The organism is bacterium (genome assembly GCA_035380285.1).
Lineage (GTDB): Bacteria > Auribacterota > Erginobacteria > Erginobacterales > DAOSXE01 > DAOSXE01.
This window is the reverse complement of the sequence record DAOSXE010000001.1, coordinates 171260-227871: the sequence shown is the minus strand read 5'-3', so window position 1 is coordinate 227871 and position 56612 is coordinate 171260. Positions and strand designations below refer to the sequence as shown.

General features: G+C 63.4%; 55 protein-coding genes, 5 tRNA genes and 1 pseudogene (2 of these 61 running past the window's edge). 4 read left to right on the top strand and 57 right to left on the bottom strand.

The window, feature by feature from the left end:
• The 13 genes from argH to leuC all read right to left on the bottom strand — a co-directional run.
• Positions 1-1008, bottom strand: partial view of an argininosuccinate lyase gene (argH, locus tag PLZ73_01075; GenBank protein HOO76460.1) — the 5' portion only. The gene continues 384 nt to the left of window position 1, outside the view; 1008 of the gene's 1392 nt are visible here — the first part of the coding sequence; the start codon lies at positions 1006-1008; its stop codon lies off the left edge, out of view.
• A 72-nt stretch (positions 1009-1080) separates the two neighbouring features.
• Positions 1081-2289 carry an argininosuccinate synthase gene (locus PLZ73_01070; GenBank protein HOO76459.1) on the bottom strand — a complete coding sequence of 403 codons (1209 nt, stop codon included), beginning with the start codon at positions 2287-2289 and terminating at the stop codon, positions 1081-1083.
• Positions 2286-3509 carry an aspartate aminotransferase family protein gene (locus PLZ73_01065; protein HOO76458.1) on the bottom strand — a complete coding sequence of 408 codons (1224 nt, stop codon included), beginning with the start codon at positions 3507-3509 and terminating at the stop codon, positions 2286-2288. The genes PLZ73_01070 and PLZ73_01065 overlap by 4 nt, the downstream gene beginning before the upstream one ends.
• Entirely contained in the window at positions 3506-4417 is a 912-nt protein-coding gene (gene argB, locus PLZ73_01060; GenBank protein HOO76457.1) for an acetylglutamate kinase, read from the bottom strand. Before argB ends, PLZ73_01065 begins: the two co-directional genes overlap by 4 nt.
• Before the next feature lie 11 nt (positions 4418-4428).
• Positions 4429-5679 carry a bifunctional glutamate N-acetyltransferase/amino-acid acetyltransferase ArgJ gene (gene argJ / locus PLZ73_01055; GenBank protein HOO76456.1) on the bottom strand — a complete coding sequence of 417 codons (1251 nt, stop codon included), beginning with the start codon at positions 5677-5679 and terminating at the stop codon, positions 4429-4431.
• A complete protein-coding gene (gene argC, locus PLZ73_01050) occupies positions 5654-6679 on the bottom strand; it encodes an N-acetyl-gamma-glutamyl-phosphate reductase (protein HOO76455.1) in 1026 nt (341 codons plus the stop codon). The genes argJ and argC overlap by 26 nt, the downstream gene beginning before the upstream one ends.
• A gap of 114 nt (positions 6680-6793) precedes the next feature.
• The gene (gene rpsI, locus PLZ73_01045) at positions 6794-7189 is read right to left on the bottom strand and encodes a 30S ribosomal protein S9 (protein HOO76454.1); all 396 of its coding nucleotides are present in this window, start codon (positions 7187-7189) and stop codon (positions 6794-6796) included.
• Positions 7190-7216: 27 nt separating this feature from the next.
• A complete protein-coding gene (rplM, locus tag PLZ73_01040) occupies positions 7217-7648 on the bottom strand; it encodes a 50S ribosomal protein L13 (GenBank protein HOO76453.1) in 432 nt (143 codons plus the stop codon).
• A gap of 39 nt (positions 7649-7687) precedes the next feature.
• Positions 7688-8506, bottom strand: coding sequence for a tRNA pseudouridine(38-40) synthase TruA (gene truA / locus PLZ73_01035; protein HOO76452.1), 819 nt, complete (start codon positions 8504-8506; stop codon positions 7688-7690).
• A gap of 15 nt (positions 8507-8521) precedes the next feature.
• Complete coding sequence (locus tag PLZ73_01030) at positions 8522-9538, bottom strand: aspartate-semialdehyde dehydrogenase (protein HOO76451.1); 1017 nt, start codon at positions 9536-9538, stop codon at positions 8522-8524.
• On the bottom strand, positions 9528-10673 hold the full coding sequence (locus PLZ73_01025; protein HOO76450.1) for a 3-isopropylmalate dehydrogenase: 1146 nt from the start codon (positions 10671-10673) through the stop codon (positions 9528-9530). The genes PLZ73_01030 and PLZ73_01025 overlap by 11 nt, the downstream gene beginning before the upstream one ends.
• Positions 10670-11173, bottom strand: coding sequence for a 3-isopropylmalate dehydratase small subunit (locus PLZ73_01020; protein HOO76449.1), 504 nt, complete (start codon positions 11171-11173; stop codon positions 10670-10672). Before PLZ73_01020 ends, PLZ73_01025 begins: the two co-directional genes overlap by 4 nt.
• A complete protein-coding gene (leuC, locus tag PLZ73_01015) occupies positions 11170-12450 on the bottom strand; it encodes a 3-isopropylmalate dehydratase large subunit (GenBank protein HOO76448.1) in 1281 nt (426 codons plus the stop codon). Before leuC ends, PLZ73_01020 begins: the two co-directional genes overlap by 4 nt.
• 211 nt (positions 12451-12661) lie before the next feature.
• Here leuC and PLZ73_01010 point away from each other — a divergent pair, with 211 nt between their 5' ends.
• The gene (locus tag PLZ73_01010; GenBank protein ID HOO76447.1) at positions 12662-13201 is read left to right on the top strand and encodes an NUDIX hydrolase; all 540 of its coding nucleotides are present in this window, start codon (positions 12662-12664) and stop codon (positions 13199-13201) included.
• 10 nt (positions 13202-13211) lie between these two features.
• Here PLZ73_01010 and PLZ73_01005 read toward each other — a convergent pair whose 3' ends face one another.
• The 14 genes from PLZ73_01005 to PLZ73_00940 form a co-directional block, all read right to left on the bottom strand.
• Entirely contained in the window at positions 13212-14186 is a 975-nt protein-coding gene (locus PLZ73_01005; GenBank protein ID HOO76446.1) for an inorganic phosphate transporter, read from the bottom strand.
• Positions 14187-14325: 139 nt separating this feature from the next.
• Positions 14326-14781, bottom strand: a complete 456-nt coding sequence (locus PLZ73_01000) for an N-acetyltransferase (protein HOO76445.1) — start codon at positions 14779-14781, stop codon at positions 14326-14328.
• A gap of 21 nt (positions 14782-14802) precedes the next feature.
• The gene (locus PLZ73_00995; protein ID HOO76444.1) at positions 14803-15891 is read right to left on the bottom strand and encodes a L,D-transpeptidase family protein; all 1089 of its coding nucleotides are present in this window, start codon (positions 15889-15891) and stop codon (positions 14803-14805) included.
• Positions 15888-16619 (bottom strand): CDP-diacylglycerol--serine O-phosphatidyltransferase, encoded by a 732-nt coding sequence (pssA, locus tag PLZ73_00990; GenBank protein ID HOO76443.1) that lies wholly within the window; start codon positions 16617-16619, stop codon positions 15888-15890. Before pssA ends, PLZ73_00995 begins: the two co-directional genes overlap by 4 nt.
• A gap of 5 nt (positions 16620-16624) precedes the next feature.
• On the bottom strand, positions 16625-17275 hold the full coding sequence (locus tag PLZ73_00985; protein ID HOO76442.1) for a phosphatidylserine decarboxylase: 651 nt from the start codon (positions 17273-17275) through the stop codon (positions 16625-16627).
• Between the two features lie 8 nt (positions 17276-17283).
• Positions 17284-18600 (bottom strand): MlaD family protein, encoded by a 1317-nt coding sequence (locus PLZ73_00980; GenBank protein ID HOO76441.1) that lies wholly within the window; start codon positions 18598-18600, stop codon positions 17284-17286.
• 3 nt (positions 18601-18603) lie between these two features.
• On the bottom strand, positions 18604-19341 hold the full coding sequence (locus PLZ73_00975) for an ATP-binding cassette domain-containing protein (protein ID HOO76440.1): 738 nt from the start codon (positions 19339-19341) through the stop codon (positions 18604-18606).
• Between the two features lie 22 nt (positions 19342-19363).
• Positions 19364-20131: an ABC transporter permease gene (locus PLZ73_00970; GenBank protein ID HOO76439.1), complete on the bottom strand. Its 768-nt coding sequence runs from the start codon at positions 20129-20131 to the stop codon at positions 19364-19366.
• 5 nt (positions 20132-20136) lie between these two features.
• On the bottom strand, positions 20137-20850 hold the full coding sequence (locus PLZ73_00965; GenBank protein HOO76438.1) for an outer-membrane lipoprotein carrier protein LolA: 714 nt from the start codon (positions 20848-20850) through the stop codon (positions 20137-20139).
• A complete protein-coding gene (locus tag PLZ73_00960; protein HOO76437.1) occupies positions 20840-22528 on the bottom strand; it encodes a hypothetical protein in 1689 nt (562 codons plus the stop codon). The genes PLZ73_00965 and PLZ73_00960 overlap by 11 nt, the downstream gene beginning before the upstream one ends.
• Before the next feature lie 427 nt (positions 22529-22955).
• Positions 22956-23028, bottom strand: a tRNA-Glu gene (locus PLZ73_00955).
• A gap of 7 nt (positions 23029-23035) precedes the next feature.
• A tRNA-Lys gene (locus PLZ73_00950) sits at positions 23036-23108 on the bottom strand.
• Positions 23109-23169: 61 nt separating this feature from the next.
• Positions 23170-23243 (bottom strand) — tRNA-His (locus PLZ73_00945).
• Positions 23244-23271: 28 nt separating this feature from the next.
• Positions 23272-23345: transfer RNA gene (locus PLZ73_00940), tRNA-Arg, on the bottom strand.
• A gap of 180 nt (positions 23346-23525) precedes the next feature.
• Between PLZ73_00940 and PLZ73_00935 the strand changes: the two genes are divergently transcribed.
• Entirely contained in the window at positions 23526-24167 is a 642-nt protein-coding gene (locus tag PLZ73_00935; GenBank protein ID HOO76436.1) for a TIGR00153 family protein, read from the top strand.
• Here the strand turns inward: PLZ73_00935 and PLZ73_00930 are convergent.
• The 30 genes and pseudogenes from PLZ73_00930 to PLZ73_00785 form a co-directional block, all read right to left on the bottom strand.
• Complete coding sequence (locus PLZ73_00930) at positions 24126-26048, bottom strand: tetratricopeptide repeat protein (protein ID HOO76435.1); 1923 nt, start codon at positions 26046-26048, stop codon at positions 24126-24128. The genes PLZ73_00935 and PLZ73_00930 overlap by 42 nt on opposite strands.
• A 68-nt stretch (positions 26049-26116) precedes the next feature.
• The gene (locus tag PLZ73_00925; GenBank protein ID HOO76434.1) at positions 26117-27043 is read right to left on the bottom strand and encodes an SDR family oxidoreductase; all 927 of its coding nucleotides are present in this window, start codon (positions 27041-27043) and stop codon (positions 26117-26119) included.
• Entirely contained in the window at positions 27040-27627 is a 588-nt protein-coding gene (locus PLZ73_00920) for an indolepyruvate oxidoreductase subunit beta (GenBank protein HOO76433.1), read from the bottom strand. The genes PLZ73_00925 and PLZ73_00920 overlap by 4 nt, the downstream gene beginning before the upstream one ends.
• Entirely contained in the window at positions 27624-29381 is a 1758-nt protein-coding gene (gene iorA / locus PLZ73_00915) for an indolepyruvate ferredoxin oxidoreductase subunit alpha (protein HOO76432.1), read from the bottom strand. The genes PLZ73_00920 and iorA overlap by 4 nt, the downstream gene beginning before the upstream one ends.
• Before the next feature lie 95 nt (positions 29382-29476).
• A complete protein-coding gene (locus tag PLZ73_00910) occupies positions 29477-30286 on the bottom strand; it encodes an undecaprenyl-diphosphate phosphatase (GenBank protein ID HOO76431.1) in 810 nt (269 codons plus the stop codon).
• The gene (locus PLZ73_00905) at positions 30283-31584 is read right to left on the bottom strand and encodes a phosphomannomutase/phosphoglucomutase (protein HOO76430.1); all 1302 of its coding nucleotides are present in this window, start codon (positions 31582-31584) and stop codon (positions 30283-30285) included. Before PLZ73_00905 ends, PLZ73_00910 begins: the two co-directional genes overlap by 4 nt.
• 3 nt (positions 31585-31587) lie before the next feature.
• A complete protein-coding gene (locus PLZ73_00900; protein ID HOO76429.1) occupies positions 31588-32109 on the bottom strand; it encodes an adenine phosphoribosyltransferase in 522 nt (173 codons plus the stop codon).
• A 31-nt stretch (positions 32110-32140) separates the two neighbouring features.
• The gene (locus PLZ73_00895; protein HOO76428.1) at positions 32141-33007 is read right to left on the bottom strand and encodes an RNA polymerase sigma factor RpoD/SigA; all 867 of its coding nucleotides are present in this window, start codon (positions 33005-33007) and stop codon (positions 32141-32143) included.
• 22 nt (positions 33008-33029) lie between these two features.
• Complete coding sequence (gene ppdK / locus PLZ73_00890) at positions 33030-35828, bottom strand: pyruvate, phosphate dikinase (GenBank protein ID HOO76427.1); 2799 nt, start codon at positions 35826-35828, stop codon at positions 33030-33032.
• 75 nt (positions 35829-35903) lie between these two features.
• The gene (gene glyS, locus PLZ73_00885) at positions 35904-38012 is read right to left on the bottom strand and encodes a glycine--tRNA ligase subunit beta (GenBank protein HOO76426.1); all 2109 of its coding nucleotides are present in this window, start codon (positions 38010-38012) and stop codon (positions 35904-35906) included.
• Positions 38002-38853 (bottom strand): glycine--tRNA ligase subunit alpha, encoded by an 852-nt coding sequence (locus tag PLZ73_00880; GenBank protein HOO76425.1) that lies wholly within the window; start codon positions 38851-38853, stop codon positions 38002-38004. Before PLZ73_00880 ends, glyS begins: the two co-directional genes overlap by 11 nt.
• Before the next feature lie 11 nt (positions 38854-38864).
• Positions 38865-39632 (bottom strand): DNA repair protein RecO, encoded by a 768-nt coding sequence (recO, locus tag PLZ73_00875; GenBank protein ID HOO76424.1) that lies wholly within the window; start codon positions 39630-39632, stop codon positions 38865-38867.
• On the bottom strand, positions 39619-40095 hold the full coding sequence (gene ybeY / locus PLZ73_00870) for an rRNA maturation RNase YbeY (protein ID HOO76423.1): 477 nt from the start codon (positions 40093-40095) through the stop codon (positions 39619-39621). Before ybeY ends, recO begins: the two co-directional genes overlap by 14 nt.
• Positions 40079-42295 (bottom strand): HDIG domain-containing protein, encoded by a 2217-nt coding sequence (locus tag PLZ73_00865; GenBank protein HOO76422.1) that lies wholly within the window; start codon positions 42293-42295, stop codon positions 40079-40081. Before PLZ73_00865 ends, ybeY begins: the two co-directional genes overlap by 17 nt.
• Complete coding sequence (locus tag PLZ73_00860; GenBank protein ID HOO76421.1) at positions 42296-43240, bottom strand: PhoH family protein; 945 nt, start codon at positions 43238-43240, stop codon at positions 42296-42298. It lies immediately after the preceding gene.
• Positions 43241-43424: 184 nt separating this feature from the next.
• A pseudogene (locus PLZ73_00855) lies at positions 43425-43583 on the bottom strand (LysM peptidoglycan-binding domain-containing protein).
• Positions 43584-44044: 461 nt separating this feature from the next.
• Positions 44045-44545 carry an HIT domain-containing protein gene (locus tag PLZ73_00850; GenBank protein ID HOO76420.1) on the bottom strand — a complete coding sequence of 167 codons (501 nt, stop codon included), beginning with the start codon at positions 44543-44545 and terminating at the stop codon, positions 44045-44047.
• Between the two features lie 88 nt (positions 44546-44633).
• A tRNA-Gly gene (locus tag PLZ73_00845) sits at positions 44634-44704 on the bottom strand.
• 4 nt (positions 44705-44708) lie between these two features.
• Complete coding sequence (locus tag PLZ73_00840; GenBank protein HOO76419.1) at positions 44709-45608, bottom strand: PfkB family carbohydrate kinase; 900 nt, start codon at positions 45606-45608, stop codon at positions 44709-44711.
• A 54-nt stretch (positions 45609-45662) separates the two neighbouring features.
• Positions 45663-46973 (bottom strand): ATP-dependent 6-phosphofructokinase, encoded by a 1311-nt coding sequence (locus PLZ73_00835; GenBank protein HOO76418.1) that lies wholly within the window; start codon positions 46971-46973, stop codon positions 45663-45665.
• Positions 46974-46983: 10 nt separating this feature from the next.
• Positions 46984-47484, bottom strand: a complete 501-nt coding sequence (gene rfaE2, locus PLZ73_00830) for a D-glycero-beta-D-manno-heptose 1-phosphate adenylyltransferase (protein HOO76417.1) — start codon at positions 47482-47484, stop codon at positions 46984-46986.
• A 3-nt stretch (positions 47485-47487) separates the two neighbouring features.
• Positions 47488-48051 (bottom strand): SIS domain-containing protein, encoded by a 564-nt coding sequence (locus tag PLZ73_00825; protein HOO76416.1) that lies wholly within the window; start codon positions 48049-48051, stop codon positions 47488-47490.
• Positions 48048-49367 carry a 6-phosphofructokinase gene (locus tag PLZ73_00820; protein HOO76415.1) on the bottom strand — a complete coding sequence of 440 codons (1320 nt, stop codon included), beginning with the start codon at positions 49365-49367 and terminating at the stop codon, positions 48048-48050. Before PLZ73_00820 ends, PLZ73_00825 begins: the two co-directional genes overlap by 4 nt.
• A gap of 87 nt (positions 49368-49454) precedes the next feature.
• A complete protein-coding gene (locus PLZ73_00815) occupies positions 49455-50552 on the bottom strand; it encodes a Xaa-Pro peptidase family protein (protein HOO76414.1) in 1098 nt (365 codons plus the stop codon).
• Positions 50545-50754 carry a Trm112 family protein gene (locus PLZ73_00810; GenBank protein HOO76413.1) on the bottom strand — a complete coding sequence of 70 codons (210 nt, stop codon included), beginning with the start codon at positions 50752-50754 and terminating at the stop codon, positions 50545-50547. The genes PLZ73_00815 and PLZ73_00810 overlap by 8 nt, the downstream gene beginning before the upstream one ends.
• Positions 50747-51646: a dTDP-4-dehydrorhamnose reductase gene (gene rfbD, locus PLZ73_00805; protein HOO76412.1), complete on the bottom strand. Its 900-nt coding sequence runs from the start codon at positions 51644-51646 to the stop codon at positions 50747-50749. The genes PLZ73_00810 and rfbD overlap by 8 nt, the downstream gene beginning before the upstream one ends.
• Entirely contained in the window at positions 51633-52640 is a 1008-nt protein-coding gene (gene rfbB / locus PLZ73_00800; GenBank protein ID HOO76411.1) for a dTDP-glucose 4,6-dehydratase, read from the bottom strand. The genes rfbD and rfbB overlap by 14 nt, the downstream gene beginning before the upstream one ends.
• Before the next feature lie 17 nt (positions 52641-52657).
• Complete coding sequence (locus PLZ73_00795) at positions 52658-53389, bottom strand: sugar phosphate nucleotidyltransferase (protein HOO76410.1); 732 nt, start codon at positions 53387-53389, stop codon at positions 52658-52660.
• Positions 53386-54468: a lysylphosphatidylglycerol synthase transmembrane domain-containing protein gene (locus PLZ73_00790; protein ID HOO76409.1), complete on the bottom strand. Its 1083-nt coding sequence runs from the start codon at positions 54466-54468 to the stop codon at positions 53386-53388. The genes PLZ73_00795 and PLZ73_00790 overlap by 4 nt, the downstream gene beginning before the upstream one ends.
• A gap of 84 nt (positions 54469-54552) precedes the next feature.
• Complete coding sequence (locus PLZ73_00785; protein ID HOO76408.1) at positions 54553-55674, bottom strand: glycosyltransferase family 2 protein; 1122 nt, start codon at positions 55672-55674, stop codon at positions 54553-54555.
• Between the two features lie 88 nt (positions 55675-55762).
• On the opposite strand from PLZ73_00785, the gene PLZ73_00780 reads away from it, so the two are divergent.
• Positions 55763-56605, top strand: coding sequence for a hypothetical protein (locus PLZ73_00780; GenBank protein HOO76407.1), 843 nt, complete (start codon positions 55763-55765; stop codon positions 56603-56605).
• Positions 56598-56612 carry the 5' portion of a sugar transferase gene (locus PLZ73_00775; GenBank protein HOO76406.1) on the top strand. Its footprint extends 1395 nt past the window's final position, so only the first 15 of its 1410 coding nucleotides appear in the window; its start codon is at positions 56598-56600; the stop codon falls past the right edge of the window. Before PLZ73_00780 ends, PLZ73_00775 begins: the two co-directional genes overlap by 8 nt.

Below are 56612 nucleotides of genomic sequence, written 5' to 3'. Positions count from 1 at the left end.
GAGGGTCTCGGCGGAATCGAAGAGCGGTTCCTTGTCTTCCTGCATGTCGCGGTTGTAGGTGAGGGGCAGCCCCTTCATTACCGTCAGCACCGCGACCAGGTTGCCGTAAAGACGCCCGGTCTTTCCCCGGATAAGTTCGGCCGAGTCCGGGTTCAGCTTCTGGGGGAGAAAGCTGCTCCCGGTGCAGTAGGCTTCGTCGAGACGTACGAACCCGATCTCGCTCGAACTCCACCAGACCAGTTCCTCGCAGAGGCGGGAGAGGTGCATGCCCGCGATCGCGCACGCCCCCAGGAACTCGATGACGAAATCACGGTCGGAAACCGCGTCCATGCTGTTGGCGCAGACGCTCCCGAACCCCAGCCGGGAGGCGAGCAGGCGGACATCCAGGCCGAGACTCGACCCGGCCATGGCCGCCGAACCAGCCGGCATCACGTCCGCCCGTGCCGAAGCGTCGGCGAAGCGGCCCTTGTCCCGCTCGAGCATTTCCACGTACGCCAGGCAGTGGTGGGGGAAAAGCACCAGCTGAGCGTGCTGGGTATGGGTCAACCCCGGAAAGATCAGATCGGCGTACTCTTCCCCCTTGCTCACCAGCGCTTCCTGAAGATCCGCCAGGGCCGCTCTCAGCGAACCGGCGGCTTCCCGCAGGTAGAGGCGCGTGTCGAGGGAGACCAGGTCGTTGCGGCTGCGGCCGGCATGGAGCTTCTTCCCCGCCTCGCCGGTCCGGCGCACCAGTTCGTCCAGGACCAGGGAATGAATATCCTCATGGTCCCCGCCGGTCCCGAGCCGGCCCGAGGCGATATCTTCCCCGATCTCGCCCAAGGCCTCGGTCAGCCGACGCATTTCCCCGGCGGTGAGATGACCGGCGGCGGCGAGCGCTTCCGCGTGCGCCCGGCCGGCGGCGACGTCGGCCTGGAAAAGCCGCCGGTCGAAGGAGAGCGAACGGCTGAACGCTTCCAGAAGAGGATCGGTGCGTTTGCGGAACCTTCCTCCCCACAATTTACGGTTCATCTCTCCTCCCTGATCGAACGTTTTTTTATGGTACACCATCGCGGCCGGGGGTGTCACCCCAACCTCGTCCGCCTACCCCCGATCCTCGCGCTCCCGCTCCAATTGAGCCTTGATCCGGAGCCGGAGAGCGTTGAGGCGGATGAAACCGGTGGCGTCGCTCTGACGGTATCCTCCCGCTTTCTCGAAGGAGACGATCCCGGGGGAATACAGGCTGGTCGGGCTTTTCCGGCCGACCACCATGCAGTTCCCCTTGTAGAGCTTGCAGCGCACGGTCCCGTTCACGGACTCCTGGGTGGCGGCCACTGTTTTCCGGAGCAGTTCCATTTCCGGGGCGTACCAGAAGCCGTTGTAGACCCCCTCGGAGTAGCGTGTGATCAGGCTGTCCTTGAAATGCATGACTTCCCGGTCGAGCGTGATCGATTCCAGGGCGCGGTGAGCGATATGGAGGATGGTACCGCCCGGGGTTTCGTAGACGCCGCGGTCCTTCATCCCCGTAAAACGGTTCTCGACGATATCGATCCGGCCGATCCCGTTTTCCCCTCCGAGCCGGTTCAGCTCCGCCACCAGATCCGCCGGGGAGAGCCGCTTCCCGTCCACGGCCGCGGGAACGCCCCGCTCGAACTCGATCTCGATATAGGTCGGGCGGTCGGGGGCCTTTTCGGGAGAAACCGAAAGCACGAACATATCCTCGTCCGGCTGCGTCCAGGGGTCCTCGAGAATCCCGCCCTCGAAACTGATATGCAGCAGGTTGCGGTCCATGCTGTAGGGCTTCTCCGCCGTCACCGGCGTGGGGATCCCGTGTTCCCGGGCGTAGGCGATCAGGTCCGAACGTCCCTTGAAATCCCATTCCCTCCACGGGGCGATGATCTTCAGGGAGGGTTCCAGGGTCTGGAAGGTTATCTCGAAGCGGCACTGATCGTTGCCCTTGCCGGTGGCCCCGTGGGAGACGTATTCGGCTCCTTCCCTCCGGGCGATCTCCACGTGCCGCTTGGCGATCAGCGGCCGGGCGAGGGCGGTTCCCAGCAGGTAGGTGCCTTCGTAGACCGCGTTGGCCTGGAGGGCGGGAAAAATGAAATCGCGGGCGAACTCTTCCTTGAGGTCCTCGACGTAAACGGCGCTGGCGCCGGTGCGCCGGGCTTTTTCCGCGGCTTCCTCCACTTCCTCGTTCTGGCCGACATCGGCGATATAGGCGACGACGTCGAGCCCTTTTTCCTCCTTGAGCCAGGTCAGGATCACCGAGGTGTCCAGGCCCCCGGAATACGCGAGCACGACTTTGCTCATCGATCGTTACCTCCCTTCTCGGAACGCGCGGGCTCGGACCGGGCGGAGAGCGCCTTCTCCATGGCCTCGATGGCGATATCGGCTTCCTCCCGGGTTGCGTTCAAGGCGGGCATGACCCTGAGGACGTTGCCCGCGGTGCAGTTGATGATCACTCCCCGATCGAGACATTCCGCCGCGATCTCGGCCCCGGGGAAATCGAGTTCCAGCCCCAGCATCAGCCCGCGGCCGCGGACTTCCCTGATCGAGGGGATGCGGGCGGCCAGTTCCCGGAAGCGGCCCTCGATATAGGCGCCCAGTTCGCGGGTATTGGCGATGACCCCCTCTTCCTCCATGGCCTCGAAGACGGCCAGACCGGCGGCGCAGGCGAGGGGATTGCCCCCGAACGTCGAAGCATGTGTGCCGGGCGCGAGCACTCCGGCGAACTTCTCTCCGGCCACGAAGGCCCCGATGGGGACCCCGCCGCCCAGGGCCTTGGCCAGGGTCATGACGTCGGGGAGAACCCCGTAGGCCCGGCAGGCGAACCAGTCCCCCACCCTGCCCATCCCGGTCTGGACCTCGTCCACGATCATGACCAGATCGTTTTCATCGCAGAGTTCCCGCACCGCCGACGCGAACCCGGCTGTCGCCGGGCGCACCCCCCCTTCGCCCTGAACCAGCTCCAGCATCACCGCCACGGTCTTGTCGGTCACCGCCGCCCGCAGCGCCTCGATGTCGTTGTAGGGGACATAGCGGAAGCCGGGGATCATGGGGCCGAAACCGGAGTGGTACTTTTCCTGGCCGGTGGCGGTCACCGTGGCCAGAGTGCGGCCGTGAAAAGAAGAGAGCATGGTGACGATTTCGTAGCGGCCGGAAGGCGCCCCGTAGCGTCGGGCGAGTTTGAGGGCGCCTTCGTTGGCCTCGGCGCCGCTGTTGCCGAAGAAAACCTTGCCCGGGAACGCCCGGGAGACGATCTCGCCGGCCAGGCGCCCCTGCAGGGGGTTGTAGAAGTTGTTGGGCATATGCAGGAGCTTGCCCGCCTGCGCGCGGATCGCCTCGACCACGCGGGGGTGGCAGTGCCCGAGGCCGCTCACCCCCCAGCCGGGGAAGAAATCCAGATACCTGTTCCCGTCGACGTCCCATACCCAGCTCCCCTGCCCCCGCTCGATCATGACCGGATTGCGGGTATAGGTGCCGAGAACCGAACCGTCGAACTGTTTGATGAGATCAGCTCCCGCCGTCATGCTTCGGTCTCTCCCTGATCGGTGTTGGAAATTTCGGTGCCGATCCCCTGATCGGTGAATATCTCCAGAAGCAGGGAATGCTTCACCCTGCCGTCGATGATGTGCACCTTGCGCACTCCTCCTTCCAGCGCCTGCAGGCCCGACCGGACCTTGGGGATCATGCCCCCGCTGATCACCCCCTCCTTGAGCAGGCTGGCGATTTCGTTCCGGTTCAGGGAAGAGAGCAGGATGGGCTCCTCTCCCTCCCGAAGCCGGATGATGCCCTCGACATCGGTGAGAAAAACCAGTTTTTCGGCGCCGAGAGCGGCGGCGACCGCGCCCGCCATCATGTCTCCGTTGATGTTATAGACGTTCCCTTCCTCGTCTCTTCCCAAGGGGGCGATGACCGGAACGATATCGTCCGCCGTCAGCTGGAACAGGGTCCCGGGACGGGTCGATTCGATCTCGCCCACGAACCCGATGTCGGTGGGGACCTTGAAACCGTCGGGCCCCGGGAGCAGGGGAAGGTGGCGGCGGGCTCTGATCACGGGATCGGGCCGGGCCACCAGCCCTTCGGCCCGTCCCCCTTCCGCCTCGATGCGGGCGACCAGGTCGGCGTTGATTTCGGACATAGCTTCATGCACCAGGCGGATGCAATCGGCGTCGGTGCAGCGCAGCCCCTCCACGAAGCGGGGGGTGATGCCTGACTTTTTCATCCGCTCGCTGATCAGGAATCCCCCACCGTGGATCAGAACCGGCTTCATCTTCACCGCTTCCATGAAGACGATATCCCGCAACACCCCGGCGGTGGTCCCGGGGTTGGTCATGGCGCTGCCCCCCAGCTTGATCACGACGATCTTGTGCTGGAACGACTGAATGTAGGGAAGCGCCTCGATCAGGGTTTCGGCCTTGCGGATAAAGCGTTCCATTGCTTCCTCGCTCAATGACGGTTGATGCCCACGTACTCGTGGGAGATATCGCAGGTGTAGTAGAAATCGCGGTCCTTCCCCCGGCCCAGGTCGATGACGATATCCAAGCGGCCGGCGCTCAGGGCCTTCGCCACCGCGTCGGGGTCGGTCCCGGTCAGCAGGCCGCCGGCGACCACTTCGATCCCGTCGAGCCTGACGGAAACGGTCTCCGGCTCCACGCCGGTTCCGGAATAGCCGATGGCGGCCAGAACGCGCCCCCAGTTGGGCGATTCCCCGAAGAGGGCGCACTTCAGAAGCAGGGAGTTGGCGACCGCGGCCGCGACCGTCCGGGCTTCGTCCGGCCCGGCGGCCCCGGTTACGTCGAACCGAACGAGCTTGGTCGCTCCTTCCCCGTCGGCGGCGATGGCCCGGGCGAGTTCGTGGGTTACCGCGTCGAGGGCCCGGCGGAAAAGCTCCCAGCCCGGAGTCCCCTCTTCGACGCCGGCTCCGCAGGCGCCGTTGGCCATGACGATCACGGTGTCGTTGGTGCTGGTATCGCCGTCGACCGTGACCCGGTTGAAGGACTGTTCCAGGCTTCCGGCCAACGCCCGGCGGAGAGCGCCGGCGCTTATCCCGGCGTCGGTCGAGATGAAGGAAAGCATGGTGGCGTGGGGAGAGGGCTCGCCCACCCGGAGCCGGGGATGGATCATACCCGCTCCCTTGGCCATGCCCCCCACCCGGACCGTCTTTCCCTCCAGTTCGAACTCGACCGCGGCTTCCTTGGGAACGGTGTCGGTGGTCATGATCGCCTGCGCCGCCCGGTCGTTTCCCCCGGAAGCGACGATCCCGGCCAGGACCTCCACTCCGGGGAGGATCCTGTCCAGGGGGAGGCGGCGGCCGATGGTCCCGGTGGAACAGGCGGTCACCGAAGTTTCCGGCAGGCCCAGGCACCGCGCGGCGGCGGCGGCCATCGACCGCGCGTCCCTATCGCCTTCCCGGCCGGTGCAGGCATTGGCGGCGCCGCTGTTGACCACCACCGCCTGCAGCGCCCCGTCGGCCAGCCGCTCCCGGCAGAGCCGAACCGGAGCGGCCGCGGCCGAGTTGGTGGTATAGGCTCCGGCGGCGGAAGCCGGGCGGAGCGAAACCAGCAGGGCCAGGTCGAGGACGTCCTCGCTCTTGATCCCGCAGGAGATCCCGGCGGCGACGAACTTCCGCGCGGCGGTGAATCCGCCCTCGATCGGCCGCAGCGGCCCGCTTTCAGGCAGGAAGTCCAGTTTTTTCATCGAAGCCTTCCATGATGTTCATGTTCTGAACCGCCTGCCCCGCCGCCCCCTTGAGGAGGTTGTCGACGGCGGTGACCACGATCAATCTGCGGGTGCGCGGGTTGAGCGTCAAGCCGAGGCGGCAGGTGTTGTTTCCCACCGCTTCCCGCAGTTCGGGGAGAGAGCCGCGGGGGTAGACCCGGACGAACGGCTCCCCCCGATAGGCGTCGAGGTACGCCTCTTCCACCTCTTCGGGGGAAACGTCACGGATCAGGTCCAGGTAGACGGTTCCCAGTATGCCCCGGTTGACCGGGAGCAGGTGGGGGGAAAATTCCACCTCGACGCCGGTTCCGCAGGCCCGGGAAAGGATGTACTCCATCTCGGGCGTGTGTTTATGGGTGACCAGGCCGTAGGCTTTGAAGTTCTCGTTCACTTCGGGGAAAAGGAGGGGGAGACTGGCCTTGCGCCCGGCGCCGGTGACGCCGGTCTTGGCGTCCACGATCACTCGTTTTCCCGAAACCAGACCCGCGCTCAAGGCGGGGTAGATACCGAGAATGGTCCCGGTGGGGTAGCAACCGGGGTTGCCTACCAAGCGGGCGGAACGGATCTCGTCCCGGAAAAGCTCCGGCATCCCGTAAACCGCCTCCTCCACTCCTTCCGGGTCGACATGCTCGGCCCCGTACCACCGTTCGAAGACGGAAACGTCCCGGAACCGGTAATCGGCGGAAAGATCGACCACTTTCTTCCCCGCCTTCAGAAAGGCGGCGGCGAAACGCATCGAGATCGTGTGGGGAAGGGCCAGAAAGACGAAATCGGCGGCGGACGCGACTTCCGCGACATCGAGGCTTTTCACCGTCAGATCGACGTTTCCGCGCAGTTGGGGAAATTCGTCCTGGAGCCGAACGGGGCCGTCGACCTTCGCGGCCAAGGCGGCGATCTCCACCCGGGGATGCCCGAGCAGGAGCTTGACGATCTCGATTCCGGTATAGCCGGTCGCTCCGACCACGGCGACTTTCAGCATGGGATTCCTCCTTAAAACCTGGGGTAGAATTTAATCACAGAGCCCGGAAGCTTAGTATGAAAAAAGAGGCTCCAGGACCTGCCTGGAGCCTCTTCTCTTCTGCTTGAGCAAACCTCAGCGCTTGGAGAACTGGAACTTCTTCCTGGCTCCGGGCTGGCCGTACTTTTTTCGTTCCTTCTTGCGCGGATCCCGGGTCAGCAGCCCCGCGCTTTTCAACGGGGAGCGCAGCGAGGAATTGGCTTCGACCAGCGCCCGGGCGATGCCGTGGCTGAGGGCGCCGGCCTGCCCGCTTTTACCGCCCCCGTCGACCTGGGCGACGACATCGAAGCGCCCTACGTTTTCGGTGACCGCCAGCGGGGCCTGAATCAGCTTGAGCAGCAACGGGCGGTGAAAATAATCTTCCAGCGCCTGGTTGTTCACCGTGATCCGGCCCAGGCCCGGGCCGATCCATACCTTGGCCACGGAGGTCTTCCTCCGGCCGGTCGCGTAAAATTTGACGGAATCGCTCATCTCCTCCTGATCCTGGTAGAGGTTCTCTTAATCAAGCACCAGAGGTTCGGGATGCTGGGCCTCATGCGGGTGGGCGGGCCCGGCGTAAACCTTGAGTTTCTTCAGCACCTGGCGCCCCAAACGGTTGTGCGGGACCATGCCCTTGACGGCGTGTTCGATGATCCGTTCCGGGTGGTTCTTGAGCATGGTCTTATAAGGGACGCTCTTGAGCCCCCCCGGGTAGCCGCTGTAGCGCTGGTACTCCATCTGCTGGCTCTTGCGCCCGGTGACCACGACCTTTTCCGCGTTGACCACGACCACGAAATCTCCGGTGTCCACGTGGGGCGTGAAGATCGGTTTGTTTTTTCCGCGCAGGATATCGGCGATCCTGGTCGCCAGCCGCCCCAGCACCTGGCCCTCGGCGTCCACCAAGTACCATGTGCGCGTCATCTCTTCCGGTTTTGCCGAATATGTCTTCATCTCTTTATTCCTTAACGCATTGCAAAGCAGGTTACGCTATCAGCACTCCCGGGCGGAGTCAAGCGGGAAAGTTAGCAGATCGGACCGCGAGGGGCAAATCATTTTCTCCCCGAAAACGGGAAACGGATAGGATACCGAAACCAGGTAAAGACCGTTCGGAGGCGCGGTGGGCCCGGCTTGGGTCCGTTCCCGCGAACGAAGTATTTCTTCGACCCGGGACGCGGGCATTTTCCCTCTTCCCACCTCGGCCAAAGTTCCGACGATATTGCGGACCATGCGGTAGAGAAAACCGCTCCCCTCGATCTCGACCGCGAGCAACTCCCCGTCTTCTTCCACGTCCAGGCGGGAAAGGGTCCTGATCCCGTTGCGCAACGGGCGGCCGGCGCCGGCGAAGGCGGTGAAATCGTGTTTTCCCAGCAACGGCCGGGAAGCTTTCCTCATCGCGCCGGCGTCGAGCGCCGCCGGGCGGAGCCAGGCCCGGCTCCGCCGGAGAGGCGATATCGGGCGGCCGATGAGGATGAGATACCGATAGCGTTTGCCCAGGGCATGGTAGCGGGAGTGAAAACCCTCGGGGGCGGCCTCCGCCGCCAGGACCGCGACCGCGGCGGGGAGGATCCGGTTGCACCCGGCCCGGATCGCCGGTGGAGGCAGATCGGAGCGGGTGTCGAAATGGGCCACCTGGCCCCAGGCGTGCACTCCGGCGTCGGTCCTCCCGGCGCCGTGAACCCGGACCTTCTCCCCCAGCACCTCGGCCAGCGCGGTTTCGAGCCGTTCCTGGACCGTGTCCCTTCCCGGCTGGATCTGCCAACCCGAAAACGGGGTCCCGTCGTATTCCAGGAGGAGACGTATCCGCTTCATCGCCCGGGCTTCCGATCAGACCATGCCCTCCTCGATCATCTTTTCCGCGATCTGGATGACGTTGAGGGCCGCGCCCTTGCGGATGTTATCGGAGACGATCCAGAAGTGCAGACCCGCGGGGATGTAAGGATCGCGGCGGATACGCCCGACGTACACGGGATCCTTGCCGTCGGCGTCGAGGCAGGTCGGATAGATCAGGTCGGCGGGATTGTCCATCACCACCACCCCGGGAGCGGCGGCCAACAGTTCCCGGACCCGATCCAGGGGAATGGGCTCTTCGGTCTCGATGTATACCGACTCGGAATGCACATTGAACACCGGCACCCGAACGGTCGTGGCCGCGACCATGATCTCGGGATCGTGGAGGATTTTTTTCGTCTCCCGGTCCATCTTCCATTCTTCGGAGGTGAAGTCATCTTCCGCGAAACCGCCGATCTGGGGGATGACGTTGAAGGCGATCCGGTAGGGATAGACCCGGGCTTCCACATCGCTTTCCCCCGCCAGAACCCGGGGGGACTGGGAGCGGAGTTCCTCCACGGCGTCCCGGCCCGAGCCCGAAACCGCCTGGTAGGTGGAGGCGATGATCCGCCGGATCCGGTTCTCCCGGTGGAGGGGGGCCAGGGCCGTGACCATCTGGATGGTGGAGCAATTGGGGCTGGCGATCATTCCCCGATGCCGCTGGATATCCTCGGGGTTGACCTCGGGCACGACCAGGGGAACCTCCGGGTCGAGACGGAAATCGGCCCCGTTGTCGATGGAGACGGCCCCGCGTTTCCGGGCCTCGGGCAGGTATGTTTTCGATGCTCCCTTGGCTCCCTCGGTTCCCGCGAAAAACACGAAATCAGCGCCGTCGAACTCCTCGGGGCGCCCTTCGGTCACCTGGTAGATCTTCCCGTTGATTTCTTCCTCCCGGGTGCTCCGGGCCAGGATTTTCAACTGGTTGATCGGAAACTGGCGCTGATCGAGAACCTTCAGCATCTCCGCGCCGACAGCCCCGATTCCCACCAAGACCACGTTGTAATCACTTCTCATCCGCCGCTCCTCCCGATCCGGTGGCGCCGATCTCCTCGACGACCATCCGGCCTACTTCTTGGGTTCCCTGTCGAAGCCGATCCATGCCTTCCCCCTCCAAACGGGGAGAGACCGCCAGCGCGGCGGCGTATACGAGTTCCCCCGCCCGCACCGCCTGGGGCAGAGCCCGGTTCCGGCCGGTCTCCTCCAGGAGCATGGCCATGGAAACGATCGCCGCCATCGGATTGGCCCGGTTCCGGCCGGCGATATCGGGGGCGGAGCCGTGAACCGGTTCGAACATGCCGACGCCGGAGGGATTGATGTTCCCCGAAGCCGCCATTCCCATCCCCCCCGAAACCGCCGCTCCGAGGTCGGTGATGATATCCCCGAACATGTTTTCCGTCACCACCACGTCGTAGCGCTCGGGCGACGTGACCAGGTACATGCAGCAGGCGTCGACGTGGTGATAGTTGCGCTCCACGTCCGGGTAGTCCCGTTCCCCGAGTTCTTCGAAGGCCCGGAACCAGGTGCCGCCGCAGTGGGTGAGGACGTTGGTCTTATGGACCAACGTCAGGCGCCCCGGTTTGCCGGCCTCCCGGCGGCGGCGGGCGGTGTCGAAAGCGTAGCGGAGACAGCGTTCGACGCCGAAACGGGTGGAAAGCATCTCCTGGGTCGAGACCTCCCGGGGCGTTCCCTCCCGGGCGGTGCCCCCCATCCCCAGGTACAGGCTCTCGGTATTTTCCCGGATCACCACCAGATCGATATCTTCGGGGCCTTTTCCGGCCAGAGGCGACGGCACCCCCGGGAAAAGCCGGACCGGCCGCAGATTGATGTACTGGTCCAGTTCGAAGCGCAGCTTGAGCAGCAACCCCCGTTCCATGATTCCGGGGGCCACCCGGGTGTGTCCGACCGCGCCCAGATAGATGGCGTCGAACCCGCGGAGAGTCTCGATCTCCTCCGGGGTCACGACGGGAATCGAAGGCCTCCGGGGGTCGCCGCCCCGCGCCAGGTAGTTGTCCCCCCCCAGGTCGAATTCGGCCAGGGAGTATTGCAGGCCCGTAGCCCCGGCGGCCGCCGCCAGCGCTCCCAGCCCCTGCTTCACCACTTCGGGCCCGATCCCATCGCCGCCGATAACCGCTATTCGAAGCGCGCTCATCCCCGTTCCTCCGCCAGGTGCTTTTTCATGTAGGGGATCAGGCCGCCCCGGGCGATCAGTTCCTGCATGAAGGGGGGGATGGGCGAACTCCGGTAGCTCTTGCCGGAAGACAGGTCGTTGACGGTCCCCGTCGTGGGATCGATCTCGATCTCGCTCCCCTCGGCCAGCAGTTTCCCGGCTCCCTCCAGTTCGAAGATGGGAAGCCCGGTGTTGAAGGCGTTGCGGTAGAAGATCCGGGCGAAGCTTTCGGCGACGACGGCGGCGATACCGGCCCCGGTGATGCTGAGGGGGGCGTGTTCCCGGGAAGAACCGCACCCGAAGTTTTTGCCGGCGACGATGATGTCTCCCGGGGAGACCGTTTCGGCGAAAGCGGGTCTGATATCCTCCATCAACTTGGAGCCGAGTTCGGCGGCATCGGTATGGATCAGATAGCGGGCGGCGATGATCTCGTCGGTGTTGACATCGTCCCCGAATACCCAGATTTTTCCCCTGATCTTCATGATTTCGCCCCCTTGCCGACGATTTCCCGCGGATCGGCGATCCGGCCGGCGACGGCCGACGCCGCCGCCACCGCCGGATTGGAAAGATAAACCTCGCTTCCCGGGTGACCCATGCGCCCCACGAAATTTCGGTTGGTGGTGGCGATCGCCTTCTCGCCGTCGCCCAGAATCCCCATGTGCCCCCCCAGGCAGGGGCCGCAGGTCGGCGGCGAGACCACGCACCCCGCCTCCACGAATTTTTCCAGAAGACCCTCCCGCAAGGCCTCCAGATAGATGGCCTGGGTGCCCGGAAAAATCAGCGTCCGGACCCCCGGGGCCACCTTTCTCCCGGCCAGGACGGCCGCGGCTTCCCGGAGGTCGTCCATGCGTCCGTTGGTGCAGGAACCGATCACGGCTTGATCGATCCGGACGTCCCCCAGGTCCCGGGCGGCCCGGACCCGGGAGGGAAGCGGCGGACACGCCACCAGCGGCTCCAGTCCGGAAACGTCGATTTCCATGATTTCGGCGTATTCGGCGTCGGCGTCCGAGCGGTATTCCGTCCAGGGCCGGTCGACGCGCCCGGAGACGTAGGCGCGGGTGATTTCGTCGGGCTCGATGATTCCTACTTTGGCCCCGGCTTCGATGGCCATGTTGCAGATGGTGAAACGGCCGTCCATGGCCAGGGCGCGGATGGTTTCGCCGGAAAACTCCATGGCTCCGTAGCGAACGCCGTCCACTCCCTTTTCCCCGATGATATAAAGGATGATGTCCTTTCCCCCCACCCAGGGATCCAGAGTCCCGGAACATTCGAACCTGACCGTGGCGGGGACCCGGAACCAGGCCTTCCCCCCCATCATCGCCGCCGCCAGGTCGGTGCTTCCCACCCCGGTGGCGAAAGCTCCCAGGGCCCCGTAGGTGCAGGTATGGGAATCGGCCCCGATCACGAGGTCTCCGGGCGCGACCAGCCCTTTCTCGGGCAACAGCGCGTGTTCGATCCCGGCCGGGCCCGTATCGAAAAAATTCACAAGCCCCTGTTCGCGGGCGAACGCACGCACCATCCGCGTGTTCTCGGCGGTCTTGATATCCTTGTTGGGAGTGAAATGATCGAAGACGATGGCGATTTTTTCCCGGTCGAAAACCCGCTCGACCCCCGAGTCCCGGAAGATCTCCACCGCCAGAGGGGCGGTGACGTCGTTGCCGAGGGCGAGATCGATCCCGGCCATTACCACTTCCCCCGGCCTGACTTCCCCGCGGCCGCAATGGGCCGCCAGGATCTTCTGCGCAATCGTCATTCCCATGGCAACGCTCCTTGGTGCCGGATAAAAAGGGAACTATAAATGAGGGCGGAGCGCGATTCAACCCAGATTGTGCCGGGCCGCCCGGCCGCGGCGGCGCCGACCGGCCCGCAACCGGTAGAATTGACTTGGGGGGGGCGGGCGACGGAGGTTAGACTCGGGGCCGAACCGAGGGCGGGAGCCCGCCCCGCACGGCAACCGGAGACCGGAGAAAATGACGAAGATCGAAAAGACCATCGAAAGCCGGGTGGTGTTTCAGGGGCCTTTTTTCCGAATCAAGGATCACTTGATCGAAGGAGCTCGGCAGCGCAGAACTCACCGGCTGGTGCTCGAGCACCCGGGCGCCGCCTGCGCCATCCCCGTACTCCCTTCCGGAGAAGTCGTCATGGTCCGCCAGTTCCGGAAGGCGATCGAATCCTTCACGCTGGAATTCCCGGCGGGGAAACTGGAAGCCGGGGAATCTCCGGAGGAATGCCTCCGCCGGGAGTTGGAGGAGGAGATCGCCTTTCGGGCCGAAACGATCCGACCTCTCATCAGCTACTACCCCGCTTTCGGCTACAGCAACGAGATCATACATATCTACATCGCCACCGGATTGCAGCCGATCGAGCGCCGCGGGGGGGACGAAACCTACCTGGAACCCGCAACCATGCCCTTCCCCGCGGTTCTGGAGATGATCGACCGGGGCCGGATCCGGGACAGCAAGACCATCATCGGAGCCTGGGCGGCGGCCCGGGGCGGGCTGTTAGGATAGGGAACTTTCCTCAGCCCAGCAGCCAGGCGCCCCCGAATGAAAGCGCGGCCGCGATCAGCGGCGTCGTCAGCCATCCCAAGAAGATATTGACCAGGGTCCGGCGGTTGACGGTCTTGGCGCCGTGGTAGAGCCCGACTCCGATCACCGCCCCCACCACCGCCTGGGAGGAGGACACCGGAACTTTCATCTGGGTGAAGATATGGAGAGCCAGGGAGTGGGTCAGGACCACCATCAGAGCCGAAAAAGGAGAAAGCGGCGTGATTTTCTTGCCGATGGTCAGCATCACCCTCCGGCTGTAGGTCAGCGCGCCGACCGCGATGCTGATCCCCCCGACGGTCGCGGCCAGGCGGGCCGCGCCCGGGGAACCGACCGCGCCGAACATCCCGGCATGGTAGTAGGGGGCCGTGGTGACCACGACGTTGTTGGCCCCGAGAGCGTAGGCCCCGTAGCACCCGAAGACGATGAGACCGCCGCGGATAAGCCGATCGCGCACACGGGGGCTCTTGACGGAGACGTTGAGCAGCCGGCCGAAAATTTTAAGCAAAGCCATGCAGAGAAAAACCGAAACGATGGGGTTGACGATCCAGCAGATCAGCATCGTCATGAACTTACCCCAGTCCACCGATCCGACACCGGCGCCGGCGACGGCGATTCCCATGAAGGCGCCGACCGCGGCCTGGGAAGTGGAGGTGGGGATGGAAAGATAGGTGATGAAGGTTACGGTCAGGGCCGCGGCCATGGTGGCGATCAAGGCGAGGGTGTCGGTGCATTGCTTGGAGAACTTCATCTCGTCGAAGAGCTTCGGCCCCTCCAGGATCGATCCGAAGACGACGAAGATCGCGATCAGGATCACCGCGGTCCGAAACCGGACCGAGTTGGTGGCGACCGCGGTCCCGAAGACGTTGGCGGAGTCGTTGGCGCCTATGCCCCAGCCGAGGAAGAGCCCCCCGAATATTTTCCCGGTGCTGAGAACTGTCGCCCACATCGTTATCGCTTCTCCGCTCGCTCCCTTCCGTATCCCCCGGACCGGGATGCTTTCACCCGCCGGAGCCGGGGGGCCAAAGTTTATTATTATATCCTGAAGCGGGGGGAGAAGCAAGATGGGAATGAGAAAAGACCGGTGCTCATCCCAGCGTGCGCTGGAGCGCGACCTCCTTGCAGTCGGGGAAATGGGGGCAGTCGAGGCAATCCCTCCATATCTTGTGCGGGAGCGCTTCCTTGGGGATCTCCTCGAAACCCAGCTTCCGGAAAAATTCGGGGACATACGTCAGGGTGAAGACGCGCGCGATCTTGTATGCCTCCGCTTCCTCCAGGCATTTATTCACCAGGACCCTCCCCCACCCCGTTCCCCGGAACTCGTCGGCGACGGCCAGCGACCTGATTTCGGCCATATCTTCCCAGCAGATATTGAGCGCGGCGCAGCCGACTATTTCCCCCCCGCGCTCCAACACCCAGAAATTTCTGATGGTGTCGTACAGGGCCGAGAGCGGGCGGGGCAGCATCCAGCCTTTTTCGGCGTAGAATTTGACCAGGTCCCGGATCCCCTGGGCGTCCGGGGGGAGGGCCTTCCTCAGTTGAATTTCCTTCACGTCTTCCTCCCCTTATTCCACGATGGTCACGCGCGTTCCCCGGGGAAGCAGGTCGAAGAGCAGCTCGACGTCGGCGTTGAGCATCCGGATGCACCCGGAACTGCTTTGCGTGCCTATCGTCTCGGGCTGCGTGGTCCCGTGAATCCCGAAAGTCGCATACGGTTCGCCGAATCCCAACCAGCGCGAACCCAGAATATTGCGGGGGTCGCCCGGCGGGATCTCCCCGTCCCGGCTGTACCAGACCGGATCGACGAGTTTGGTGACGATCTCGAATTCTCCGACGGGGCTGCTGCTGTCGCGGCCGGTGCCCACCGGGAAACTCATGAAAAAATCTCCGTCGCGGAGGAGGGTCAGGCGGTTTTCGGACTTGCTGGCGACCACGGAAAAAGTTCCCGGCGGAATCCGCAGGATCTGGCCCTCCCGGATCATGTCGCCGTTCAGCCGATTGACGCGCCGGAGCAGCTCCGGCGTGGTTTTAAAGACGGCGGCGAGCCCGGCCAGGGAATCGCCGGGGCGGACGCGGTATTCTTCGGCTCCTTTCCCCCGCAGAAGCGCCTCGAGGTCGAGGGCCCCCACGCTCTCGGCGGCGGCCGCGGCCTGAGGCGTCCCCGGAAAGGAATCCATGACCGAGCGGTATGCCTCGATCGCGTTTTCTCCGGCGGCGGCGGCCAGCTCGGCCAGTGCCAGAGCGGCGGCGGCGGCGGCGGGAGATCCGGGGGCGGCGGAGACGGCCTCGGCGAAGTGCCTTTCCGCTTCGTCTGCGTCGCCGGCTTCCCGGGCCGCCGCCCCCAAGCGTACAAGCGCCTCGCCGCGGATTTCCGCCGGGGAATCCGCCGCCAGTTTTCTCCAGATGTCAAGCCGACGGGCGGGTTCGATTCCGAGTTTTTCCCAGGAGAGGGCCAGCGCTTCGGCCACGGGCACCGAGGCATCGGGTCGGCAGGTTTCCAAAAGTTCGGCCGCCGCCGCGTAACGGCCGGCGGCGAAGAGGGAAAGACCTTCCCGCCTTCTCTCTTCCAGGTTCCCGGAGGAGAATGCCAGCACCCAGATCAGGACCGCGGCGGCAACCGCGGTCCCGGCCAGGATCGTAACCGCCTTGTTCACCCGCCCTCCCCCGCCTTTGCCGGACCCGCCCCCCCCTTGCCTTCGAAACCGTATGCAAAGTTGTAGACCACGTAACCCAGAAACCCGAGAAAGATTCCGATCCACCCCAGAACCAGCAGGAGAAAAATTCCCACCGCCACCGCGGTCAGGTAAAAAACCGGCTTGCGGCGGTTGAGCTGGAGGCTCCCCAACGCCGGAAAAGCGATCCGGCTCACCATCATGAAGCAGAGAAACCCTTCCAGGACGGGGAGGATGACCTTGCCGGCCTGCAGCCACCCCAATTTCTGAATGCTCATGGTGGCCGAAACCAGGAGCGCCGCGGCTATCGGACAGGGCATCCCCGAAAAATCGTCTTTTTCGTCCTCGCTGGTTTGAGTGTTGAAGCGGGCCAGGCGGATGGCGACAAAGACCGTATAAAGAAACGCCAGGCCGATTCCCAACCGCCCATGGGGGCCCAGCGTGTCGAGGGTGATCCGGTACGCCAGGAAGGAGGGAGCGACCCCGAAGGAGATGAAATCGGCCAGAGAATCGAACTGGACCCCGAAAGCGCTGGTGGCCCGGCAGAGACGGGCCACCAGCCCGTCGAAGAGATCGAGGATCATGGCCAGGAAGATCAGCCAGCCCGCCAGGTAGAGGTCCTCCGCCCGCTTCCCCGAAACCACCCGACAGAGAGCGACCGAACCGCAGAAGATGTTGGCGCTGGTGAAGAGGTTGGGGATGATGTACACCGTTTTCAAGGCAGGCGTCCGATGACGGTGATCCCCCCCGCGACCTTGCTCCCCGGCTCGACCGTGAGCATCGAACGGGGGGGGAGATACAGGTCCACGCGGGAGCCGAACCGGATCAGCCCGATCTTTTCACCCGCCTCCACGACCTGCCCGGGACGGCAGCGGCAGACTATCCTCCGGGCGATGATTCCGGCCACCTGCTTGACCAGGACCTTCGCCCCCTCCGCCTCGATTCCGATCAACTGGGCTTCGTTGAGTTCGAAGGCGTCTTCCAGGTACGCCCGGTGGAAACCGCCGCGGCGGTGCCGGAGAAATCCGACTTTCCCGGAGACGGGAGCGTAGTTGATGTGCTCGTCGGTGACGGACATGAAGATGCTGACCATCTTAGCCGATCCCCCGACGAACTCCGTCTCCTCCTCCTCCCTGACCACGATGACCTTGCCCGTCGCCGGGGAGACGATTTCGCCGGAGGTGAAGGCGACATCCCGGTTCGACTCGCGCAGAAACGCCGTCACTCCGAGCAGGAGCGCCAGAAAAACACCGGTAAAGACCCACAGCCAGGAACAGAGAACCAGCGCCAGGACGGCGAAGACCAGGGCCAGACCCCCCAGAACGGCGTCGAAACGGTAGGCTTCCCTGTCGATCCGGTATTTCATGGGCCCTCCTATTGGGTGGCGGTGAGCAGTCCGAAGAAGGTGATGATGTCCTGCTCCTCGATGAAGAGTCCGCCGCCGCAGTAAAGCGCGGGTTCGTCGAGGATGTTGTCAACCCCGGCGCGGACATAAAACCCCCAGAGAAAAAAGGCGGTGACGTAGCCGCGCATCAGAAACGGCTCGATATGCTCGTCCTTCTCGTGGGTCCAGACATCGCGGGCTTCGAGGGTGGCGACGATATCCCGCTGGTAGAGGCGGACATCGATCCCACCGCCGACCCGGCCTTCCAGCAGCCCTCCGCGGAGGGTGAGGACATCGTCGAAAAACCTGAAGCCGATCTGGGCGTCGAACTGATAATCGACGTCGTCCTTGACGTCGGCTTCGGTCCCCGGTCCGCTCAGCATCGTCACCGCGATCCGGTACATCTTGCTGGAGTTGGGCTCCACCTGGATAAACGCCTTGGTCAGGAGTTGCTGGGTGGAGACGTTGTAGTTGGCCTCGGCGCCCAGATAAACCTTGAGCATCTCGGCCTTGGCCATGAAGTTGGAGAGCTTGGTGGTGGCGTCGCGCACGGAAACCAGGGTGGTTTGAGCCTCGTCGTACATATCGGGCTCGTTGATCAGCTTGCCGATCGTCCCTTCCCCCTGGTTGATCTTGGCGGTTATCTCCTCGACATTGGCCAGGGTCTGCTTGAGGCGGGGAGCCGATTCCTTGAGGTCGGCCAGCAGGTCCGCGATCTTCCGGCGGTTTTCTTCGACGATGGCCCTGAGTTCGGCTATGGTGGCCTTGGCATCCTGATAGACGTCGTCTTCGTTGATCAACTTCCCCACCGTGCCCTGGCCCTGGTCGATTTTTTCGGCCACACTGCGCACGCTGACGAGAATTTCGTCCACCTTGTCTCCGGCTTCCCCCAGACTGGCCAGGGCGTCGGAAAGCCCCTGGCTGGGGAGCCCTTCGATCCGGGCCCCGGACGGGATGAATTCGCCCCCATCCTGCCGCCAGGTGACGCTGACCACCTTGCCTCCCAGCATGCCTACGTCCGCCACCCGAAATTCGGAACCGTAGGGGATGCGGTTCTCGGTGCGGACGGCCAGGGTGACCAGGATCCGGCCGTTGTCGAGCTTCATATTCTTTACCTCCCCTACCTCCATTCCCCCCAGGGTGATCGAATCCCCCAGTTCCAGCCCTCCCACCGAGTCGAAAACGACATCGAAGGTGTAATACTTCCGGAAGAGATTGACGTCCGTAAGCAGAACCGTGAAAACCCCCAGGATGCACAGGCCCAGGAAAAAGACGAACCCGACCTTTTTTTCCGCCGACAATCCCATAGCTCAACCGATCAGGGAAGGCATCCCGTGAATGAACTCCTGCACTCTCGGTTTGGTGGAGGCCCGGATCTCATCCGGGGTGCCGATTTCGATAATTTTGCCATTATAGAGCATGGCGATTCGGTCGCCAATCATATACGCGAGGTTCATATCGTGGGTGACGGCCACGCCGCTGAAGCGCAACCGGCCGCGCAGCGATTTGATCAACGCCCCGATTTTGGCCGAAAGCACGGGGTCGAGCCCCGTGGTCGGCTCGTCGAAAAGAATGATCCCGGGGTTGCGGACGATGGCCCGGGCCAGGCCGGCCCGTTTCAACATCCCGCCGCTCAGCTCGGGAGGCATTTTCCCCTCCACCCCTTCCAGATCCACCCAGCTCAAACGCTCCGCGATCACGGCGGCGATCTCGGCCGGAGAAAGAGAGGTGTGCTCCCGCAGAGGAAGCGCCAGGTTCTCGCCGATGCTGAGCGAATACAGCAGCGCGGCCGACTGAAACAGAACCCCGTAGTTTTTGCGGACCTCGTAGAGTTCCCTCTTGCCGGCCGCGGAGACGTCGACCCCGTCGACGATGACGCGGCCCCGGTCGGGTTTCATGAACCCGAGAATATGCTTGAGAATCACCGACTTGCCCTGACCGCTGCCCCCGATGATCACCAGCAGTTCGCCTTCTCCGACCCGGAGACTGACCCCGTCGAGAACCATATTCTCTCCGAAGCGCTTGTAGACGTCGTCAAGAACGATCATGTGCGTCTCCGCCGCGCCGCCATCAGTAGAAGAGCGCGCTGATGAAATAGTTGAACATGAGCACGAACATCAGGGACACGACCACCGTCCGGGTCGTGGAACGGCCCACGCCCAGGGCGCCGGCCTGGGTGGTGAGCCCCTGCTGGCAGGCCACCGACCCGATGATGATCCCGAAAACCGTGGTTTTCAGTATCCCCACCAAAATGTCCTTCATGACCAGGCTTTTGACCGCCCGGTCGAAAAAGGTGGAATAAGGAACTCCGATCTGAAGCCGGCCCACGATGGCGCCCCCGGAAATGCCGATGACGTCCGAGAACATAGCCAGGATCGGCATCATCAGGATCAACCCCACCAGGCGGGGCATCACCAGATATTTCACGGGGTCGATCGACATCGCCTCCAGGGCGTCGATCTCCTCGGAGACCTTCATCGTTCCCAGTTGGGCGGCCAGGGCCGATCCCACCCTGGCCGCCACGATGATCGCGGCGAAGACCGGCCCCATTTCCCGGCAGACCGAGACCGCCACGATGGTGCCGATGCTCTCCTCCAGTTGAAAATCGGCCAGGGCGGTGCCGGTCTGAAGAGAGGTGATCATCCCCGCGAAAAAAGCGACCACCGCCACCACCGGCAGGCTTTCCACCCCGCAGAACAGCATCTGCTCCACGATCAAGGCTCGATACCGCCACGCCTGACGGCTCCAGCCCAGCCCGCGACCGAGCATAAAGAGGGTCTGCCCCAACCCCTCCAACATCCTCAGGATCCCGGAACCGACAGCTTCGATCGCGCTCATGAGATCTACAATCCGGGGTTGGGCCCTGGTTCGAGTTCCTCGAAGACGTCCCAACCGGCGGGGACCTCGAGGGCGAAGACGCTTTCGGAAAGGTCGGTCTCCCGGTCCCAGTCAGCCACTTCCAGGCGCACGAGGGGGAGGCCGGGCTGCTTGATCCGCATCTCCCGCACCAGCCACGTGGCGGGATCGACCCGGGCTTCGATCCAGTCCAGGCTCACTTCGTCGGAATCCGGGGTGAGCCGTACCGTCAGGCTGCCGTCGGCATCCTCCTTCAACTCCCGGTTCATTCCCCGCACCAGCGACTGCACCGGCCCCGTCAGACCCCAGCTCAGTTCGTACAGGGCCCGTCGGCGGGCGCGTTCGTCGGGAAGAGCCGTCTGTTCCACGATCTCAAGATCGGGATGAAAAACCCAGAGGCGGTCGCCGTTGATCACGGCTTTTCTCGGCCGGGCTCCCCCCACTTCGACCCGGAGACGGTCGGGGGACCGGAAGAAGAGCCGAAATGTCTCCGCGGGACGGCCCGGATCCGACGGCACCGTCTTGACCACCTCGGTCGCCAGGGAAACCAGCGAGGAGCGCACGTCCTCCATTTTCACGATCACCCGGTCGACGTCCAACTCCCGCCCGGAAGGACGGGCGCGGTCGGCGGCGTCGCCGGCGTAACCCGGGGAAACCAGGCAGGAGCAGAGAAGGAAACAGTACAACCCGCTACCCCTCATTCCCGGGCTCCCGAGTGAGTATGGCCCGATAACAGAGACCCTGCCGGCGGACGACGTAACGCTCGAAGGGGGAACCGGTGAGGAGCCCGATCACCCGGGAGAGGGTTTTTCCACCGGGCAGAGGGAGGGGAAGGAACCCGTCCTCTCCCCTCTCCCGCGCCCTGCGTTCCCAGGCGGAAACGGCTTCGGGGCCAGGAACCGGAAGAAACCCGTACAACTCCGCTTCGCCGCCTTCAATCAGAAGCTCGTGAACCTGGCCGGGCAGATCCTTATCCAAGCAATCCCAGCCGACCAGAAACGAAACCGAACCGGGAGCGGCTTGCGCCGGGCGCAACACCGGAACGCTTTCTCCGAGCCGCGAGCGCAGAAAACCGTCCAGCTCCCGGTCCCAGCAGACCATCGGATCGGAAGCGCCCCGGCCGAGCACGGACTCGAGGATATCCATAAACGCGCTTTCCCTGAGCGTTTCCAGGGACATCGTTCCCTCCTCTGGTTCAACCGGCATTATATGCGCCCCAAGCGGCGGATCGAAACAAATTCCCGCCGCCGGCATGCCCGGGCTCCGCTTGACCGCCTCCGGCCGCCCTGTTAGTCTCCTGGCATGAGACGGCCGGCCCTCGGTATTGCCGCTTTTCTTTTGTTTTTTTCCCGCCCGGTACTCGGCCGGGATTCCAGCGCCCCGACAATCACCTTCTTCGGGGCGGCGGGCACCATCTTCGGAAGCTGCCACCTCCTGGATACCGGCAACGAAAAGGTCCTGCTCGACTGCGGCAACTTTCAGGAGGAAGAGGGGATGACCGCGGAAGACGCCGCCGCGCTCAACCGAGAGATGCCGTTTTCCCCCTCCGAGATCGACGCCGTCTTCATCACCCACGCTCACTCCGATCATATCGGGAAACTTCCCTACCTGGTCAAGCGGGGGTTCGACGGCCCGGTCTATTGCACCCCCGCCACCGCCGAACTCTCCAAGGTCATGCTCAAGCTCTATGCCTGGCTTAATTCCATGGGAGAAGGTCTTTACGACGAGTCCGACGCCGAAAAGGCCCTGGCCCGGATCCGGACCTGTTCCGAGGGGACCGCCGGCATCACCGGAGGGGGGACCGTCTTCACCTTCCTGGAAGCGGGCCATATCCTGGGCTCGGCCATGGTCGAATTGCGCTGGCGCTACCGCGGACGCGATTTCTCCCTCCTCTTCACCGGCGACCTCGGAAACCCCGATTCCCCCCTGCTCCGACCCACTTCGCCTCTTCCCCGCGTCGATTACCTGGTCACCGAATCCACCTACGGAGACCGGCGGCACGGGAACTTCGCCTCCGAGATCGATACCTTCCGAAACGTGATCAACGAAACCGTCAGCCGCGGCGGGATCGTCCTCATCCCCTCCTACATTCTCAGCCGAACGCAGAAGATCATCTATTTCCTCAACGAGCTCATCGAGGGCGACAATTTCGACGCCAGGTTCGACGTCTATGTGGACAGCGATTACGCCAACCGCGTCTCCGCCGTCTACCGACGCTATTCCTCCCTCTACGACGACGAATCCGCGGCCCTGATCGCCGCCCGCGACTGGCCCCTCTCCTTCCCGGGGCTGAAGGAGCGCAAGCCCGGGCCGAAGCTGCGGGGTCCGGCCGTGGTCATCGCCCCCAGCGGCATGGCCTCGGTAGGGAACATCACCCACCACCTCGTCCGCGAACTGCCCGACTCCCGCAATTCGATCCTTCTGGTCGGTTACCAGCCCGAGGGAACGGTGGGGAGACAGCTCCTGGACGGCCGCACCACGGTCGAGATCGCCGGGCAGAAGGTGCCGGTACGGGCACGGTCATACTATCTGGGGAGCTTCTCCGGGCACCCGGATTACGAACAGATCCTGGCCTGGATGGGCGCCGGGGAACGGCCGGGGGCGGTCTTCGTCGTCCATGGACAGCCCGGTTCCTCCGCCAACCTGGCCCGGCTGATCCGGGAGCGCCTGGGGGTTCCCGCGCTCGTTCCCGAACGGGGCCGGACCTACCTCCTGACGCATCCGGCCGGCTCCGCGGATTTCGACCGGAGCGCCCCGACCGGCGCGGAAACGGAAAAAGGCCCCGGGCCCACCGGCCCGGAGCCTCTAGCCCCTAGGGGAATCGAACCCCTGTCTCCAGACTGAGAATCTGGCATCCTAGGCCACTAGACGAAGGGGCCTCAGGCCTACCTCCGGAAGGACTCGAACCTTCAACAAACGGATTAAGAGTCCGCTGCTCTGCCAGTTGAGCTACGGAGGCGTTTTTCGGGCGCCAGTATAGTGGCGAGTCCGATCAATGCAAGGGAAAAATCCCCATGAAGGGTGAGCGAGGGGATTCGAACCCCCGACCACCTGGGCCACAACCAGGTGCTCTAACCAGCTGAGCTACGCCCACCATGACGCCGGCCCCGCCGGGGCCGCCGCACGCCCGGCAGGATTCGAACCTGCGACCTACGGATTAGAAGTCCGTTGCTCTATCCAACTGAGCTACGGGCGCAAGCATATGCGAAAGATCGGATAGCCGTGGTTATATACACCAGTCCCGCCGAGCCAGGCAAGCAATTCTTGGGGCCGGTTCCCCGCGGCCGCGGCCAACAGGAGTATTGCCTTCCCGGGGACGGTTATGCTAGCGTATCGAGTTAAACGACCGGGACGGCATCGACCAGGAGGAACGATTTTGAGTTTTTTCAACCGCAAGGAAAAAGAAGCCGAGGAACTCTTTCTCAAGCATTGCGACAAGGTGATGGAGGCGCTCAACCACCTCCATGACCTGGTGGCCGAGTATCTGAAATGCGACAAGGAGTTCAAGGCCGAATCGCTCAAAGTCCATCAGAGCGAAAACGAAGCGGATATCGTCAAACAGGAGATCGAATGCCTTCTCTATGAAGGGGCTTTTCTTCCCATCAACCGGGGGGATTATATTCTCCTGGCCGAATTCATAGACCGGATCGCCAATCAATGCGAGCAGGTGGCCAACCTGGTGGTCCTCACCCGGCTCGTCATCCCGGATTTTCTCAACGAAGATATCCTCGCGCTCCTGGAGAAAGGGAGGCTGGCGGTGGGTTCGTTCCGAAAAGCCATGGAAGCGGTCAACGGGGACGTGGAGGCGCTCAAGGCGACCATTCAGGAAGTTCTGGTCTTCGAAGGCGAAGGCGACCGCATCGAATGGGACACGATCAAAAAGATCTTCAAGTCCGACCTGGACCTGGCCCGCAAGCTTCACCTGCGCGAATTGATCATGGCGATCGGTGAGATCGCCGATCTGGCCGAAGACGCCTCAGAACGCCTGGGGATCATGCTGGTCAAGCGGCCCCTCTAGCGGCGGTGCCGTCGCCCCCGGGGCCGGCGCGGAGCGCTCGAGGTTCTCGATCCCTTCGCGAAGCAGCTGGTCGCCGGGACGAAGGAGCAGCGCCCGGTTCAGAAGTTCCAACGCTTCCTGTCTTCTGCCCGTCTCCAGGCGGACCCAGGCCAGCTGGCGCAGCGCCGAACCGGAAGCGGGATTGTTCTCTACCAGCTCCTCCAGCAGCCCACCGGCGGCATCGGGCCGCCCCATCTTCAGGTAAAGATCGGCCAGAGCCGCGGTCGCTTCCTCGTCGCCGCGCAGCTCCAGGACCCGGGACCGGCATTCCAGAGCCGTCTCGAAATCGCCGTGGGCCTCGGCGATCTCGGCCAGCCTCGCCAGGGGGGGGGCGTACCAGGGGTCGAGCTCGCTGGCGGCGACGAATTTGTTCCAAACCCCGGTCCAGGGAACGTTCCCCCGGGTCCGCCAGTAGCGGAAATAACTTTCGGCCATGTCGCAGGAGCGGCGCGAGGCCGGGGCCCAGCCCGCCGTCGCCAGCCAGACGATAAGAGCTACCGCGGTTCCCGTCAGGTTGCGGAGCTGAAGGCGGGTCGGCCGCAACGCGCCCCGGCGCCACAGCAGGAATCCCAGCCCCACCCCGATCCCGGCCACAAGGGGAAGCAGCGAGAGGAACGGGGGCAGCCCGATCCAGGTCCCGGCGTTGTCGGAGATCAGACCCCGGCCGAGCAGATAGAAGTTGAAATAGAAAAGAGGGTTGGAGACTTTCCATTCCGCCCGGGGCTCGGTCACGGTCATGGCCGCCATGAAGACGATGGAGACCACGATCAGCAGGGCAGCCGCCGGGCGCCAGGAAGGGCGCGTTCCCGCCACCAGGAGCGCCGCGAAGGGGAGCACGGCCACCAGGTGGCGGGCTCCCGCGCTTCCCACTCCGTCCCAGTAAGCGAAACCCGCGTTGAAAGCGACCTGCGCCAGGCAGAGGAGAACGCAGAACCCGGCCTCCAGGCGGGAGGCCGGGTCGCGCAGCAGAAACCAGGCCCCGGGGAACAGAAACACCAGAAACGGGTTCTGAAAGAAAACGCCCCGGTAGGAGCTGAAGGTAATGCCCCACAGCGCTTTCAGGTCCGGAATCCCCACCCCCCACAACCCGGCCGAATGGTCGTAGGTGACGTGGTAGCTGTAGCCGTTGACCCATGCCGAACCGAAACAGTGGTGGTTGTACCAGCCCAGCGCCGCCAGGGGCAACGCCAACCCGCAGAGCCAACCCGCCAACCCCCGCCAGGGGCGGCGGCCGGCCAGTGAGTAGGCGGAGAGGATAAGGACGGGAAGAGCCGCCGGATATTCGCAGAGAACCGCGGCACCGCCCAGCAGCCCCGCCGCCGGCGCGTCGAACCATGAGTCCCGGCGACGGTTCCGGACCAGCAGGAAAAAGGAGCTCAGCAGCAGGACCGCGGCGGGTTGATGCCCGTAAAAAACGGTGGAGAACGGCCACGCCAGCGTCCCCAGAGACCACCCGGCCGTGAGCAGAACCCGGAACCGTCCCCGGGCCCAGCCCAACAGACCCAACAAGCTGTAGAAGACGATTGCGCCCAGGGCGGAAGGAACGCCTACCGTCGACAGGGTGAGAAGGTACCGCATCCCCTTTTCCGCGGCGACGCCGGCGGCTTTGAAGAGCAGAAACGGAGCGACGGCGGCGGCGGAGAGGCCGGGGGCCTTGTCCGTGTAATAATGCCCCCCGAAATATATTTTATCGCCGGTGGCCTGGTGGTGGGAATCGATCCGAAACGATCCTTGTTCGCCCAGGGAGTAGACCAGCAGAAATCTGCTGGTGGCGTTCCAGGATTCTTCTCCCAGAAAATGAACGCAGTAGGAGACGGCCAGGAGGACGACGAGAAACAACAACGTCTTTTCCGGTTTCCGACCCCTCATGGTTGGTAAGTTTATGCCAGGGCCGGGGGGGCTACAACCGTTCAATTGACCGGGGCGGAAGCCCCAACGCCGGCGGCGGCCAGAACCGTCAAGCCGTCCCGGATACCCCGGAACCGGAACCCGAGAAAACCCGCGGCGCGCGAGCTGTCCAGGGAGGCGTCGCGGGGAGTGGGGGGAATGCCCGGCTTTTCCGACATCAGGCAGGGCCGGATCTTCCCGGGGTCCAAGCCGCAGATATCGGCCATGGCGTAACCGAACTCGGCCCGGTTGACCCGCTCCGGTCCTCCCAGATGGTAAATGCCGCCGGACGGGGGCCGTTCGACGATGCGGGCGACGGCCTCGGCGACGTCGTCGACCAGCGCCGGGGTCCGGTACTGGTCGAGAAAAAGATCCATCGTCCCCCCCCCGCGGAAAGACTCCAGCATCCACCCCGTGAAAGGCGCGTGACAGGGGCTGGGCATCCCGTACATGAGGGGAAGACGCACCACGATGTTGCCGGGATCGGCCGCCCTGACCGCCTCCTCGCCGTCGAGCTTGCTTTTCCCGTAGGGTCCGAGGGGCCGGGGAACGTCCTCCTCCCGGTAACGGCCGCGCTCGCCGTCGAAGACCCTATCGGTGGAAGTGAAAATCGTAACGGCCCCCGCGGCGCGGGCGGCCGTGGCCACGAACTCAGTGCCCTCGGCGTTGACCGCGCGGGCCAGGACGGGATCGGCGCTGCAGACCGCCGGAGATATCACCGCGGCGGCGTGAACCACGAACCGGGGCCGGAAATCCCCGATCACGGAGGCGACGGCTTGGCGGGCCCGGATGTCGAGAAGCCTGACGGGGAACGGCGCCTCGGCCGGGCGGCGGCGATAGACGGTGCCCAGCACCTCCCCCCCGCGGGCGGCCAGGAGTCGGGCAAGGTGCCATCCCAAAAAACCGGCGGAACCGGTCACGAGAACCCGCGGCGGCGCCGGCGGGTTCATTCCGCGAGGCTTCTGCCCGCGGTGAAGGCCCGGCGGTTGATCTCGCGGTGGCGGGGTTTGACCACGGCGTCGACGGCATCCAGCCAGACGGCGGAGGGAAGATCCAAACCGGTGGAGAGCGCTCCCAGAAGAACGACGTTGGCGGTCCTGATGTTCCCCAATTCCTCGGCTATCGCGGAGGCGTCGAAGTAGATCAAGCGGGGAAAACTCATCCGGTTGAGGGCTTCGGCTTCGGGCGGATAGACGCCGGCCCCCATCGAAACCGTGACCGGAACCATCGCCCTGCTGTTGACGACGGCCAACCCGTCCGGAGAGAGATAGCGGCGGTAGCGCAACCCTTCGATCCGCTCCAGGGATCCGAGTACCCGGGCCGTTCCTTCCTCGATCAGGGGGCTGAAGACCTCCCGGCCGTAACGGACCTGGGCTATGACCGATCCTCCCCGCTGGGCCATCCCGTGAACTTCGTTGGTCTTGACCAGGAACCCCGCGTTCAAGGCCGCCCGGGCCGCGATCTCGCTGGCCAGCAATATTCCCTGCCCGCCTACCCCGACCAAGACCACGCTGACCGTTTCTTCCCCGTTCATGCCGGGTTCTCCTCCGGGCCGATGGCTCCGAACGGGCAGACCTGGGGGCAGAGACCGCAGCCGTTGCAGAGGTGGCGGTTGATCTCGGGAGGGCCCCCGGTGTATTCGATCGCCGGACAGCCCAGTTTCAGGCAGCGCTTGCACTCCCGGCACAGGTGCTCCGATATCTTGAGCACCGGCCCCAGGGGAACGCGCTCCCGGAGGACGCAGGGACCGCGGGAGACGATAAGCGAAGGCTCGGGAGAGGCTATTTCCCTCTCCAATACCCGGACGGTCTCCTCCAGACGGTAGGGATCCACTTCGAACACCCGCTCGATCCCGCAGGCTTTGCCGATGCCGGCGATCGAGGCCGGGGGCGTCTCCTCCCCCATCAGGGTTCTGCCGGTCCCGGGGTTCTCCTGGTGGCCGGTCATGGCCGTGGTCCGGTTGTCGAGAACGATGATGGTGGCCGCGCCCCGGTTATAGGCGATATCCAGAAGACCGGTAATGCCGGAATGAAAGAACGTGGAATCCCCGACGATCCCTACCACCTTGCGGGGCTCTCCGGCCTTGTCCAGGCCGTGGGCCATGGAAACCCCCGCTCCCATGCAGAGGATGGTGTCCATCCGGTCGAGGGGCGGCAAAGCGCCCAGGGCGTAACACCCGATGTCCCCGGTAACCACGACGTCGAGCTTCCCCAGGGCGGCGAAAATGCCCCGGTGCGAGCATCCGGCGCAGAGAACGGGGGGACGCCCGGGAAGTTCGAACTGGGGGTTGCGGGGCGCCGACGGCGGGACCGGCCTCTTTTCCAAACGGCGGCGCGACTCCCGAAGTACGGTGGGGTTGAGTTCGCCGAATACCGGAACCACGTCCTTTCCCCGACAGGGGATTCCCAGGGAACGCACATGTTCCTCCAGAAACGGATCCAGTTCCTCGACGACCAGAATCCGATCCACCCGGGAAGCGAATCCGCGGATAAGTTCATCCGGAAAAGGATAGGGAAAACCGAGCTTGAGCACCGATGCTTCGGGCCAGACCTCGCGCACGAACTGGTAGGGAACCGAACCGGTGATGATGCCCAGGGAGGTGTCCCGGGTTTCGATCCGGTTGAGGGGGGAGGCCTGCGCCGCCCTGGCCAACTCCTCGAACCGGGCCTCGACTTCGACCCTCATGTTCCGGGCCCAGGCGGGAACGGGAACGAAACGGGGCGGGTCCTTGACGAAACCGATTCTCCGCGAAGGCTCCCGGCGAGGGCCGGGTTCGACCGGAGTGCGGGAATGGCTGAGACACGTGGTCGAGCGCAACAGCACGGGCGTGGAGAACTCCTCCGAAAGATCCAGGGCGGTCGCGACGTAATCCCTGGCTTCGGCGCTGTCCGAGGGCTCCAGCATGGGAATTTTGGCGAAGCGGGCGTAGTGGCGGGTATCCTGGCCGTTCTGGGAAGAGTACATTCCGGGATCGTCGGCCACGCAGACGACGAAACCACCGACCGCGCCTACATAGCTCATGGTCATCAGGGGATCGGCCGCGACGTTGAGGCCCACATGTTTCATGGCCGTCAGCGCCCGGGCGCCGGCCAGCGAAGCGGCGGCGGCTACTTCGAACGCCACCTTTTCATTGGGCGACCACTCGCAGTAGATATCCCTCTTGTACTCGGCCGCGTGCTCGAGGATCTCCGTGGAAGGGGTCCCCGGGTACGCGGTCGCCACCGTCACGCCGGCCTCCCAAGCCCCCCGGGCGAAGGCGGCGTTGCCGGAAAGAAGTTCGACGTCCACCCTTTTCTCCTCTTTGCGGTTCGAACTCCCGGACCCCGCCGGGAACCCGGGAGTATAGCAACCGTGTAAGGAAACGGCAAGCTCCGGGAACCGCCCTACCCCGGCAGGGCGATCACCAGCAGACCCACTCCCCAGCAGTACCAGGCGAACCAATGCAGCCGGCCCCGCCTGATCACGCGGAGGAGGAAACGGATGGCGATATATCCGGAAACTCCCGCGGCCAGCGCACCGGCCAGAAGCACCGGGAGGCCGGCCTCCCCCGGTTCGGCAGGCGAATAATCCTTGAGCTTGAACAAACCCGCTCCGAGAATGACGGGGACGGAGAGAAGGAAGGAGAAATCGGCGGCGTCCTCACGCTTGACGCCGGTAAAGATTCCGGCCGAAATCGTGCTTCCCGAACGCGATATTCCCGGGAGCAGGGCCAGAGCCTGGGCGAAACCGATCGCCAGCGACCGCCACCAGTTGAGGGGGCGGTTCTCGGCGGCGGCGTACCGGGTCGCGAACAGAACCGAACCCGTAATCAGAAGCATGCCCCCGACCAAGCGCCGGCTCCCGAACGCGGTCTCTACCGTGTCTCCGAACGCCGCGCCCGCCAGGGCCGCCGGCACCGTGGCCAGAAGCAAAAGCAGAAGCAGACGGGTGTCGGGGTTGGCGAAACGCACCCGGCCCCGATGAAGGCGGATACGACCACGGAACGCGGAGAGCAGCAGACGCCCGAGCAGCCGGCGGTAGACCAGAAGCACCGCGGCCAAGCTTCCGATGTGGACCACCACGTCGAAATTAAGGCTCCCGCACCCCAACCCCAGGAAACCGCAGCCCAGGACCAGGTGTCCGGAACTGGAGACCGGAAGGAATTCGGTTATCCCCTGCACGATTCCGAGGATGACGCCGTCCCAGACCGTCATGCCATCGCCTCCCGGATCCGGTCCCAACCCCGTTCGCGCCAGGATTCGGAGCGAGCTTCAAGCGTTACTTCCACCCGGTTCGCGCCGGAGACGGGGCGAAGATTGGCCCACCATTCGGGCAGGACCACGCTGACGCCGTCGAGGAAATAAACCTCCGCGTCCGGGAACCGGCCCCCCAGATCTTCCAGAACGGCGTCGGGGTCCGCAACTTCGATCGAAACCCGACCGGCGGAAGAGTACTTCCGCAAGGGCTCGACCAACTTTGAGATCGGGGCCTCCAGGGATCCGGCCAGGTTGAGGACCTTGATCAGGGCGATCAACGCGCTCTCCAGAAAATAATTTTCCCGAAAGAAATACCGTCCGTCGAGATCGCCGCCGAAAACGGCCCCGCGGCCGCGCATCAGGCGCTTGAGGCGCTCCGCATCCGCCGGGGCCTCGAGCGGGATTCCCCCTTCGCTTTCGACGGTTTCCCTGACCACCCGGCTGCTCCGGAGGTCGTAGACGACCGCCGAACCGGGCCAGCGTTCCAGGGCTTCCCGGGCCACCAGGGCGGTGATGTAATCGGCGGGGACGATCTCGCCCCGCTCGTCGACGAAAACGGCACGAACCCCGTCGGCGTTCAACGCCACCCCCAGGTCCGCTTTCGCTCCCCTGACCTCCTCGCCGAGGCTGCGGCACAACCGATCCCAGGCCACGGGGTCGGGAGCCGGTTCAAGCCGGCGCCCGATGATCTCGCAATCGAGGTCGGAGCAGAGCGCTCCCCAATACACGCCTCCCATCCCGTTTCCGGCGTCGACCACCATCCTCACCGGCCGGGCGCACTGGATGAAGCCCCGGAGATGTCCGAGATACCGCTCGGAGATGTCTCGCCCCAGAAAGCTCCCTCTTTCGGAGGCGGCCGACGGCTTCCCCGTCTCGACCCGTTCCTGAATCTCCTCCAGGCCCGTTTCCCGAACGAGCGGGATCGCCCCTTCCCGGCAGAGCTTGAATCCGTTGATGTCGGAAGGGGAACTCCCTCCCGTCACCTCCACTCCCCCGGAACAGCCGCCGGAAGCGACGGCGTAATAGAGGGCCGGAGTGGAACTCATGCCGATGTCGATGACATCGGCGCCCGCTTCCTGTATCCCCCGGTGGAGCGCGGCGGCCAGTTCGGCCGAACTTTTTCTGGCGTCGCGACCGACCGCGATTCCGCCCCCCCCCAGGTACGCGGCCAATGCGTTTCCCACCCGGAAAGCGACTTCCGGGTCGACCTCGTCGGGAACCCGGCCGCGGATATCGAACGCCCGAAAAATACTCACCTTTCAGTACCGGATCAAGGCCCGCACATCCAATCCGGGGAACTTGGCCCGACCTTTCAGAAATTCCAGTTCGATCAGCACCGCGATGCCGGCGATTTCTCCCCCGTGGGCCCGCACCAACTCAACCGCCGCATCCAGGGTGCCCCCCGTAGCCAACAGATCGTCCACGATCAAAACCCGCGTTCCCGGGCGGACGGCGTCCTCATGAATTTCCACCGTGGCGGTGCCGTATTCGAGATCGTAACTGACCCGGCGGGTTCGGAACGGAAGCTTCCCTTCCTTGCGGATGGGAACGAACCCCGCCCCCAGCTTATAGGCCATGGCCGCCCCGAAGATGAAGCCCCGGGCGTCGATACCGACGACCAGGTCGGGGGGCGCCGACCCGTAGGGGGAGGCCATCAGATCCACCGTTTCCCGAAAAAGGACGGGATCGGCCAGAACGGGGGTGATGTCCTTGAAAATTATCCCCGGCTCGGGAAAATCGGGAATATCCCGGACGGCTTCTTTGATCCGTTCTACGCTCATCTGTTCCTCCTTGCCGTTTGCGCCCGCCCGTTCAGGGAGACAGGTCCAACCCGTTTTCTTCGATGTATCTCCTCATCTTTTCCAAGGCGAAATTGATGATCTGCCTCACCCGTTCCCGGCTGATGCCGTGAAGAACGCCGATCGATTCCAAGGTGTGGACCTCCTCGTCCCCGATTCCGAAGCGGGCGGTGATGATCTCCCGTTCCCGCTCGTCGAGAATATCGAGAAGGGCCAGCGTGTCTTCCCGCAGAAGAATAAGCGCGAGTTCGTCCGCCGGATTGGACGCCTCCCGGTTTTCGATCAGATCGGAAAGTTCTCCTCCGTCATCGTCGATGGCCGCGTCCAGCGAGCTGGGAATACGGATGACCTCATTGAGATAATCGATTTCTTCCCCGGTCAACCCCAGTTCCTCCGCGATTTCTTCCCGGGTCGGGTGCCGTCCCAGGCGCTGGCTCAAGGCCTCGACCTGGCGGCGGAAAGCGTTGACCTTATCCATCATGTAAACCGGCACCCGGATCAATTTGCCTTGATTGGCGATGGCGCGCATGATCGCCTGCTTGATCCACCAAGCCACGTAGGTGCTGAGCTTGGTACCGCGCCGGGGGTCGTATTTTTCCACCCCCCGGATCAGCCCGCGGTTGCCCTCCTGGATCAGATCGAGAAGAGGCAGTCCCAGTTTTTCGTATTTACGGGCGATCTTGACAACCAGGCGCAGGTTGGAACGGATCAGAAGATTCCGGGCCCCGGCGTCTCCGCGGCGGCAGCGCCGAGCCAGCTTCAGTTCGTCGGCCCGGCTCAAAAGCGGAATCTCTCCGATTTCCCGCAGGTAGATCCCGATGGCCTGAGGGCGCTGGTCCCGTTCGGAAACGGATCCGCCTTTTCCGTTGTCACCGTTCATAGAAGCCCGGCGTACGGCGCGGTCACCCTCCCCTTTTCTCGGAGATAGCCGCCTGAGCGGCGGCCAACCGCGCGATGGGGACGCGGTAGGGGCTGCAGGAAACATAATCCAGGCCTACCCGCTCGCAGAAAGCTATGGAAGCGGGATCGCCGCCGTGCTCTCCGCAGATGCCGAGCTTCAGATCCGGCCGGCGACCGCGGCCGAGGTCCACCGCGATGGCCACCAATCGGCCCACCCCGTCGCTGTCGAGAACCTGGAAGGGATCGTAATCGAAGATCCCCAGTTTGACGTATTCGTTCAGAAACTTGCCGGCATCGTCCCGGGAAAAACCGCATCCCATCTGGGTAAGGTCGTTGGTCCCGAAAGAAAAGAACTCGGCTTCGGCCGCGATTTCGTCGGCGGTAACCGCGGCCCGGGGCACCTCGATCATGGTCCCGATCATGATCGACAGTTTCTTGCCCCTGGCCTTTTCCACTTCGGCGATGATCTTTTCGATGACCTCTTTCTGCAGGGCAAGTTCACGGACATTACCCACCAGGGGCACCATGATCTCCGGTTTCGACCCCTTGACCTTGACCGCCGCTTCGCAGATCGCCCGTACCTGCATTTCGGTCACTTCGGGGTAGGTGATCCCCAGACGGCAACCGCGGTGGCCGAGCATGGGATTGAACTCGTGAAGGCTGTCGACCAGCTTGCGGATCCGGGAGGGTTGCACGTCCATAACCCTCGCCATCTCCCGCTGGCCCGCTTCGTCCTGGGGAAGAAACTCGTGAAGAGGGGGGTCGAGGAGACGGACGGTGCAGGGACGTCCCTTGAGCGCCCGGAAAATTCCCTCGAAATCCTTCCTCTGCAGGGGCAGCAGTTCCCGCAGCGCCTCCCGGTACCGAGCGATGGCGGCAAGAGCCTCACGGTCGTTCTTCACCGCCTTTTTCAGGCCGGGCAGATCGGCCGCGCCGTATTCGTCCTTGAGGCGCTTGACCGTTTCCGCCACCAGGATCAGCTTTCTGAAACTGAGAATTCGGTCCCCTTCGAAGAACATGTGCTCGGTCCGGCAAAGGCCGATCCCGCCCGCCCCGAACTTCACCGCCACGGCGGCGTCATGGGGCGTATCGGCGTTGGCCCTGACCCCGAGCCGGCGGTATTTGTCCGCCAGTTCCATGATCTGCCCGAAGGGCCCGGTCAGCTGCGGGTCGACCGTTTCCACCTGGCCCAGGTAGACGGCGCCGGTGGACCCGTTCAGGGAAATCCATTCCCCTTCCTTGACCGTGGCTCCCCCCACGGAGAAGTTTTTTCGCGCGTAATCGACGGAGATCTCACCGGCGCCGGCCACGCAGCATTTGCCCATCCCTCTGGCGACGACGGCGGCATGAGAAGTCATTCCGCCTCTCGCGGTGAGAATCCCCCGGGCGGCGTTCATTCCCCCGATATCTTCGGGGCTGGTCTCCACCCGGCAGAGGATGACCGCTTTGCCGTCCGCCGCCCAAGCCTCGGCGTCGTCGGCGTTGAACACCACCATTCCGGTGGCGGCTCCGGGAGAAGCCGGAAGGCCGACGGTGAGTTTGCGCGCTTTCTCCTCGGCGCTCTTGACGAAGACGGGGTGCAGGAGCTGATCGAGAGATTTCGGCTCGACCCGACCGACCGCGGTTTTCTCGTCGATCAATCCCTCCTTGACCATGTCCACGGCTATCTTCACCGCCGCCGCCGCGGTTCGTTTCCCGCTGCGGGTCTGGAGCATGTAGAGTTTTCCGTCCTCGATCGTGAATTCGAGGTCCTGCATGTCCCGGTAATGCTTCTCCAACTTGACGCGGATGCCGTCGAGCTCCTTGAACACCCCGGGCATCGTTTCCTCCAGCGAGGGGAACCCGGTCTTCCTTTCCTTCTCCGGGATATTCTGGGACCGCGCCCATTCCCGCGACCCCTTGAGGGTGATCTGCTGAGGCGTTCTGATCCCGGCGACAACGTCCTCGCCCTGGGCGTTGATCAGGTACTCGCCGTAAAAATAGCGGTGCTCGCCGGTGGAGGGATCCCGGGTGAAGGCCACGCCGGTAGCGGAGTTTTCGCCGGAATTACCGAAAACCATGGTCTGGACGTTGACCGCCGTCCCCAGCAGACCCCGGATATCGTGGAGTTCGCGGTACTTCCGGGCCCGGGGGTTGTTCCAGGATCCGAAGACGGCGTCGATACCCGCCGTCAGCTGCTGCATGGGATCGGAAGGGAAAGCTTTGCCGGTATGGCTCCGGTAGATGCGCAGATAGGCATCGATAACTTTCTTCAGACCTTCGACGTCGAGTTCGGTATCGAGACGGACGCCGAGACCGCGCTTGACCTCTTCCAGGCGCTCCTCGAAATCGTGATGAGGGACCCCCATGACCACGTCGCCGAACATCTGGATGAACCGGCGGTAAGAGTCGAGGACGAACCTCTCGTTGCCCGTCTGCTCCACCAATGCCCGGCAGGTGGCGGGGTTGAGCCCGAGGTTGAGAACGGTGTCCATCATCCCCGGCATGGAGACGGCCGCGCCGGAACGCACCGAAACCAGGAGCGGCAAGGGCCCGGTCCCGAAGGTCTTGCCGGTCATCTTTTCCAGTTTTTTCAGGGCATTCCTTATCTGGGGGTCGACGGTCCTGAAGAGCCGGGCGCGGCCCAGGCGGTAGTACTCGTCGCAGGCTTCGGTAGTGATGGTAAATCCGGGGGGCACCGGCAGTCCCAAGCCGGCCATTTCGGCCAGGTTGGCGCCTTTGCCCCCCAGCAGGGATTTCATTCCCGCGGTGCCTTCGGCACTCCCTTCACCGAACATGTAGATGTACTTCTTCCCGGCCATGCTTCTCTCCTTCTTAGGTTTCCCGTCCGCCGGGCCACGCGCCGGAGGCGGGGCGGACACCGTCGATTATATTTTTCAGACCGTATACTCCCCTCTCTCGTAATTGAGGAGGGAGAGATCGGCCACTTTTCCGCAATACAGTCCATGGATCCGCAGCAACAGCCGCATCCGATTTTCCCGCAACCGCCGCTCCTCGACGTTGACCATGACGTCGCGGAAAAAATCGCTCAAAGGCCGGGAGAAGCATCGGGCGTAGGCTACGGTGGCGGCGGAGTACTTCCCGTTTTCGATCAGTCCCTCGATCTCCGGCGCTTTTTCGCCGTATACTTTGAAAAGGCGCCGCTCCGAGGCTTCGCGCAACAAATTCTCCGCGGGGGGGGCGGATGCCGCGGCGGGCGCCGAGCGGCTGATGTTTCCGGTCCGTTCCACGATGGTGGCGGCGGCCAGCAGTTCCCGCGATCCCAGCAGGCCGGTCAATTCCTCCAACCGGATCCGGGCATCGCCGACCCGTTTCCAGCCCGAGGCCAGCACGGCGCGGACCAGGTCGCCCGGGCTGCCCCCGCTCTCGAAATAGACGGCCAGGCGGGTGCGGAAAAAATCCATGAGTTCGGGGATGAGTTCCCGACGCCGCGCCGGATCCAGCCCCAGGATGCGGCAGGCCTTCTCCAGGGCACGGTGCAGATCCAGGTCGACTCCGGCCTCGGCCAGTATCCGGATGATCCCGAGCACCTGACGGCGCAAGCCGTACGGATCTTGGGAACCGGTGGTTCTGATCCCGGCCTGAAAAAAGGCGCAGACCGTGTCCAGCCGATCCACCAGGGCCAAGGCCCGGCCCACGGGGTCGGAGGGGAGTTCGTCGTCGGCCGTGCGCGGAAGGTATTGCTCGAAAATCGCCCGGGCGACCCGCTCGTCTTCGCCACCCCGGCGCGCGTATTCCCGCCCCATCACTCCCTGCAGGGAGGTGAATTCGATCACCATGGCCGTGGCCAGGTCGGCTTTGCTCAGGAACGCCGCCCGCACCAGCCGGCGGGTATCTTCGGGGCCGAGACCGAGATCGGCGCCCAAGTCCTTGGCCAGGAGCTGCAGCCGGTGAACCTTGTCCAGATAGCTGCCCGCCTCCTTGTGAAAGACCACTCCCTCCAGATCGGCGACTCGGTCCGGCAGGGGGCGCGAAAGATCTTCCTTCCAGAAAAACTCGGCGTCGGTCAGACGCGCCCGGATTACTTTTTCGTTGTTGAGCCTGATGGCCGAGGTCTTGCGAAACGGCCCGTTGGCCACGATCAAAAAGCGCTGAAGCAGACGGCCGGAACCGTCGAAGACCGGAAAATAGCGCTGATGTTTCTTCATCACCGTGACCGGTATCTCGGGGGGGAGCTCCAGAAAATTCTTTTCGAAACCGCCCTCTATGACCAGAGGGTACTCGACCAGATTGAGCACTTCATCGAGAAGGTCCGGGTCCAGGTCGGAGATCCGGGCATGGGCCCGGTAACGACGCTGCCGGATCAGGAGCGCATCCGCGAGTTTGCGGCGGCGCTCGGCCGGGTCGACGATCACCCGGCCCGCTTTCAGGAGCGAGCGGTAGGACCCGATATCGGCTCCGGGAACCGGGATCTCCTTCTCCCCGAAAAACCGGTGGCCCCGGGTCGTCCGGCCGGCGGTCAGTCCGGCGACCTCGAACTCAAGGGCTTCAGCGCCCCAGAGGCAAAGCAGCCAGCGGAGGGGCCGGGCGAAGCGGAAAGAGTCACCGGTGATCCAGCGCATCGATTTGGGGAAGGAAAGCCCCTGAATCGCCTCGGGGAGCCGCCGCTTCAGCTCCCGTCCCGTATCCAGGCTCTGTTCTATCTTCAAACATTCCCTGCCCTTGCGCAACCCCACGGTGAGTTCCTCGACGGCCGCCCCGCGGCTGCGGGCGAACCCAAGCGCGCTGCGGTTCCAGCTCCCGTCTTTCTCCCGGGATTTCTCGACGGGCGGACCCCAGAAAACCGCCGGGCGAACCGACGGAATATCCCCGGCATACAGCGTCAGGCGGCGCGGGGTTCCCAGCACCCTGATCTTCGCAGGGGAAGCGTACTCGGCGGCAAAAGCGGCCAGCTGCGACAAAGCGGGCGCGATATACGAGGCGGGCAGTTCCTCGACCCCGATCTCCAGAAGCAGGTTCGTGCGCAAGAGCGTATCAGTCCCCACCGGTCTTTTCTCCCACGTACAGTTCCGCGCAGGCTTTGGCCAGACTTCGTACCCGGGCTATATAATTGGCCCGCTCGCTGACGCTGATCGCGCCCCGGGAATCGAGAATATTGAACGTGTGCGAACATTTCAGGACCAGCTCGTACGCCGGGTAGACCAGGCAGGCCGCGATCATATCCCGTGCTTCTTTCTCGTACTCGAAGAAACGGCGCTGATATTCCGCCACCGGAGCCAGTTCGAAGTTGAAACGGGAAAATTCGAATTCGTAGCGGTGACGGACCTCCCGATAGCTCACTCCCGGAGTCCAGACCAAATCGAAAACGTTGTCCACTCCCTGCAGAAACATCGCGATCCTCTCCAACCCGTACGTGAGTTCGACCGGGACCGGGTCCAGTTCCAATCCGCCCATCTGCTGAAAATAGGTGAACTGGGTAATTTCCAGGCCGTCGCACCATATCTCCCACCCTAGGCCGGAGGCCCCCAGGGTCGGAGATTCCCAATCGTCCTCGACGAAGCGCAGATCGTGCTCGCGCGGATCGATCCCCAGATCGAAAAGGCTCTGAAGATAGATGTCCTGGATGTCGGCGGGAGCGGGCTTGAGGATGGCTTGGAATTGATGGTGCAGATAGAGCCGGTTGGGATTTTCCCCGTAACGGCCGTCGGCCGGACGCCGCGAAGGCTGGACGTAGCCGGTCTTCCAGGGCTCGGGTCCGAGCACTCCGAAAAACGTCCCCGGGGCGAAGGTTCCGGCTCCCACCTCGACGTCGCAAGGTTGAAGCAGGACACAGCCTCGGCCGCCCCAATAATCAGCTACTCTGCGAATGAGTTCTTGGAAATCCATCGCTCACCGTTTCAGGTTCGGCGCCCTGCCAGAACACCGTCGGCAAAGCGGCGAGATTCTATCTTCTTCTCGATCAGAGTGTCAATCAGAGAAGCCGTCACCGCCCCGATCTCCGCGACCTGGACGGGACCGACCCGTAAGCGCCTGAGCCGCTCGGGGCTCCCGCCGGAAACAAACCGCAGGATCGATACCGATCCGGGGGAAAGCCGGCAGGCATCGGAGACAGGGCGGCAGGAGGGGCAGAAGAAACCCCGATCGCGGCCGGAATAGAAAATCAGGCCGTCAAAACTCCGGCGGCAGGTGCTGCAGTGTTCCAGGGAGGGGAACACCCCCATCCGCTCCAGCAGGTTGACTTCGAACCAGAGCCGGACCGCCGCCGGGCGGAGGATGCCCGCGGTCCGGGCCTCCCCCAGAAGCCGGGAAAGCAGGAAACAGCCGGCGGCGGCGCTTTCCTTATCCACTCCCGATCGATCGGTCAATTCGGCCAGATAAAAAAAGAGAGCCGCCGTCTCCACCCCCAGGGTGGAGACGGAAAATCCCGAGACGGGCTGGAAGGAGACCAGCAGAGGGAGCCCCTCGAACTTTCCGGGCAGAAAAGCGAACCGTCCCGGAGAAAGGGTCTGCAGACGTCCGTGAAGATGACTCCCCGGGCGACGGGCGCCCCGGGCCACCAGAACCATCCTCATGCCCGATTCCGTAATCGCGTTGACCAGCAGGCTGGTTTCCCGCAGCGGGCGGACGCGGAGAATAATCCCTTCCGCGGTTTCAGGCGACGCCACAGCGAATCTCCGCCGCCAGAGCCCGCTTCAGCAGCAGCTTCTGGCGGGACTCCAAACGCCGGGCCTCGGAGGGAGGGTGGTCGGCGTAGCCCAGAAGGTGGAGGAGTCCGTGGATGAGGTACAACATGAACTCCCGCTCCGGCGTGGCCCCGAATTCGGACGCCCGCTCCTTGGCCATCTGGGTCGACACGATTATGTCCCCCAAAAGCCTGGGAACGGGCCCGGAGAGGTCCGGTTCCTGGGGAAAAGAAAGTACGTCGGTGGGGTAGTCGCGCCCCAGGAATTCCCGGTTGTAGCGGCGGATAGCGCGGTTGTTGACGAGCATGATCCCGACCTCCCCGGCCCCGACTCCTTCCGCTTCCAGAACCAGCCCCACCAAACGGGCGATTTCGGACCCATCGATCCGGAAGCGGCGTTGGCGGTTTCGGATCTCCGCCCGGGATCGATCAACGTTTCTCGGCACCGTCGTCTCCCTCCCCGCGGTCTTCCTCCGATTGATGGGGGTACTTGATCCGGGAATGGTATCGAGCGGAGAGATTGCGGGTCAGGGTGGCGGCGATCAGTTTCAGGTCGTTGAGCGTCAAGCCCGACTCGTCGAGCTGGCCGTCGGAAAAACGCTCCCGGATGAGGGTGTTGACGATGGTTTCCAATCTGGCGGGGGTGGGCCGGTCCACGGAGACGGAAGCGGCCTCCACGGCGTCGGCGAGCATGACGATCGCGGCCTCCGGAGTCCGGGGCCGGGGACCCGGGTAGCGGAAATCCTTCTCGAACACCTCGAATTTGAGTTGATCGGCCCGTTCCGCCCGATCAAAAAAATACGTCATCAGGCCGGTGCCGTGGTGTTCGCGGATGATATCGACGATGCGACGGTCGAGGCGGTGGCGCAAGGCCATGTCCACTCCGTCCTTGACGTGGGAGATCAAAATCAAACTGCTCATCGAGGGGATCAAGCCCTCGTGCCCCCCGCCTTCCCCCAGCGCGTTTTCGACGAAATATTCGGGTTTGGCCACCTTGCCGATATCGTGAAAATAGGCCCCGACCCGGGCCAGGAGCGGATTGGCTCCAATGGCTTCGGCGGCGGCCTCGGCCAACGTCGCCACCATCAGGCTGTGATGATGCGTCCCCGGAGCCTTGAGCATCATTCGGCGCAGGAGGGGGTGGTTCATGTCCGACAGTTCGAGCAGCCCGATATCGGAATACACCCGGAAAACCGATTCCACGATTCCCAGCAAGCCGGTCGCGACCAGGGCACAGGCGATCGCTCCCAGAGCGCCCCCGGCAACGGCTCGCAGAGCGACCGGGAGAACGGTTCCGTCGAGAAGGCAAACGGCGGCGACGGCGGCCATGACGGCTCCCGCCGATTTGATTCCGGCGCGGAAGATGTCCTTTCGATTTCGAGCTCCCCGGGTGGCGAAGGCGGCGGCGACTCCGCCGCTGATCTCCACTACCAGCACGCCGGCGTCGAATCCGGCCGTCAGCGCCGCGAAAAAACCGAGGGGGAGAGCGGCCAGGACCCCGACCCCCTCCCCGAGAAGCAGGCAGAGGATGATCGTGCCCAGGGGAGCGACGGGGACGTACGCCAGATAGTCGCTCAACCAGGGAGGCGCGTTCCAGATCCCGAAAACCAGCAAACGGGCAAGACCGAGCACGACCAGCCCGACGGCCGCCATCAGCCCCAGGCGGGAATTGCGTAGAAACGACGGGGCGAAGAACCGGCGGAGGGCCTTTCCGAAAGCCGTAATCCCGATCAGGCAGACCAGAGCCGTTCCCAGCAGCCAGGTTATTCGGGCGGCCGCGGGCAGACGTCGGAGCATCTCTTCCTGGTAGGCTCTGAATTTGATGATGTGGGCCGGAGAAACCAGTTCTCCCTTGGAGATCAGGACCTCCCCTTGGCGAACTTCGGTATAGACGCGCCCGATTCCGGAGCGGGCGTTCTCCCGCAGAAGCGAGGTCCTCCCCCGGTCGTATCGGAGCGTCGGTTGAACCATCCCGGCGCAGAAATCCGTCACGAAACCGACGTCGACCGGGGAAAGATCGGTTTTTTCCGTCAAACGCTCTCGGATCAGATCGGCGCATTCGGCGGGGACGAGAACGTCCGAAACCGCGCGCTCGGTCTCCTCGCCCCGATCGGAATCGACGATCAGAATACCGGCTTTCTCGGACCCCAGGAGGATGTCCCGGCCTTCCTCGGGCAAGACCCCCCTCCGGTACAGTTCCTGGAAGGCGATTTCGAGGACCGAGCGGGCCGGGCCCTCCCGCAGCAGTTCCCGAAGCCGGTCGGCGGCGGCGGCGGTCTCTTCGGAAAACGCCCCGAGGCGCTTCGTCTGTTCCGTCAAAACCTGGGGGGTGCGCAGGTACACGAAGGGCTGACGGCTGACGGCGACCCGGGCCAGCTGTTCGGCCCGGGCCGCGTCGGGATAACTGAAATCGACCGATGCCACGATTTCGCGGGGGGCGATCGTTCCCCGCCGAGGCATCTCGGCCACCCTCCCCCGCCAGGCGATCAGAACCACCGCCGCGAAGAAGAAAACCGCTCCGATCAGATAATGCAGCCATGCGGCTTCTTCCCAGGAGGAAGGAGTGCCTGTTCCCGCGCCGACCCGGCGCTTTTTGACGGCGCCGGGAACGGGGCGGGAAAAAATCGTTTTTATCGGTAACGCCATTTAGGCACGACCGTTGTTTCCCTCGTAGGCCCTGACTATCCGCTGGACCAAGGCATGTCTGACCACGTCTTCCTCCCCCAGTTCAACGAAGGAAATCCCCTCCACCCCCGCCAGAATGTCGCGGACCTGCATCAGCCCCGAAGGTTTATCGGGAGGCAGATCCGTCTGGGTGATGTCGCCGGTAATCACCATTTTCGAGTTATATCCCAGACGGGTCAGGAACATCTTCATCTGCTCGCCGGTTGAGTTCTGGGCCTCGTCCAGAATGATGAAGGCGTCGTTGAGGGTCCGTCCCCGCATGAAGGCGAGGGGGGCCACTTCAATGATGCCCTGCTCTTCGTAGCGGCTGATCCGATCCGCTTCGAGCAGGTCGTAGAGGGCGTCGTAGAGCGGCCTGAGATACGGGCTGATTTTATGTTCGATGTCGCCGGGAAGGAACCCGAGCCGCTCGCCGGCCTCGAGAGCGGGCCGCGTCAGGATAAGACGGCGGACGGCACCTTCCAGGAGCGCCGAAACCGCCATGGCCACGGCCAGATAGGTTTTGCCCGTGCCGGCGGGGCCGATGGAAAAAACGATTTCATGGGCTCCGATGGCCTTGACGTACTCCTCCTGGTGCACGGTCCGGGGACGCACATAGCCCCGCGAAGTCGCCACTCGGATCCTGGTTCGGGGAACGCTGCCCCCGTTCCCGGCCAATTCGATCAAACGCTCCAATTCCCCGGCCGGGAGAACGGCCCCATTGCCCGGAAGCGCTTCTCGGGCTTCCCGTATTATTCTATCGGCTTTGGCCACCGCGGAGGCGGGGCCCCACAACCGGATGAAATTATCCCGTACCACTACCTTGACGCCGCAGGCTTCTTCCAAAAGGGCGACGTTCGGGCTTCCCTGGGGGCAGATGGCGACAGCCTCGGACGGTTTTTCGAAATTGATGGTCAGCTTCTCCATGAACTACCGTCCCGGGAGGCGAACAGGCGCTTCCGGATCCCCTCCCCGACAGGCCGGGGCTTCGAAACCGAGAAAAGGCCCAGCGGACGCCGGCGCTTCAACCGTCCTTCCCTCGGACGGACCGCGCCCGCGTATTTTTTCCGAGGCCCGCGAAAGGCTCATTCATGGCCGGCCGCGGTCAATCTCGGGGGATAATAAAGACCTGGCCGGGGTAGATCAGATCCGGGTTCTTGATCCGATCGCGGTTGGCCTGGAAGATGATCGGCCACTGCAGGGGGTTGCCGTAAATTCTGGGATAACCGGCTATGATCCACAGACATTCCCCCTTGACTACGGTATGAGTATCGGCACGCTGGCGCTCGATCTCCAAGTCCACGCTCTCATACGGCAGTTCGGGGGGGAGCGGTTCTTCCACTTCGACCGTCAACGCTTCGGCATACCCGGCGGCAGCCGGCCCTTGGGGGATCGGTTTTCGGCCGGGGCCGCCGATGATGTAACCCTGGTTCCCCCATAATTCCCGGTCCGTCCAATACACGCGGCTCCAGCCGGGCCAATCGGGAACGACATCGGTAAGAAATTCGTCAAGATCGCCGCCGCGCCCCAGCGACTCCTCCTTGAAAAACAGGTCTTCGGAGAACTCGGGCGCCGTCTCTCCTTCCCCGCCCGATCCCGCCGCCGAAACCGTGCCGCTCGACACGGCGGCAACCGCACCCAGTATCGCGGTAACCATCCACTTCCGCATTCTGAAGCTCCTGTGCATCGTTTTGGATTTTATATAAAGGCTAATATAAGAATAAGTCGGTGTCAACCGCCGGCTTCGTCCCCGGTTTCGAGAGCGCGGCGGAGAAGGACGAAAACCTCGTCCAGGGATTGAGGCATGACCCGGGTCGAAGCCAGCACGGGCATGAAATTGGTATCGCCCTCCCACCGGGGAACCAAGTGCAGATGAAGATGATCGACGACTCCGGCGCCCGCGGCTTTGCCCAGATTGAAACCGATGTTGAAACCTTGCGGCCGCATCGCTTCGCCCAGGGCCTGCACCATCCGCCGCGCCGTTTCCAGAATCTCCGCGCTTTCCTCGGAGGTGAGTCCGGCGAAGTCACCGGTATGCCGGTACGGCGCGATCATGAGATGGCCGCTGTTGTAGGGATAACGGTTGAGCAGGCAGAAACTGACCTTTCCCCGCCAGAGGACATGGGCGCCCCGATCGTCGCCGGAAGCCGCCTTGGCGCAGAAAAAACACTCCCCGGTTCCATCTTCCCCGCCGACGTATTCGCTCCGCCACGGGGCCCAGATCCTCTCCATCGTCCATCCTCTTACGCTGGTCCCGCTTTGCCGCCCCGGGGCCGGTGGGCAAGTCCAACCTTCCCCGGGCGGGGAAGCGGATTCGATCAGCGGGTGAAGGGAATCGAACCCTCGTAGCCAGCTTGGGAAGCTGGAGCTCTGCCATTGAGCTACACCCGCGATATTAAAAATCGGTCAGCTTCTTGAATTCCGCGAACCGGGCTTCTATATCACCTTTGCCGACCTCGCACAAGCGAAATAAGCTGAATGCCTGCACATTGAAGGAGGCCATGATCGATCCGTACACCACGGCCCGACGGAGGCTGGCCGTCGTAAGGTCGCCCGCGGCCGCCAGGCTGCCCACGAACCCCCCGGCGAAACTGTCCCCGGCCCCGGTGGGATCCACCACTTTTTCCAGGGGGAGCCCGGGAAGAGCGAAGATGTCTTCTTCGGTCAGCAACAGAGCCCCGTGTTCGCCTTTTTTAACGACCACGCCGCGGGGTCCCAGCTCCAGGATCTTCCGCGCGGCGCGGGGGAGGTTGACCTCTCCGGTGAGCATACGGGCCTCGGCATCGTTCAGAATGAAGATATCGAGCCGCGACGCCATTTCCCGTACCCGGTCGAGCGTGTTTTCGAGCCAGAAGTTCATCGTATCCCCGACTACCAACCGGGGGGACGAGATCTGGTCGAGAACCTCGATCTGGAGGTCGGGGCCGATGTTGGCCAGGAAAACGTACTCGCTGTCTCGATATTCCTCGGGAAGACGGGGGTGGTAATTCTCGAAGACGTTGAGGTGGATGAAATCGGTGACGGCTTCATTCATGTCGTTCCGATAGGCCCCGCCCCACCGCAAAGTCCTCCCGGGGACGACTTCCAGGCCCGCCAGGTCCACTCCTCTGCTCTCCAATAACGAGCGGGACGAGGACGGAAAATCGTCCCCGACCACGCCCACCAGCTTGACCGGAGCGAAACGGCTGCAAGCTACGGAAAAATAGGTGGCCGATCCCCCCAAAACCTCCCGTTCGCGTCCGTACGGAGTTTCCACCGTATCCAAAGCCACCGACCCGACCACTAAAACACTCATTGAACCGCTCCTTCGCTTGCTTCCCGCCCCCGGCGTTCGGGAGCGGAACCCGCTTCAGTTTTTCATGTTCACCGGCTGCCCGGTGGCTTGAAGAACATCCAGCCAGAGCTGGCTTTCCAGATCGATCCGTTTCTTTTCCCGGACGGCCGCGGGGATGGGGATGTGAACGAATTCCTGGTGGAGGCGCCCCACGACGAAACCGGTCTTGCCGGCCATGGCTCCATGAACGGCGTACTGGGCCAGCAGGGTCGAAAACTTGCGGTCGTCGGGAATGGCCGGGGTGCTGCGGATGATATAGCTGGGATCGATGTATTTGATGGTGAAATCGGTGCCTCGGGCCTCCATGAACTTCGCGATCTCGTTCTTGAGCCGAACCCCGATATCGTGGTACCGGACGTTGCCGGAGGCGTCGGTCTCGCGGTCCCCCTCGGGGAAAAAGTTCTGGCCCGCGCCTTCGCCGATGACGACCAGGGCGTGGTGTTTCTCCTCGATCCTCCGGGCCAGGGCTTCGAGAAAACCCCGGGGGCCGGTAAGATCGAAATCCATTTCGGGAATCAGCACGAAGTTGACCACCGGATTGGCCAGGGCCGCGTTGGCGGCGATAAACCCAGAATCCCTTCCCATCAGCTTGACCACGGCGATCCCGTTGTAATGGGAGACCGCTTCGCTGTGTGCCGTTTCCAGGATCATGCTGGAGATGGAAAAGGCGGTTTCAAAACCGAAAGACCTGTCCATATACCCGATGTCGTTATCGATGGTCTTGGGGATGCCGGCCACAGCGATCGGCAGGCCGCGACGCGCAATTTCCCGGTAGATCTGCAGCGCCCCCTTCAAGGTTCCGTCTCCTCCCACGGCGAAGAGTATGTCGATGCCGCGGGAGACGAGAAAATCGACCATGGTCGCCGGGTCTTGACGGCCTCGGGAGGTTCCCAACACGGTTCCGCCCAGATGCCCGATATCTTCAACCGTTTCGGGGGTAAGTTCCACCGGTTGATGCCCGTATTCCGGAACCAACCCCTCGTAGCCGTATTTTATCCCCAGGATACTCCGGACTCCGTAGCGGAGACGGGCTTCCCGGCAGACTCCCCGGATAACGTTGTTGAGGCCGGGAGAAACCCCGCCGCAGGTGACGATGGCGGCCGTGGTGGCGGACGGGTCGAAAAAGAGTTCCGCCCGCGGTCCGGCCTTTTCCAGGGAGGGCGGATTTCCGCAATTGCGGCGGCATGTCTCCAGATCGACGTCGAGGATGATCCTCTCTTCGTCCCCGACGTAATTGACGATTTTATCCCCCCGGGTCGAGGAGAGCCCCAGAGGGGAGGGAAAGCGACAGGGGCCCAGCGAATCGATCAGAAGCATATCTTCCATACCTCGGTCCTTATCTCCCGTCGACGGCCTGCCGGCGCTTGATCTCGGCCAGGAGGCAGCGGGTCGATTTTCCCTCCACTTCCTCGGCCAGAACCACCCGGCCGCCCCAACTTTCGACCTCGTCGGCCCCGGCCAGTTGGGAACGGACGTAATCGCCTCCCTTCACCAGAACATCGGGATGGAGTGCCACGATCAATTCCCGGGGAGTATCCTCCGGGAAGATACAGACGTAATCCACCATCTCCAGCGCCGCCAGAATTTCGGCGCGCTCCATTTCGGGGACCAGGGGCCGCATGGCCCCCTTCAGGCGGCGAACCGATTCGTCGCTGTTGAGCCCGATGATGAGCATATCCCCCCAAGCGGCGGCGGCGCGCAGGTAGCGGATATGCCCGACGTGGAGAAGATCGAAACAACCGTTGGTAAAGACCACCTTCCCGCCCCGGGCCTGGACCTCCTCCGCCAGCTTCCTGAGCTCTCCGGGACCGAGAATTCTGGGATCGGGAACTGACATCGTTCAGGAGAAGGCGGCTTCGACCAGATCGCAGATGATGTGGTACACGAGTTGCTGGCTTTCCTGGATTCTGGCGGTGTCGGCGGCGGGAACGATGATTTCGACTCCAGCTTTCCCCGCCAGTGCGCCTCCGTCGCGGCCCAGAAGCGCGATGACCTTCAACCCCTTGGCTTCGGCGGCAGCGGCGGCGGCCGACAGGTTGGCCGAGTTCCCGCTGGTGGATATCAACAGAAGAACGTCTCCGGGAGAACCCAGCGCTTCGACCTGGCGCGAAAAAACGCGGTCGAAACTGTAGTCGTTGGAGAGCGAGGTCAGGATCGAGGTGTCGACGGTCAGAGCCACGGCGGGGAGTGCCCGACGCTCGCGCCGGAAACGGCCGATCAATTCGGCGGCGATATGTTGAGAATCGGCGGCGCTGCCGCCGTTGCCGCAGACCAGCACCTTTCCTCCCCCCCGCAACGAAGCGATGATGGCAGCAGCCGCTTCCTCGATCTCCGGAGCCAGATTTTTCAGGCTGCGGACGACCCCGAGCCCCTCTTCGATGGAACTGAGAATGGTTTCCCTCATCGGCCTTCCCTTACATAGGGCCGTGACCCGATTTCGGAGGGGACCGGAACCGGGCAGAAAGAATGGGACGAATAATGGGGAATGCCCACCGGTCCGCCGATCAGGTAGATGAACTCGTCGATGAACTCCTGGGTGGGGCCGTAAAGGCCGTTGATGTATTCGAGGGGAACGGAGCGGTCCTTGGCGGCGATATTCTCCAGATCGGTGAGGCCGGTCGAGGTCCGGCAATCGCCCCGCTGCAGGATCACCGACTTGAGGTTTTCCCCCGAGAGCAGCGCTTCCACCGCCGAAAACCCGACCATGTAGGCTTCGGACGCATCCTGCCGGGACATGACGTAACTTCGCTGAATATGCTGGGGCGCCAGGGCGGCTTCCTTGATCTCCCCCGAAACCGCCTCCACCCGCAGATTCCGCTTGATCAACTGGGCCAGAAAGATGGAAGGGACGAAGGAGCCGGCGCGACCGTGCTGAATATTGCCGTGCGCGTCCGTCACCACTTCCCGGGCGTGGATCTTGGCCAACGCCTCTCCGGTCGCCTTGTCGGTCAGATCTTCCTGGACCACGACCACGGCTTCTCCCAGCCGGGTTATGACCCGGCTCAGAGCGTCCAGAAATTCGTCGGGGTCGAAGAGGACCTCCTTGCTGAGAACGATATGGGGAGCATACTCGTCGACGATGTCCCCCTTGGGGTCCACCTTGGCAAAGGCGGTGGACTGAGCCAGCCAACCGGCCTTCCGGCCCATCACCTGGTAGATCACCACCGGAGCGGTGCTCAGGGATTTGATCACTTCGCCGGACCGGCGGAAATGCCCCCAGACCCGGTAGGAAGAAAAATCGTTATAGACGTTCTTCAGGGCGGTGGCGTTGTAGAGAGCCGCGGAACCGTAACCCGGACTGTGGTGCGTCACCGGCAGATCGTTGTCCACGGTCTTGATGGCGTGGACGGCGGCGACATCGGCCAGAGCGGTGAGCCCCAGGAGCTGGGCGGCGCTGTCGTTACCCCCGATATACACGACTCCGTCGATTCCCAGCGCCTCCAGGTTGCGCGCGATATGCCGGTACTGCTCCTCGTCGGGTTTGATCCTGGTCGTTCTCAACCCCGCTCCCGGCCCGTTGAAAGCGAAAGCCATGTGGTCGAGGTGCGTGAGGTCGACGATATTCCCCTCGATATCGGCGTTGAGAAGACCTTCCAGACCGTTGATCATGCCGTAAATTTCCACCCCGGCTTTCTGGGCGGCGTCCATCACCCCCGAGATTTCCCAATCGATTACCGGCGTCGGTCCTCCCGATTCCCCGACGATGATTCTCTTGATCATGAAAGCTCCTCCTTGATATTCACGCGTTTCCCCCGGAGAAACATTCGGAGTATAGTCCGGCGACGCCGGGGGGTGAACACGAAAATTTCACCGGCGGTCCGAAACGGAACGCGGCGGGTGCTGGCCCGAAAGGGTCAGGACCTCCACCCCCGTTCCCGTCACCAGGACCGTGTCTTCAATTCTGACTCCCCCCCACCCCGGGATATACACCCCGGGCTCCACGGTCACGACCATCCCTTCCTCTACGACGTCGGCCGAACCCGGACCCAGGCGGGGCAGTTCATGGATGTCGAGGCCGACGCCGTGCCCCAAGCCATGCCCGAAATAGTCCCCCAGGCCGCGTTCGGCCAGCAGCCCGCGCGCGGCGGCGTCGACCTCATGTCCCGTGAGACCGGGCCGCAGCCGGTCGATGGCCGTCCGTTGCGCGTCGGCGACCGCCTGGTGGACCTCCTCAAACCGCGGCGGGGGCGGCCCCAGGCAAAACGTTCGGCTCAGGTCCGCGCAGTATCCATCTAGACGCGCCCCCAAGTCGCAGAGGAGGATGGTCCCGGGCCCCAGGCTCAAACCCCGGGCCCGCGCATGAGGGCGCGAAGAATTCTCTCCCACCGCCATAATCGGCTCGAAGGCGGGACTTCCGCCTCCTTCGAAAATCTCGGCGCAGACCGCCGCCTGCAGGCGGTGGTCGGTGACCGCCGGAACGGCCGCTGAGACCAGCCGCAGGAAAGCCCGGTCCGTCAGGGCCGCGGCGGCGCGGATCTTGGACAGCTCTCCGGAATCCTTACGGGAACGGAGTTCCTCGACTGATCCGGGGATAAAGTCCACATTCAACCCCGGTAAACGCGCGAGAAGCTGCCGCTGGACCCGGCAGGAGACCGTGTCCTCCACCAGGAGCTTACGGGCCCGGACATCCTTCAGGAGCGCGGCCAGATCGTCGACCCCCGCCCTGGTTCCGAAGCGGCCTATTCCCGGCGCCAGATCTTCCCCCGCCTCTTCGGAAAAACGGGGATCGGTCAACAGCCAGGCTTTTCTCCTCCCCACCAGCAGCCATGCCGCATCCCCGCTGAAGCCGGAGAGGTAGGCGACATTGCCGAGGGCGGCGACCAGAAAGTACTCCCCCTTGACCAGGGACAGTTTGCTCCGGATCGATGCGAGACGTTTCGGGAGAAGGGAGGAAGATTCAGTCAACGGGAGCCTCGGCCTCGTCGATGAGCATGACCGGGATTCCGTCCCGTACCGGGTAGATCAGCCCGCAGCGTTCCCCCCGGCGGAACTCTCGGGTTTCCCGGTCGCGATCCAGACAGTACAGCCGTTCCTGTCCGGAGTCGTAGCGCAAGGGCGATTTACACGCCGGACAGACCAAAATAGCCAACAGTTTCTCGTCAAGCATCGGTGCCTCCCTTCCGTTTAACACCCGACTCCGGGCCAAGCTCCCGGAGCCAGTAGTCTTTCACCATCTCCTGCCATGTCCGGATCTTCTTTCCGGTGAGGGCGCTGTACTTCCCGCAGTCCATGACCGAATAGGCCGGCCGGACCGCCGGGCGCCCGGAGTCCGCGCTGGAAATGGGCAGGACCCGGGTCTCCGATCCCGCCAGGTCGAGCAGATAGCGGGCGTATTCGTACCACGAACACTCCCCGAGTCCGCAGAAATGGTATACTCCCCTCCCTTCCCCGTCGACCAGGGCCGCCACCGCTTCGGAAAGATCCGTTGTCGAGGTGGGCGAACCGACTTGATCGGAGACAACGGCGAGTTCGGAACGGGAGCAGGCGGCGCCCCAGATCGTGGCCGGAAAATTTTTCCCGCCGGGTCCGAAAAGCCATGACGTCCGAACGACGATCCATTCGCCCCCGGCGGTCTCTACCGCGGTCTCTCCGGCCAGCTTGCTTCGTCCGTATTCATTGATCGGCGCCGGCGGATCGCCCTCCCGATAAGGACGGTTTCCCCGGCCGTCGAAAACGAAGTCGGTGCTGATATGAACGAGCCCGACACCGCGCTCCCGACAGGCCAGGGCCAGGATTCCCGGAGCGGTTCCATTGACCCGGGCGGCCAGCTCCGGATCGGCTTCGCATCCGTCGACGTCGGTATAAGCGGCCGCGTTGACGACCCAGGCCGGCCGGTAAATATCCAGGTTGCGGGCCACGGCCTCGGGGGAAGTGATATCGCATTCGCCGATATCCACCCCGGCCGTCTTCCGGCTCCGGGCCAGGACCTTCAGGAGCATCCCCCCCAACATCCCTCCCGCTCCCACCACCAGGATATTGTTCGCCTCAACGGTGGGCATACTGCCTGCGGTAATATTCCCTGAACTCGCCGCTCTTGATCTTTTCCCACCACCAGCGGTTGTCCCGATACCAGGCGACGGTCGCTTTCATCTCCTTATCGAACTCGGCGGCGGGGCTCCACCCCAGGGCATTGAGGCGGGACGAGTCGAGGGCATAACGCCGATCGTGGCCTTCGCGGTCCTTGACGTGCCGGATCATCGACTCCGAAGCCCCCAGAAATTCGAGCATGAGGAACGTCAGCTCCTTGTTGGTCAGGAGGTTCCCGCCCCCGATATTGTAGACTTCTCCCGGAGTCCCCCGGGCCGCGACCACATCGATGGCGCTGCAGTGGTCCCGGACGTAGAGCCAATCGCGGACATTGAGCCCGTCCCCGTAGAGCGGAACCTGAAGACCGTCGAGCAGGTTGGTGACGAAGAGGGGAATCATCTTCTCGGGATATTGGTACGGGCCGAAGTTGTTCGAAGCCCTGGTGATCACCACCGGGACTCCGTAGGTGGCAAAATACGAATAAGCCAGACGGTCGGCGCCGGCCTTGCTCGCCGCGTAGGGGTTACGGGGCATCAACGGGTCCGTCTCCACGCTGAAGCCCTTCTCGATACTGCCGTAGACTTCGTCGGTCGAAATCTGCACGAATCTGCCCACGCCCCTCTGCTTGGCCGCCTCCAACAGAACATAGGTGCCGTAGATGTCGGTCCGGATGAAGTCGTCCGGGTCGCCGATCGATCTGTCCACGTGGGTTTCCGCGGCGAAGTTAACCGCCAGATCGATCCCCTCCGCGAAGAGATGCCCGACCGTATCGGCGTCGGCGATGTCTCCTTTGACGAAACGATAGCGCGGGTCGTCGGCGATATCCTTGAGGTTGTCGGGGTTTCCCGCGTACGTCAGTTTGTCGAGGTTGACGATCTCGTCCTCGGGATGGGTTTCCAGCCAGTAGTGGATGAAATTGGAGCCGATGAAGCCGGCCCCCCCGGTGACCAATACCTTCCTGCTCATCTTAGCGCGGGTTCCTTTCATATCTTGTTGGCGCCGCCATCATATACCATTCGGCTGACCCGGGAGAGGTTTTCTATCGACGAGCCGGCGTCGGCCCACCACCCGTCCAGTATCCCGTAGCTCATCTGGCCGGCCGCGATATAGAGGTTGTTGACGTCGGTGATCTCCAGCTCCCCCCGGCCCGACGGCTCGATATTCCGGATATAGTCGAAGACCTTTCCGTCATACATGTAGATGCCGATGACCGCCAGGTTGGTCGGAGGATCCTTCGGTTTTTCGATAATCGTCCGCACCTGCTCCCCCTCTATCACCGCCACCCCGTAGTCGCGCGGATTATCCACTTCCTTGAGGAGGATCTTGGCCCCGGAAGGTTGCTCGAGAAAATCGCCGACGTGAACGGTGATGTTTTTTTCTATGACATTGTCTCCCAGCATCACCAGAATCCTGTCCCCGTCCGCGAAATGCTCGGCCAGCGAAAGCGCTTCCGCGATTCCGCCCTCCCCCTCCTGGTAGGCGTACCGCAGCCATTTGAGCCCGAACTCCTTGCCGTTGCCCAGCAGGCGGAGAAAATCCCCGGCGTTGTTCCCGCCGGTGACCACCATGATGTCTTCGATGCCCGCGTTGACCAGCGTCTGGATGGGGTAATAGATCATGGGTTTGTCGTAAATCGGCAACAGGTGCTTGTTGGTTATCTTGGTCAGCGGATAGAGCCTGGTCCCCAGGCCTCCGGCCAGTATCACTCCCTTCATGGTCCGTTCTCCTGCGAAGGTTGCGGCAATTCCCGGTGGAATCGCAGTTGATCCTTAGCGATGTATACGAAGCCCCCGATCGAGGAAGCCAGAAGAAAAGCAAGGTAGTAGTTGAGAGAGATCATCAGGGCCCCCAGTTCCCCGATGCCGGGAAGGCTCCCGAAGAAGAGTATGAAAAACGCCTCCCGGGTCCCGACCCCTCCGAACGAGATGGGAACGGACATGATGGCGGCGATGGTGGGGAGAAACAGGTAGAAATACCCGATGGATATGTGGCCCATGGTCCCTTCCGACGGAGGTACCGCGGGCGAATAAAAGGCCCGATAGATCATCCAGCAGGATAAAACTATGAAAACCCAGATCGCCACCGATACCGCCAGCGCCTTGAATAAAACGGGGAACTGCCCGCGATAGAGCAGCACCGAGTCGTGAATGCCGCGTATTTTCGTCTTCAGCCCCGCCACCGGAATGAGCCGAAAGACCAGCCCCATGATCCGGTCGTTGAAAATCACCAGGAAAAACGCGCCCAGGAAGACGGTCAGTCCCCCCACGACGCCGAAGATCATCCAGGCATAGACGGCGATGTGGGGATTGCCGAGGATGATCCTCCACCCGAGAGCCAAAGATACGACCGCCACGATACAAAGCCCGGCGATTCCCAGAAGCCGGTCGAGGAGTACCGAGACGAAAGCCTCCTTTCCCTTTCCGGCGAACCGGTGAAGGTAGTAGATCTTGATGGCGTCCCCGCCGACGGTACTGGGCAGGAAGTTGTTGAAGAACATTCCGATCATGAAATACATGAAGATGCTGCCCTTGCTCAGGCGCACGCCCTGAGCGCGCAGCAGCAACCCCCATCGGAGAGCCCCCCCGCTGAGCAGGAGGATGACCGACAGAACCGCTGCCCCCAGCCACAACCAGTCGGCCTTCTCGTAATAAACCGGGAACGCCGAGATGTCCTGCCGGGATGCGATTTGATAAACGATATAGCCGATCAGCCCGAAACTGACCGCGAGGCGGGCGAATAGAAACAGCCGTTTTTTCCAGCTTCCCTTGCCTTCGATTTCGTAACCGTCTTTCACCCGAATCCTCCTGGCGGTAAAGTACAGAGTATCGAGTGTTCCGGGACCGTCTTCAACCTCAAAATACCCGTGAAGGGCGACGGCTCACCAACGCAGACGCCGGGGGGCAAAGAAATACATGATAAACGCCCCCAGGGCGGCGCAGTTGAGAAGACAAAAGGTGAAGGGAAGGGAAAAATACGGCGGGCAACGACGGTGGCGGGAGGTGAGCCGCCAGCCTTCCAGGGCGGCCAGGTAAAAAACCGTCTGAGCCAAAGCCAGCGCCCGGAAGCCGGCGACCCAGGAGAGGACGTAGATACCGGCGAGCGCGAACGGCGCCAGCAGTCGCAGCAATTTGTGGGAGACGACTTGGAAAGCGATCCCCTGGGCGGGGTTGAATATCCAGGGTTCGCGCCTGAAGAGCTGATAATTGCCGGCCAGGGTCCTTACTTTCCGCCGAAACTCCTTCCCCGAAGCCGCGGCTTCCATCTCGTAGGCGACGGCCTCTTCCGCGAACAGCAGTCTCCGCCCCGCCCTCACCGCCTGCAGCGGAAGCGCCACGTCGTCGAGAATGGTGTCGGAAGGGAGTGCCCGGTAAAATTCCCGGCGCAGCGCCCAGATCGCGCCGGTGGCTCCGATCACCGAATGGATCTTCGATTCCGCCTTCCTGATCGCCTTTTCCAGTTTCCAATACGCATCTACCCGGACCGTGCCGGAAGCCTGCGGCGTCTCCTCCCTCAGAACCAGCTGACCCGAAACGGCGCCGATGTCGGGATCGGCGAAGGCTTCCGCCAGTTTTCCGAGGGCGTCGGGGGCGAATTCGGCGGTGGCGTCGGTGAAAACGATGATCGCGCCGCCGGTCAGGGGGATCGCGCGGTTGAGCGCGGTTATTTTTCCCCGGTTGGCCTCGAGGGCGATCAGCCTCACCCCGCGTTCGCGGTAGCGTTCGATAATCGCCGAGCTGCCGTCGGTGCTTCCGTCGTCCACTGCCACCACTTCGAGTCTGTCCCGGGGATATTCCAGAGAAAGCGCGTTTTCCAGCTTCCTCTCCAGGTGCCGGGCCTCGTTATGAACCGGAATGACGAGAACCGCCGAGGGAAGTTCGGCCGGGGGGGAACCCGGGTGGAGGCGACGCTTCTTCAGCCGCCCCCAGAGAAGCAGGACCAGGAAATACCCGGCATAGGTGTACACGACCCAGAATCCTAAAAACAATATGACGGCCGTCACTTCATCCGCCTCGCCCTTCGGGAAACCGTTTGACAGCGTAAAGTTTAATTTCTACATTATTGTCAATTTCGGCATCAAGGAGGTTTTCATGCCCAACGACGTTTCAGCTCACGACCGGCTCAGTTCCGATACCGATCCGGCGCCGGCCTCAGGCGGAACCGACGGCGGAAGTTTTTTCCAGAAAATCGTTGTTTCGGCCATTATCGGGCTTCTGGCGGTAGCCGTCATCTTTCTCCTTGCCCGGTATAAAAAACAGGGGGCCGATCTGCTCGAACAGACCCAGCTGCGGGAATCCGCCGAACTGCGGGCCCAGGAACAGGCCGGCGAAATCTCCGCCCAGCAGTCCCGGCTGGCCGCCGTCGAGGTCGAACTTCAAAACATTCAGACCTCTCACGGCCGCCTGGAGACCGACCTGAGCGGGGTTCGCGCCGAAAACCTGCGTCTGAGCGGCCAACTCGAAGCCAGCGAAGCCAGGAACCGCGATCTGGCGGATCGACTGGCCGAGGAAAAAGCCGCCCTGGCCGAGGCGCGGACGAAGCTGGACGAGGAGCGCGAGGGGCAGAAGGTGCTTTTTTCCAAGATCGAGCGCCTGATGCAGGAACGCGAGTCGCTCAAAGAGAAACTGGCCCAGACGTCCCGTTCCGGCTCGATCGAAATGCCCCAGATGCTGGTTACCCAACAGGAGCCGAGCGGTTCCGGGGTGGTGGGAGCCGTTCTCGCCGTCAACGGCGAATACGATTTCATCGTCATCAGCCTGGGCAGGGAAGACGGGATCAAGCCCGGCGACCGTTTCCGGATCGTGGACCACGGCGACGTGGTCGGTGAAGTCGTGGCCCGACGGGTGCTGGACCGGATGACGGTGGCCGACATCGAAACCTCTCAAACCACCCGGAAGGTGCGGAAAAATTTCAAGGTCATCCTTGATGGCTGACAAGCGG

What these genes read in the sequence shown, in the direction of transcription:
- leuC (HOO76448.1), bottom strand. Translation starts at nt 12,450, where the DNA reads ATGGGAATGACGATTGCGCAGAAGATCCTGGCGGCCCATTGCGGCCGC.
- PLZ73_00860 (HOO76421.1), bottom strand. Translation starts at nt 43,240, where the DNA reads ATGGAGAAGCTGACCATCAATTTCGAAAAACCGTCCGAGGCTGTCGCC.
- PLZ73_01005 (HOO76446.1), bottom strand. Translation starts at nt 14,186, where the DNA reads ATGTGGGCGACAGTTCTCAGCACCGGGAAAATATTCGGGGGGCTCTTC.
- PLZ73_00985 (HOO76442.1), bottom strand. Translation starts at nt 17,275, where the DNA reads ATGAAATACCGGATCGACAGGGAAGCCTACCGTTTCGACGCCGTTCTG.
- ppdK (HOO76427.1), bottom strand. Translation starts at nt 35,828, where the DNA reads ATGGCCGGGAAGAAGTACATCTACATGTTCGGTGAAGGGAGTGCCGAA.
- PLZ73_00820 (HOO76415.1), bottom strand. Translation starts at nt 49,367, where the DNA reads ATGATCAAGAGAATCATCGTCGGGGAATCGGGAGGACCGACGCCGGTA.
- PLZ73_00780 (HOO76407.1), top strand. Translation starts at nt 55,763, where the DNA reads ATGCCCAACGACGTTTCAGCTCACGACCGGCTCAGTTCCGATACCGAT.
- PLZ73_00980 (HOO76441.1), bottom strand. Translation starts at nt 18,600, where the DNA reads ATGGGATTGTCGGCGGAAAAAAAGGTCGGGTTCGTCTTTTTCCTGGGC.
- rfbD (HOO76412.1), bottom strand. Translation starts at nt 51,646, where the DNA reads ATGCCCACCGTTGAGGCGAACAATATCCTGGTGGTGGGAGCGGGAGGG.
- PLZ73_00965 (HOO76438.1), bottom strand. Translation starts at nt 20,850, where the DNA reads ATGAGGGGTAGCGGGTTGTACTGTTTCCTTCTCTGCTCCTGCCTGGTT.
- argB (HOO76457.1), bottom strand. Translation starts at nt 4,417, where the DNA reads ATGGAACGCTTTATCCGCAAGGCCGAAACCCTGATCGAGGCGCTTCCC.
- PLZ73_00970 (HOO76439.1), bottom strand. Translation starts at nt 20,131, where the DNA reads ATGAGCGCGATCGAAGCTGTCGGTTCCGGGATCCTGAGGATGTTGGAG.
- argC (HOO76455.1), bottom strand. Translation starts at nt 6,679, where the DNA reads ATGCTGAAAGTCGCCGTGGTCGGAGCGACCGGCTATACCGGAATCGAG.
- PLZ73_00795 (HOO76410.1), bottom strand. Translation starts at nt 53,389, where the DNA reads ATGAAGGGAGTGATACTGGCCGGAGGCCTGGGGACCAGGCTCTATCCG.
- PLZ73_00920 (HOO76433.1), bottom strand. Translation starts at nt 27,627, where the DNA reads ATGAACGGGGAAGAAACGGTCAGCGTGGTCTTGGTCGGGGTAGGCGGG.
- rfaE2 (HOO76417.1), bottom strand. Translation starts at nt 47,484, where the DNA reads ATGTCAGTTCCCGATCCCAGAATTCTCGGTCCCGGAGAGCTCAGGAAG.
- PLZ73_01010 (HOO76447.1), top strand. Translation starts at nt 12,662, where the DNA reads ATGACGAAGATCGAAAAGACCATCGAAAGCCGGGTGGTGTTTCAGGGG.
- PLZ73_00895 (HOO76428.1), bottom strand. Translation starts at nt 33,007, where the DNA reads ATGAACGGTGACAACGGAAAAGGCGGATCCGTTTCCGAACGGGACCAG.
- PLZ73_00825 (HOO76416.1), bottom strand. Translation starts at nt 48,051, where the DNA reads ATGAGGGAAACCATTCTCAGTTCCATCGAAGAGGGGCTCGGGGTCGTC.
- PLZ73_01025 (HOO76450.1), bottom strand. Translation starts at nt 10,673, where the DNA reads ATGAGCGCGCTTCGAATAGCGGTTATCGGCGGCGATGGGATCGGGCCC.
- PLZ73_00925 (HOO76434.1), bottom strand. Translation starts at nt 27,043, where the DNA reads ATGAACCCGCCGGCGCCGCCGCGGGTTCTCGTGACCGGTTCCGCCGGT.
- rfbB (HOO76411.1), bottom strand. Translation starts at nt 52,640, where the DNA reads ATGAGCAGGAAGGTATTGGTCACCGGGGGGGCCGGCTTCATCGGCTCC.
- PLZ73_00810 (HOO76413.1), bottom strand. Translation starts at nt 50,754, where the DNA reads ATGCTTGACGAGAAACTGTTGGCTATTTTGGTCTGTCCGGCGTGTAAA.
- rpsI (HOO76454.1), bottom strand. Translation starts at nt 7,189, where the DNA reads ATGAGCGATTCCGTCAAATTTTACGCGACCGGCCGGAGGAAGACCTCC.
- PLZ73_00900 (HOO76429.1), bottom strand. Translation starts at nt 32,109, where the DNA reads ATGAGCGTAGAACGGATCAAAGAAGCCGTCCGGGATATTCCCGATTTT.
- PLZ73_00880 (HOO76425.1), bottom strand. Translation starts at nt 38,853, where the DNA reads ATGGATTTCCAAGAACTCATTCGCAGAGTAGCTGATTATTGGGGCGGC.
- PLZ73_01070 (HOO76459.1), bottom strand. Translation starts at nt 2,289, where the DNA reads ATGAGCAAAGTCGTGCTCGCGTATTCCGGGGGCCTGGACACCTCGGTG.
- PLZ73_00865 (HOO76422.1), bottom strand. Translation starts at nt 42,295, where the DNA reads ATGGCGTTACCGATAAAAACGATTTTTTCCCGCCCCGTTCCCGGCGCC.
- PLZ73_01020 (HOO76449.1), bottom strand. Translation starts at nt 11,173, where the DNA reads ATGAAGATCAGGGGAAAAATCTGGGTATTCGGGGACGATGTCAACACC.
- truA (HOO76452.1), bottom strand. Translation starts at nt 8,506, where the DNA reads ATGAAGCGGATACGTCTCCTCCTGGAATACGACGGGACCCCGTTTTCG.
- PLZ73_00850 (HOO76420.1), bottom strand. Translation starts at nt 44,545, where the DNA reads ATGGAGAGGATCTGGGCCCCGTGGCGGAGCGAATACGTCGGCGGGGAA.
- PLZ73_00975 (HOO76440.1), bottom strand. Translation starts at nt 19,341, where the DNA reads ATGATCGTTCTTGACGACGTCTACAAGCGCTTCGGAGAGAATATGGTT.
- PLZ73_01065 (HOO76458.1), bottom strand. Translation starts at nt 3,509, where the DNA reads ATGACGGCGGGAGCTGATCTCATCAAACAGTTCGACGGTTCGGTTCTC.
- PLZ73_00910 (HOO76431.1), bottom strand. Translation starts at nt 30,286, where the DNA reads ATGACGGTCTGGGACGGCGTCATCCTCGGAATCGTGCAGGGGATAACC.
- argJ (HOO76456.1), bottom strand. Translation starts at nt 5,679, where the DNA reads ATGAAAAAACTGGACTTCCTGCCTGAAAGCGGGCCGCTGCGGCCGATC.
- rplM (HOO76453.1), bottom strand. Translation starts at nt 7,648, where the DNA reads ATGAAGACATATTCGGCAAAACCGGAAGAGATGACGCGCACATGGTAC.
- PLZ73_01030 (HOO76451.1), bottom strand. Translation starts at nt 9,538, where the DNA reads ATGAGAAGTGATTACAACGTGGTCTTGGTGGGAATCGGGGCTGTCGGC.
- PLZ73_00840 (HOO76419.1), bottom strand. Translation starts at nt 45,608, where the DNA reads ATGAGTGTTTTAGTGGTCGGGTCGGTGGCTTTGGATACGGTGGAAACT.
- PLZ73_00835 (HOO76418.1), bottom strand. Translation starts at nt 46,973, where the DNA reads ATGGAAGATATGCTTCTGATCGATTCGCTGGGCCCCTGTCGCTTTCCC.